The organism is Pseudomonas sp. 09C 129, assembly GCF_002843625.1.
GTDB classification, from domain to species: Bacteria; Pseudomonadota; Gammaproteobacteria; order Pseudomonadales; family Pseudomonadaceae; genus Aquipseudomonas; species Aquipseudomonas chlororaphis.
The window spans coordinates 1,647,531-1,705,201 of the sequence record NZ_CP025261.1 but is presented as its reverse complement, the minus strand read 5'-3'; the positions used below and the strand labels follow the sequence as shown (position 1 = coordinate 1,705,201).

Sequence of the window (57,671 nt, the reverse complement as noted above, 5' to 3'; positions counted from 1 at the left end):
CTGATCGGCCTGGGGGTCAGCGAGCTGTCGGTGAGCCCACCGCAAGTGGGCGAAATCAAGGAGCGGGTCCGCCAACTGGACGCTGCGCAATGCCGACGCCTCAGCCATGAGCTGCTGAACCTGAGCAGTGCCTCGGCGGTGCGTCATGCCTGCCACCAACACTGGCCCCTGAGCTGAATAACAAGAACACCGGGAGACACGCCATGTACCAATTATTCATCGAAGGCCTGCAGCGCCTGGGCCGCGCCCTGATGCTGCCGATCGCGATCCTGCCGATCGCCGGCCTGCTGCTGCGCCTGGGCGACACCGACCTGCTGAACATCGCGATCATCCACGATGCCGGCCAGACCATCTTCGCCAACCTGGCGCTGATCTTCGCCATCGGCATCGCCGTGGGCTTCGCCAAGGACAACAACGGCACCGCCGGCCTGGCCGGGGCCATCGGCTACCTGGTGATGGTGGCGACCCTCAAGGTGCTCGATGCCAGCATCAACATGGGCATGCTCGCCGGGATCATCAGCGGCCTGCTGGCCGGTGCCCTGTACAACCGCTTCAAGGACATCAAGCTGCCGGAATACCTGGCGTTCTTCGGCGGGCGGCGCTTCGTGCCGATCGTCACCGGTTTCAGCGCCGTCGGCCTGGGGGTGGTGTTCGGCCTGATCTGGCCGCCGATCCAGCACGGCATCAACAGCTTCGGCCAGTTGCTGATGGAAAGCGGCAGCCTCGGCGCCTTCGTTTTCGGCGTGTTCAACCGCCTGCTGATCATCACCGGCCTGCACCACATCCTGAACAACATGGCCTGGTTCATTTTCGGCAGTTTCACCGACCCGGCCACCGGCGCCGTGGTCACCGGCGACCTGACTCGCTACTTCGCCGGCGACCCCAAGGGTGGCCAGTTCATGACCGGCATGTTCCCGATGATGCTGTTCGGCCTGCCGGCGGCGTGCCTGGCCATGTACCGCAATGCGCTGCCGGAGCGGCGCAAGGTGATGGGCGGGATTTTCCTGTCGATGGCCCTGACCTCGTTCCTCACCGGGGTCACCGAGCCGATCGAATTCGCCTTCATGTTCCTCGCCCCCATGCTGTACCTGGTGCATGCCCTGCTGACCGGCCTGTCCATGGCCCTGACCAACCTGCTGAACATCCACCTGGGCTTCACCTTTTCCGGCGGCGCCATCGACATGGCCCTTGGCTGGGGCCGCTCCACCAACGGCTGGCTGGTGTTCCCGGTGGGCCTGCTGTACGCGGTGATCTACTACCTGGTGTTCGACTTCTGCATCAAACGCTTCAACCTGAAAACCCCGGGCCGCGAAGACACCCCGGGCAGCGAAAAAGCCGCCATGACCAACAATCAGCGCGCCGGTGCCTATATCCAGGCCCTGGGCGGAGCGGACAACCTGATAACCGTCGGCGCCTGCACCACCCGCCTGCGCCTGGAACTGGCCGACCGCAGCAAAGCATCGGACAGCGACCTCAAGGCCCTTGGCGCCATGGCCGTGGTGCGTCCCGGCAAGGGCGGCAGCCTGCAGGTGGTGGTCGGCCCGCTGGCCGACAGCATCGCCGATGAAATCCGCCTGGCCATGCCCAGCGGCGGCAAGCCACTGGAACAGCCTGGCCCTGCCGCCGCCTTCGAAGCACCGCCAGCGGTGAGCATTGCGCCCCAGGAAGCCGTGAAATGGCTGGACGCCTTCGGTGGCAGCGACAATGTGCTGCAACTGGACTGCGTGGCCATGACCCGCCTGCGGGTGCAACTGGGCGACAACAAGGCGCTGTCGGAATGCCAGCTGAAGAACCTCGGCTGCCAGGGTTCCAGCCAGCTCGACGATGGTGTCTGGCACCTGCTGATCGGGGAAAAGGCCGCGAGCCTGAGCCAAGCCCTGGATAGCCTGATCAACCGCAGCGAGGTCAGCGCCAAGGTCTGACCCTCTCCTGCCGGAGAGCAGGCACAAAAAAGCCCGCTGACCGTTACCGGTTCAGCGGGCTTTTTCATGGGCGGGACCTTAGAAGTCTTCCAGACGCCAGACTTCATAAGCCGGTGTCTCGTAGGGATGGCTCTGCTTGAGGGCCATCACCACGCTATGGATCAACTCGTCGGCCACCACCAGCTCGACTTTCCATTCCTGCACCTGCTCGACCAGGCCGGTCTGCCCGAGAAACGGCTGGCTACCGTCCAACGGGCGAAACTGGCCCTGGCCCAGCACCTGCCACGCGCACTGGTCGTAAGCGCCGATCCGTCCGCCACCGGCGGCGAATACGGCGTTCTTGACCACATCCACGTGGCTGGGCGGGACGAAAAAGCTGAGCTTGTACACGGGCCTTAGTTCACCCACACGCGAGCGTTACGGAACATGCGCATCCACGCCGCATCTTCGTTCCACTCTTCCGGACGCCAGGAGTTCTGCACGGCACGGAATACCCGCTCAGGGTGCGGCATCATGATGGTGACGCGGCCGTCGCGGCTGGTCAGGCCGGTAATCCCGCGCGGCGAGCCGTTCGGGTTGGCCGGGTAGCTTTCGGTGACCTTGCCGTGGTTGTCGACGAAACGCAGGGCCACGCAACCGGACAGGTCGGCTTCAAGCAGCGCTTCTGCGCTTTCGAATTCCGCATGGCCTTCGCCGTGGGCGATGGCGATCGGCATACGCGAACCGGCCATGCCCTGCAGGAAGATCGAGTTCGACTCCTGGACCTGGACCATCGCCACACGGGCCTCGAACTGCTCGGACCGGTTGCGCACGAAGTGCGGCCAGAACTCGCTGCCCGGGATCAGCTCGTGCAGGTTGGACATCATCTGGCAACCGTTGCACACGCCGAGGGTGAAGGTGTCGCTGCGCTCGAAGAAGCCCTGGAAGGCGTCGCGGGCACGGCTGTTGAACAGTGCCGACTTGGCCCAGCCCTCGCCGGCGCCGAGTACGTCGCCGTAGGAGAAGCCGCCGCAGGCGACCATGCCCTTGAAGTCGTTCAGGTCGACGCGACCGGCGAGGATGTCGCTCATGTGCACGTCGATCGCGTTGAAGCCGGCACGGTCGAACGCCGCGGCCATTTCCACCTGGCCGTTGACGCCCTGCTCGCGCAGCACGGCAACCTGGGGACGCACGCCTTTCTTGATGTAAGGCGCGGCGATGTCCTGGTTGACGTCGAAGCTCAGCTTGACGCTCAGGCCCGGGTTGTCTTCTTCCAGCAGGACGTCGAATTCCTGCTCGGCACAGTCGGCGTTGTCCCGCAGGCGCTGGATCTGGTAGCTGGTTTCAGCCCACTGGCGCTGCAACAGGCGACGCTCGCCGGCGAAGATATTCTCGCCGTTGAAGGTGATGTTGATATGGCCGTTGTTGACCGGCTGGCCGATCACCGCCACGCAGTCGCCCAGGCCGGCGGCGCTGAACTGCGCCAGCACATCCGGGGTCGCGTCCTGGCGCACCTGGATCACCGCACCCAGTTCTTCGTTGAACAGGATGGCGGCGATCTCGGCCGAGCTCTCGGCCAGGGCGTCGAGGTTCAGGTTCAGGCCGCAGTGACCGGCGAAGGCCATTTCCACCACGCTGGTCAGCAGGCCACCGTCGGAACGGTCGTGGTAAGCCAGCAGGTGACCGTCGGCGTTGAGGCCCTGGATCACCGCGAAGAAGGCTTTCAGGTCTTCGGCGTCATCGACGTCCGGGGCCTGCTTGCCGAGCTTGCCGTGCACCTGGGCGAGGATCGAGGCGCCCATGCGGTTCTGGCCACGACCGAGGTCGATCAGGACCAGGTCGGTGGTGCCCTTGTCCATGCGCAGTTGCGGGGTCAGGGTCTGGCGGATGTCCGCCACAGGCGCGAAACCGGTCACGATCAGCGACATCGGCGAGGTCACGGTTTTTTCTTCGCCGTTGTCGTTCCAGCGCGTGGCCATGGACATCGAGTCCTTGCCCACTGGAATGGTGATGCCCAGCTCAGGGCACAGTTCCATGCCGACCGCTTTCACGGTGTCGTACAGCCGTGCGTCTTCGCCCGGGTGGCCGGCGGCGGACATCCAGTTCGCCGACAGCTTGATGTCGGAGATCTTGTTGATGCGCGACGCGGCAATGTTGGTCAGGGTTTCGCCGATGGCCATGCGGCCCGACGCCGGGGCGTCCAGCAGCGCCAGCGGAGTACGCTCGCCCATGGCCATGGCTTCACCGGTGTAGACGTCGAAACTGGTGGCGGTGACGGCCACGTCGGCCACCGGAACCTGCCATGGGCCGACCATTTGGTCACGGGCCACCAGGCCGGTGATGGTGCGGTCGCCGATGGTGATCAAGAAGCTTTTGCTCGCGACGGCCGGGTGATGCAGGACGCGCTCGATGCTTTCGCCGATGTCGAGGTTCGACGGGGCGAAATCGTCGCCCAGCTCGGCTTCACGAACCACCGAACGGTGCATGCGCGGCGCCTTGCCCAGCAGCACTTCCAGTGGCATGTCCACCGGGCTGTTGCCGAAGTGGCTGTCCGTGACCGTCAGATGCGGTTCGGCGGTGGCTTCACCGACGACGGCAAACGGGCAACGCTCACGTTCGCAGATGGCCTGGAAGCGCTCGAAGTCGGCCGGGCCGACGGCCAGAACGTAGCGTTCCTGGGATTCGTTGCTCCAGATTTCATGCGGGGCCATGCCCGGCTCGTCGTTTGGAATGTTGCGCAGTTCGAAACGGCCACCGCGGTCGCCGTCGTTGACCAGTTCCGGGAAGGCGTTGGACAGACCGCCCGCGCCGACGTCGTGGATGAAGCTGATCGGGTTCTTGTCGCCCAGCTGCCAGCAACGGTCGATGACTTCCTGGCAACGACGCTCCATTTCCGGGTTTTCACGCTGAACGGAAGCGAAGTCCAGATCCGCCGAGCTGGTGCCGGTGGCCATGGAGGAAGCGGCGCCGCCACCCAGGCCGATGAGCATCGCCGGGCCACCGAGGACGATCAGCTTGGAGCCGACGACGATCTCGCCTTTCTTGACGTGCTCTTCGCGAATGTTGCCCATGCCGCCGGCCAGCATGATCGGCTTGTGGTAACCGCGCACTTCATCACCGTGCGGGGTGGCGATCGACTGTTCGAAGGTACGGAAGTAGCCGGTCAGGGCCGGACGACCGAATTCGTTGTTGAACGCGGCGCCGCCCAGCGGGCCTTCGATCATGATGTCCAGCGCGGTGACAATGCGCTCAGGCTTGCCGTACGGCACTTCCCACGGCTGTTCGAAGCCCGGGATCTGCAGGTTGGATACGGTGAAACCGGTCAGGCCGGCCTTTGGCTTGGCGCCACGCCCGGTTGCACCTTCATCGCGGATCTCGCCACCGGAACCGGTGGATGCGCCCGGGAACGGGGCGATGGCGGTCGGGTGGTTGTGAGTCTCGACCTTCATCAGGATGTGCACCGGCTCCTGCACCGCGCCGTACTGGCGGGTTTCAGGGTTCGGGAAGAAACGGCCGGCGACATTGCCGACGATCACCGAGGCGTTGTCCTTGTAAGCCGACAGCACACCTTCGTTGTGCATCTGATAGGTGTTCTTGATCATGCCGAACAGGCTTTTTTCCTGGCTCTGGCCGTCGATGTCCCAACTGGCGTTGAAGATCTTGTGACGGCAGTGCTCGGAGTTGGCCTGGGCGAACATCATCAGTTCGATGTCATGCGGGTTGCGCTTGAGGCCCTGGAAGGCGTTGACCAGGTAATCGATTTCGTCTTCGGCCAGGGCCAGGCCCAGTTCGGTGTTGGCCTGTTCCAGCGCGGCGCGGCCACCACCGAGGATATCGATGGCGGTCAGCGGCTTCGGCGTGGCATGGCTGAACAGGCCGGCAGCCTGCTCCAGGTTGCCCAGCACGATCTGGGTCATGCGGTCGTGCAGAGTGTCGGCGATCAACTGCGCTTGCGCGTCGCTGAATTCACCGGCCACATAGAAGGCAATGCCGCGCTCCAGGCGCTGGATCTTACTCAGGCCACAGTTGCGGGCGATATCGCTGGCCTTGCTCGACCATGGCGAGATGGTGCCGAAACGCGGCAGCACCAGGAACAGACGACCGGTAGGTTCTTGCACCGGTACGCTTGGGCCGTACTTCAGAAGGCGCGCAAGCACCTGCTGTTCGTCGCCGGTCAGGACGCCGGTAACTTCGGCGAAGTGAGCGAATTCAGCATACAGGCCACTGACAGCTGGAACCTTCTGGCTCAGTTGCTCAAGGAGTTTGCTGTGGCGAAAGGCAGAAAGGGCAGGAGCGCCGCGCAGGATCAACATCTTCGGGACAGCCTCGGGAAGGGGGTGTGCTTTGAGGCCGTGCATTCTAGCCTAAACCGCCCGCGACGGCACCCGAAACGGCACGCCCGAGCGCGGCCAGACGTCGGCCTGCGCGTAGCACCCTGTGACAAAGGCTCGTCAGGACCATTCAGCAGGGTTATTTCACCCCTCTCCACGGGCCCCGAAGGCCCATTCCCTAGGGCTCTGGCCGGGGGCTGGAACCTCTAGCAGACAAGCCCTTCGCTGTCGAGATATGGCGGTTGTTGTCCTTTGCGTATACTGCGCAGATGTTTTCCCCTATGGCTTTACGTCCGCGCTGTGCCCGATGGCTCATCGCAACCGGACTCTTCCTGATGCTCAGTGCCTGCGTTGAGAAACCCAGCACGCTCGAGCGAGTAAAGGAGGATGGCGTGCTGCGGGTGGTCACCCGTAACAGCCCGGCCACCTACTTTCAGGATCGCAACGGTGAAACCGGCTTCGAATACGAGCTGGTGAAACGTTTCGCCGACGACCTGGGGGTGACGCTGAAGATCGAAACCGCGGACAACCTCGACGACCTCTTCGACCAGCTGGGTAAACCTAACGGCCCGGTGCTGGCTGCTGCCGGTCTGGTCAGCAGCGAGAAACGCAAGCAGCAAGTCCGGTTTTCCCACACTTATCTGGAAGTCACCCCGCAGATCATCTACCGCAACGGCCAGTCCCGCCCCACCGATGCGGGCGACCTGGTCGGCAAGAAGATCATGGTGCTCAAGGGCAGCACCCACGCCGAGCAACTGGCCGCACTCAAGCTGAAATACCCCGGCATTCAATACGAAGAGTCCGACGAGGTTGAAGTGGTCGACCTGCTGCGCATGGTCGACGAGGGGCAGATCGACCTGACCCTGGTGGATTCCAACGAAGTGGCGATGAACCAGGTGTATTTCGCCAATATCCGCGTGGCCTTCGACCTTGGCGATGCCAGCAACCAGAGCTGGGCCGTGGCCGCCGGCGAAGACAACAGCCTGCTCAACGAAATCAACGCCTTCCTCGACAAGGTGCAGAAGAATGGCACCCTGCAGCGCCTGAAGGACCGTTATTACGGGCATGTGGACGTCCTGGGTTATGTCGGCGCCTACACCTTTGCCCAGCACCTGCAGCAGCGCCTGCCCAAATACGAGAAGCACTTCAAGGCCTCGGCCAAGGAAGAAAAGGTCGACTGGCGCCTGCTGGCGGCCATCGGCTACCAGGAATCCTTGTGGCAACCGAGCGTCACCTCCAAGACCGGCGTGCGCGGCCTGATGATGCTGACCCAGAACACCGCCCAGGCCATGGGCGTGTCCAACCGCCTGGACGCCAAGCAAAGCATCCAGGGCGGCGCCAAGTACCTGGCGTACATGAAGGATCAGCTGGACGACAAGATCGAAGAGCCGGACCGCACCTGGTTCGCCCTCGCCGCCTATAACGTCGGCAGCGGCCACCTGGACGACGCCCGCAAGCTGGCGCAAAAGGAAGGGCTGAACCCGAACAAGTGGCTAGACGTAAAGAAGATGCTGCCGCGTCTCTCGCAGAAGCAGTGGTACAGCAAGACCCGCTATGGCTACGCGCGGGGCGGCGAGCCGGTGCATTTCGTTGCCAACATCCGTCGCTACTACGACATCCTGACCTGGGTCACGCAGCCGCAGCTGGAAGGCGACCAGGTGGCCGAGGGCAACCTGCACGTGCCGGGCGTGGACAAGACCAGGCCGACCCAGGAAACCCCGCCGCTTTAAACCCTCTGCGTAGAAAGCCGCTGCCGACGATTGCGACAAGTCCACAGGACTTGAACAACCGTAAAATCGCCACGACCGTTCCAGTCGATCGCAGCCTGCGGCAGCGGCTACAGAGTTTCCGTCAGGCCTTGGCCGCCGCCAGGATCAGCGCCTTCATCTCCGCCACTGCACCTTTGAAACCGACGAACAGCGCATGGGCCACCAGCGCATGGCCAATGTTCAACTCGTTGATGCCCTTGATCGCCGCGACCGCCTCGACGTTGTGGTAATGCAGGCCGTGGCCGGCATTGACGATCAGGCCCTGGCCCAGGCCGAAAGCCACGCCGTCGGCCACGCGCCGCAGTTCCTCGGCCACCTCGCTCGGCGTTTCGGCATCGGCATAACGCCCGGTGTGCAGCTCGATGGCTGGCGCGCCCACGCGGCGGGAGGCAGCGATCTGCCGCTCATCGGCGTCGATGAACAGCGACACTTCGGCGCCGATCTTCGACAGCCGCTCTACGGCCGCCTTGATCCGCGCTTCCTGCCCGGCGACATCCAGGCCGCCCTCGGTGGTCAGCTCCTGGCGGGTTTCCGGAACCAGGCAGATGTGCGCCGGACGGATGCGCTCGGCGAACGCCATCATTTCCTCGGTGACGCCCATCTCGAAGTTCATGCGGGTTTGCAGCACGTCCTTGAGCAGCAGCACATCGCGTTCCTGGATATGCCGGCGGTCCTCGCGCAGGTGCACGGTGATGCCGTCGGCCCCCGCCTCTTCCGCGTCCAGCGCCGCCTTGACCGGGTCAGGGTAACGGGTGCCCCGGGCCTGACGCAGGGTGGCTACGTGGTCGATGTTCACGCCAAGAAGAATGCGATTGCTGGTGGTCACGGAAGCGCTCCTGAGGAGTTAGAGATTCGGTGCACAGCATATAGTGTCCGCTGGCGAAAATAACTGCCGGCTTTCGGTCGCACGAGCAAGCCAGGCAGGATTCGAGCGTATTGGCGTAATGGGACGACTAGGGCTTGCGAAACAATTCGCGACTGACCAAGGGACGACCGCCCAGGTGCACCGCCAGTGCCTGGCGCATCAGGCGCTTGGCCGCCGCCAGCGCGCCGGGGGCGCTCCAGTCGGCTTGCGCCATGGCCAGCAGCTCGGTGCCGTTGAACAGGCCCGGTTGCAACAGGTGAACCTGCTCCAGGCCGGCATCCACCTGCAGGCGATACATGCCCTGCGCCTCAATCGGCGCGCCGTGGATATCCATGTCCAGGGCGAAGCCATAGCCCAGGTCGTCCAGCAGGCGCCATTCGAACGCACGCAGCAAGGGTTCGAGGGCGCGGCCTTCGGCCAAAGCCAGCAAGGTTGCCGCATAGTGCTCGAAGATCGCCGGATGCGGGTCTTCGGCGGGCAGCAGGCGGATCAGCAGCTCATTGAGGTAGAGGCCGCTGAACAGCGCCTCGCCGTTGAGCCAGGTGGAGGTTCCCGCGCTTTCCATGCGCCCGACGTTTTTCAGCTCGCCGCGCCCACGAAATTCGACTTCCAGCGGCACGAACGGCCGCGCCAGGGTCCCGGCCTTGCCCCGCGCGCCGCGCAACACCGCGCGCAGCCGCCCCTGGGGCGTGAGGAAGTCCACCAATGCACTGCTCTCGCGATAGGCGCGACTGTGCAGGACATAAGCGGGCTGGCCGATGGGAGCGTTACTGGACATAGGTGTCGGGGGGATCTCAAGGCTTGAGAAAGTGACAGGTCCACGGGGAGGTTCGTTGAACCTTTATCGCCAGCGGCTCGCCCCCTGCACGTTGCAGAAACGAGGCGCCGGCGACGGGGCAGGATTACAGGTCGCCGTAGCCCAGCGAACGCAGGGCACGCTCGTCGTCGGACCAACCACCCTTGACCTTGACCCACAGGTTGAGCATGACCTTGGAGTCGAACAGCAGCTCCATGTCCTTGCGCGCTTCCATGCCGATGCGCTTGATGCGCTCACCCTTGTCGCCAATGATGATTTTCTTCTGGCCGTCGCGTTCGACGAGGATCAAGGCATGAATGTGCAGGGTCTTGCCCTGCTGCTTGAACTCTTCGATTTCCACGGTGATCTGGTACGGCAGCTCGGCACCCAGCTGGCGCATGATCTTCTCGCGCACCAGTTCGGCGGCGAGGAAACGGCTGCTGCGGTCGGTGATCTGGTCTTCCGGGAAGAAGTGATCGTTTTCCGGCAGGTGCTTGGCGATCAGGCCTTCCAGGGCTTCCAGGTTGTGGCCTTGCTGGGCCGATACCGGGACGATCTCGGCATTCGGCAACTGCTCCTGCAACCAGGTCAGGTGCGGCATCAGCTCGGCCTTGTCCTCGATACGGTCGGTCTTGTTGATCGCCAGGATCACCGGGCCCTGCACGTACTGCACACGCTCCAGCACCAGCTGGTCTTCGTCGGTCCACTTGGTGCGGTCAACGACGAAAATCACCACGTCGACGTCTTTCAAGGCCGCCGAGGCGGTCTTGTTCATGTAGCGGTTCAGCGCCTTCTCGTTGCTCTTGTGCATACCCGGGGTGTCGACGTAGATCGCCTGGATGGCGCCTTCGGTCTTGATGCCGAGCATGTTGTGCCGAGTGGTCTGCGGCTTGCGCGAGGTAATGGCCAGCTTCTGCCCCAGGATATGGTTCAGCAGCGTGGACTTGCCCACGTTCGGACGGCCGACGATGGCGACATAGCCACAGCGTGTTGCGGTTGTATCAGTCATGGCCATTCTCCACGCCCAGGGCAATCAGTGCTGCGGCGGCCGCTACCTGTTCGGCAATGCGACGGCTCACACCCTGACCTCGGCTTTTTTCGTTCAGTAGGGTGATTTCACATTCGACGAAGAACGTCCGGCAATGGGGCTCACCCTGGATATCCACCACTTCGTAGCGGGGCAGTTCACAGGCACGCGACTGCAGGAATTCCTGCAGGCGGGTCTTGGGGTCCTTGTTGGTGTCGACCAGCGTCAGGCTGTCGAACTCGGACGTCAGCCAGGACAGCACGCGCTCACGCGCGACCTCCATGCCGGCATCCAGGTAGATCGCACCAATCAGCGCTTCCAGGGCATCGGCGAGGATCGACTCACGACGGAAGCCGCCGCTTTTCAACTCACCGGAGCCCAGGCGCAGGTATTCGCCCAGATCGAAACCACGGGCCAGTACGGCCAGGGTTTCACCCTTCACCAGGCGCGCGCGCAGACGCGACAGCTGGCCTTCGCGAGCCTGGGGAAAACGCTCGAACAGCGCTTCGCCGGCGACGAAGTTGAGAATGGCATCACCGAGGAATTCCAGGCGTTCGTTGTTGCGCCCGGCAAAACTGCGGTGAGTGAGGGCCAGGACCATCAGTTCCTGGTCCTTGAAGGTGTAACCGAGCTGACGCTCGAGACGGCTCAAAGAAACGCTCACGGTTTACCCACGCTGAGTTCGTGGTTGAATTTCACCACCTTGGAGACAAGGCACGAGGTGCCTGTGGCAATTAACGCTGTGTTCAAATCCACATCCTGAATATCGTTGACTGCTGCTTCTGGTGACGCCTGGGAGGCTGCCGAGCCTGGCGGGCCGGTGTTCTACAAGATCCAGAAAAGCATTCGGCGCTGTGTTCAACAGCGCCGTGTTTGATTACTTGATCAGGCCAACCCGCGAGAAATTCGGCAGGTGGCTGAGTTTCGGTTCGGGCCAGCTCATCCAGACTGCGAAGGCCTTGCCGACGATATTCTTGTCGGGAACCATGCCCAGCAGGTCCTTGGGAATGCTTGGGTCATCCCAGTAGCGGCTGTCGTTCGAGTTGTCGCGGTTGTCGCCCATCATGAAGTAGTGCCCGGCAGGCACGGTCCATTGACGATCCGGGGTGGCCCGGTAGCGGCTCATTTCCTTGCGGATCAGGTGCTCGGCGGCGCCGAGTTTTTCCTTGTAGAGCTCCGCGCTGCCCAGGGTACCCGGCTCGGAGCCGACCAGTTGCTCGGCGACCGACTGGCCGTTGACCAGCAGGCGCTTGTCGCTGGTGTAGCGCACTTCGTCGCCCGGCAGGCCGACCACACGCTTGATGTAGTTGACGTTCGGATCGCTCGGGTAGCGGAACACCATCACATCGCCGCGCTGCGGATCACCGACCTCGATGATTTTCTTGTCGATCACCGGCAGGCGGATCCCGTAAGAAAACTTGTTCACCAGGATGAAGTCGCCCACATCCAGGGTCGGTTTCATCGATCCCGAAGGAATCTGAAACGGTTCCACCAGGAACGAACGCAGCACCAGCACGATGAACAGCACCGGAAAGAACGATTTGCCGTACTCGACCAGCATCGGCTCCTTGTTCAGTTTCTCGATGACCAGTCCATCCGGCTGGCTGACGCTGCCCTGATAGTTGGTAATGGCGGCACGCCGACGCGGCGCCAGAAAGACCAGATCGAGCAACGCCAACAGACCGCAGACGGCGACGGCGATGACCAGCAACAGCGGGAAATTTAGCGACATAGGACCTAACTATCCAACCTGAGCACAGCAAGGAAGGCTTCTTGTGGAATCTCCACGTTACCCACTTGCTTCATGCGTTTCTTACCGGCCTTCTGCTTTTCCAACAGCTTGCGCTTACGGCTAACGTCACCACCGTAGCATTTGGCCAGTACGTTCTTTCTGAGCGCCTTGACGGTTGTCCGCGCCACAATCTGCCCACCAATGGCGGCCTGGATTGCCACGTCGAACATCTGCCGAGGAATCAGTTCCTTCATCTTTTCGGTCAACGCACGCCCTTTGTAGTGCGCGTTATCACGGTGCACGATCAATGCCAGGGCGTCGACCTTCTCACCGTTGATCAGCACATCCAGCTTGACCAGATTAGCCGATTGGTAGCGATCGAAATGATAATCCAGCGAAGCATAGCCACGACTGGTGGATTTGAGGCGGTCGAAGAAGTCCAGGACCACTTCGTTCATCGGCAGGTCGTAGGTCACCTGGACCTGGCTGCCGAGGAACAGCATGTCGTGCTGTATGCCGCGCTTCTCGATGCACAGGGTAATGACGTTACCCAGGTGCTCCTGCGGCACCAGGATATTGGCCCGCACGATCGGCTCGCGCATGTCTTCGATGGATGACAGATCCGGCAACTTCGATGGGTTATCGACGTAGATCGTCTCACCATTCTTCAGTTGCAGTTCGAAAATCACCGTCGGCGCCGTGGTGATCAGGTCCAGGTCGTATTCGCGCTCCAGGCGCTCCTGGATGATTTCCATGTGCAGCATGCCGAGGAAGCCGCAACGGAAGCCGAAGCCCAGTGCGTCGGAGCTTTCCGGGGTGTATTGCAGCGACGAGTCGTTCAGCGTGAGCTTTTGCAGGGCTTCGCGGAAGTCTTCGAAGTCGTCGGAGCTGACCGGGAACAAGCCAGCGTAGACCTGCGGCTGAATGCGCTTGAAGCCGGGCAGCACTTCGACGTCGGGGGTCGAGCTCAGGGTCAGGGTGTCACCTACCGGCGCACCGTGAATGTCCTTGATACCGGCGATGATGAAGCCTACTTCACCGGCCTTCAGGTCGGTGGTGGCGGTGTGTTTCGGGTTGAATACACCGACGCTGTCCACCAGGTGGATCTTGCCGGTGGATTTCACCAGGATCTTGTCGCCCTTCTTCACGCGGCCATGGCGCACGCGAACCAGGGACACGACGCCCAGGTAGTTGTCGAACCAGGAGTCGATGATCAACGCTTGCAGCGGATCTTCGATGTTGCCGGTCGGCGCGGGAATGGTGGTGACCAGGCGCTCCAGCACCTCGTCGACACCCAGGCCGGTCTTGGCGCTGCAGGTCACGGCGTCGGTAGCATCGATACCGATGATCTTCTCGATCTCTTCCTTGACCCGGTCCGGATCGGCCTGTGGCAGGTCGATCTTGTTCAGCACCGGCATGACCTCCAGGCCCTGCTCGATGGCGGTGTAGCAGTTGGCGACCGACTGCGCTTCCACGCCCTGGCCGGCGTCGACCACCAGCAAGGCGCCTTCACAGGCGGCCAGCGACCGGCTGACTTCATAGGTGAAGTCCACGTGGCCAGGGGTGTCGATGAAGTTCAGCTGGTAGGTGATGCCGTCGCGGGCTTTGTAATAGAGGGTAACGCTGTGGGCCTTGATGGTGATCCCGCGTTCCCGCTCAAGGTCCATGGAGTCCAGGACCTGGGCTTCCATTTCACGCTCGGCCAGGCCGCCGCACATCTGGATGAAGCGATCGGCCAGAGTCGACTTGCCATGGTCAATGTGGGCGATGATGGAGAAATTGCGGATATGACTCAAATCACTCACGGATCAACACTCAAAAAGGCTGCAGGCATAGCCCGCCGAAAAATAGCCGGGAATTGTACCTGATAGACGACGCAAGCGTCACGTTCGCCTGTCAGGGGCGCGCAAACGCAAAACGCCCCGGTCTTTCGACAGGGGCGTTTTGCGTAAGAGTGGCGGCATTGGCGCCGGTCAGCCGGCCCGGCGCAACAGCCAGACCCCGGCCAGGGCACAGATCCCGGCGGGAACCAGCACCGCGAACAGCGGCGAGAAACCGAATACCAGGCTCGACGGCCCCAGCAGGTCCTGGGCGATGCGGAAGGTGAACCCCACCAGCACGCCGGTGAACACCCGCTGGCCGAGCGTCACGGAACGCAGCGGACCGAAAATGAACGAGATCGCCATCAATACCAGGGCCGCGGTGACCAGCGGTTGCAGCACCTTGACCCAGAACGCCAGCCAGTAACGACCGTTGTTCAGGCCCTGGTCGGCCAGGTAATGGATATACCCCCACAGACCGCTGATCGACAGCGACTCCGGCGCCATCACCACAGTACTCAGCAATTGCGGGCTCAAGGCCACGTCCCAACGTTCCTGCGGGACGTTGATGACTTCGGTGCTGCCCTCGCGGAAATAGGTGGTGGTGACGTCGCTCAGCTGCCAGTAGTTTTCTTCGAAACGGGCCTGGCGAGCAAAGCTCGAGGACAGCATATGCCGCTGATCGTCGAAGTGATAACGGGTCACGCCATACAGCAGGCCGTTGGGTTGCACGGCGTTGATGTGGATGAACTCCTCACCCTGGCGGTGCCACAGGCCGCGCTTGGAACTTTGCGCGTCGCCCGAACCCTGGGCCAGCGCACGACTGGCCTGCGCCTGGCTTTCCGTGGCAGGAGCGACGTACTCGCCGATCAGCACACCCGCCACCATCAGGAACAGCATCGGCTTCATCACCGCCCAGACGATCCGCCCGATGGACACGCCAGCGGCCCGCATGATGGTCAGCTCACTGTTGCTGGCCAGGCTGCCCAGGCCGATCAGGCAGCCGATCAGGGCCGCCATCGGCAGCATTTCGTAAAGCCGGCGAGGCGCCGTCATGACCACGAAACTCAACACATCCATCACGGTGTAGTTGTCACTGACACTGCCCATCTCGTCGATGAAGGCGAACAGCGACGCCAGGCCGAGAATGATCCCCAGTACCGCCAGGATGGCCAGCAGGACACTGTTACCGATGTAGCGATCGAGCTTAACCACGAGCCACCTCCTTCATGCTGCGGCGGCTCGCCAGTTTCAGGCGCAAGGGTTCCCAGTACAGCAACCCGAGGCCAATCAATAGAAACAGTCCGTGTACCCACCACAGGCCCAGCGCCTGCGGCAGCTTGCCTTTTTCCAGCGAGCCACGGGCCGCGATCAGGATGGTCAGGTAAGCCATATAAAGAAGAATCGCCGGCAGCAGTTTGAGGAAGCGGCCCTGGCGCGGGTTGACCCGGGACAGCGGCACCGCCATCAAGGTCACGACAAACACCAGAAGCGGCAGGGAAATACGCCATTGCAGCTCGGCATGGGCGCGCAGGTCCGGGTTGCCGATCAGGTCGCGGGTCGGCATGGCGTCACGGTCGGTAACTTCTTCACTGACATCCGGCTTGGCCAGCAATACGCCGTAGGTGTCGTACTTGATGACCCGGTAATCGGCCTGGCCCGGGTTACCGTCGTAGCGATAGCCATTCTCCAGGATCAGGTAGCGGTTGCCGTCCGGACGAATGTCCTGGTGCCCCTTCTCCGCCACCAGCACCGAGATGCCTTGGTCCTTCTTGTCCTGGCTCAGGCGCTTTTCCGAGATGAACACGCCGCCCAGGTTGGCCCGGTCATCGGACAAGTGTTCGGTATAGGTCACCCGGGTACCATCGTTGAGCGCCTGGAAGCGGCCCGGCACCAGGGTGTCGAACTCGGTCATGGCGTCCTGCTTGTTCAGCAGCAACTGGAACTGATTGGCCCCCTGCGGCGCCAGGCTCAGGCTCAGCCATGCCACCAGCAGGGCCACCAGCGCGGCCGGGATCATGGTCATGCCCAGCAGGCGCTGCTGGCTCATGCCGGTGGCCGACAGCACAGTCATTTCGCTTTCGAGGTACAGCCGGCCGTAGGCCAGGAGAATGCCGAGGAACAACCCCAGCGGCAGGATCAGTTGCAAAAAGCCCGGCAGGCGAAAGCCCATGATCAGGAACAGCGAGCCCGGGTCCAGTGCGCCCGAGGCCGCTTGCGCGAGGTATTTGACGAAACGTCCGCTCATGATGATGACCAGCAGTACAGCGCTCACGGCGCTCAGGGTCAGCAACACTTCGCGGGATAGATAACGGAAGACGATCAAACCAGACACTCCAGGGTTGTCAGGCTAAGGCGGCCAAACAAGCAAACACGGCCCGTGAAGCCGAGCCGCCGAAAAAGATGGCGCATTATCCTGTGATTGCATGCGCCTGTCACTGCGCACGCTCACGCCGGCCTCTAAAGCGGCGAAGTTCACTCATGGGAGGGTTGTCAGCCTCGACCGCCCGGGTTCAAACTGGCGGCCCTGTCGTTGGCCGCTGCCGACGCCTCTCCTTAATAAAAGCTACAGACATGACAAGCCTGGCGCACGGCATTGGCCCTGCGCTCTTTGACCATTAATTCAGGGACCCGGACATGGAACTGGTTGTAAAAAGCGTTAGCCCGGAAACGTTGAAGACCGCCACCCTGGTGGTCGCCGTCGGCGAAGGCCGCAAGCTCGGCAGCGTTGCCAAACAACTCGACGAGCTCAGTGGAGGCGCCATCGGCGCGGTACTCAAGCGCGGCGACCTGGACGGCAAGGTCGGCCAGAGCCTGCTGCTGCACGCCCTGCCGAACCTGAAGGCCGAACGTGTCCTGCTGGTCGGTACCGGCAAGGACGCCGAACTGGGCGACCGCCCGTTCCGCAAGATCGTCAGTGGCATCCTCAATACCCTCAAGGGCCTGGGCGGCAGCGATGCCGTGCTGGCGCTGGACGAAGTGGTGGTCAAGGGCCGCGACAGCTACGGCAAGACCCGCCTGCTGGCGGAAACCCTGGTGGACGGCGAATACAGCTTCGACCAGTTCAAGAGCCAGAAGGCCGAACCGCGCGCCCTGAAGAAAATCACCCTGCTGACCATCAAGGCCGCGCTGGCCGAAGTCGAGCGCGCTGTGGCCCACGCCAAGGCGATCGCCAACGGCATGGCCTTCACCCGCAACCTGGGCAACCTGCCGCCGAACATCTGCCACCCGACCTTCCTCGGCGAACAGGCCAAGGCCCTGGGCAAGGAATTCAAGGCCCTGAAAGTCGAAGTCCTCGACGAGAAGAAGATCAAGGAACTGGGCATGGGCTCGTTCTATGCCGTGGGCCAGGGCAGCGCCCAGCCGCCGCGCCTGATCGTCATGCAATACAACGGCGGCAAGAAGTCCGAGAAGCCGTACACCCTGGTCGGCAAGGGCATCACCTTCGACACCGGCGGCATCAGCCTCAAGCCTGGCGCCGGCATGGATGAAATGAAGTACGACATGGGTGGCGCCGCCAGCGTGTTCGGCACCCTGCGCGCCGTACTGGAACTCAAGCTGCCGATCAACCTGGTGTGCATCCTGGCCTGCGCCGAGAACATGCCGAGCGGCACCGCTTCGCGTCCGGGCGACATCGTCACCACCATGAGCGGCCAGACCGTGGAAATCCTCAACACCGACGCCGAAGGCCGCCTGGTGCTGTGCGATGCACTGACCTACGCCGAGCGCTTCAAGCCACAGGCGGTGATCGATATCGCCACCCTGACCGGCGCCTGCGTGGTCGCCCTCGGCTCCCACACCTCGGGCCTCCTGGGCAACAACGACGAACTGATCGGCCAGTTGCTGAGCGCCGGCGTTCAGGCTGACGACCGTGCCTGGCAACTGCCGCTGTTCGACGAGTACCAGGAACAGCTGGACAGCCCGTTCGCCGACATCGCCAACATCGGCGGGCCGAAAGCCGGCACCATTACCGCTGCCTGCTTCCTGTCGCGCTTCACCAAGCAGTACAACTGGGCGCACCTGGATATCGCCGGTACCGCCTGGACCAGCGGCGGCAAGGACAAGGGCGCCACTGGCCGTCCGGTTCCCCTGCTGACCCAGTACCTGCTGGACCGCGCCAAAGCCTGAAACCTATGACCTCGGGGTGCGCCCACACGCGGCGCACTCCCGGGTTCAGGAACCGCAATGACCAAAGTCGACTTCTATATCCTTCCCAGCGCGGATCCTTCGGCGCGCCTGGATTTCGCCTGCAAGCTCACCGACAAGGCCTGGCGCATGGGGCACCGCATCTACCTGCATTGCAGCGACGCGGCCCAGCGCGATGAACTCGATGCCCGATTGTGGCGCTTCAAGGGCGAAACCTTCGTGCCCCACGGCCCCGCCGAAAGCGAACCGGATGGCCTGATCGTTCTCGGCCTGGGCGATGACCCCGGCGAGCACCATGACCTGCTGGTCAACCTGGACCTGAAAGTCCCGGCATTTGCCCAGCGTTTCGCCCGCATCGCCGAAGTGGTGGTGGAAGACCCGACTATCCGCCAGGCCGCTCGCGAGAGTTTCCGTTTCTACCGCGAACAGGGCTATCCTCTGCAAGATCACCGTTTACAGCGACTCTGAGCCATCGATGGACACTCCCAAACCGCTGCAAAAGTCCGCGCACCTGCTGGATGACCTCGAGTCCATCCGCCAACTGCTCGGCGATGACGACCTGCAACCTCCGCTGCTGACCGAGACCGTCGACGGCGAAGTGCAGATTCCGCTGCTGTTCGACATGGTCGGCGGCAAGCCTGCCGTCGAAACCCACGAACAGGCGCCGGCAGAACCACAACCGGCTTCCGCTCCGGTGGTCGAACCGCAACCTGCCCCCGTAGTTGCCGCGCCAGCCCCTACACCGACACCGAAACCCGCGCCAGCACCCAAGAGCCAGGATGCCCTGCTGCACCTGGACAGCGAACTGCGCGCCGCCGCGCAACTGATCATGCAAGATGTGATCGACGACTTCGCCCCGCACATCGAAACCGAGATCAAGCGCCGCCTCGATGCGCGGATGGAACGGCTGCTCGCCGCAGCTTCAAGCGGCAAGCTATAAGCAGCAAGTAAAAGCCAGGAAGGACGCCCACCTCTTGCAGCTTGCGGCTTGTAGCTTGCAACTGCCCCCCTCCGCTATACTTCCCGGCTTTTCCTGAATAAATGCCAATAGGGTCCCGCCGCGCATGGATAAGACCTACCAGCCGCACGCCATTGAAACTTCCTGGTACCAGACCTGGGAGTCAGAGAATTACTTCGCCCCGCAAGGCGCGGGCGACTCGTACACCATCATGATTCCGCCACCGAACGTCACTGGCAGCCTGCACATGGGCCATGGCTTCAACAACGCGATCATGGATGCCTTGATCCGCTTCCGCCGCATGCAGGGCCGCAACACCCTGTGGCAGCCGGGTACCGACCACGCCGGTATCGCCACCCAGATGCTGGTGGAGCGTCAGATCGAAGCCCAGGGCCAGAATCGTCACGATCTGGGTCGGGAAAAATTCCTCGAGAAAGTCTGGGAGTGGAAGGATCAGTCCGGCGGCAACATCAGCCGTCAGATCCGCCGCCTGGGCTCGTCCGTCGACTGGAGCCGCGAGCGCTTCACCATGGACGACGGTCTTTCCGAAGCCGTCAAGGAAGCCTTCGTGCGCCTGCATGAAGACGGCCTGATCTACCGCGGAAAGCGTCTGGTCAACTGGGACACCAAGCTGCACACCGCGATCTCCGACCTCGAAGTGGAAAACCACGACGAGAAAGGCTCGCTGTGGAACCTGCGCTACCCGCTGGCCGACGGCGCCAAGACCGCTGAAGGCCTGGACTACCTGATCGTTGCCACCACCCGTCCGGAAACCATGCTCGGCGACTCCGCCGTCGCCGTTAACCCGAACGATGAACGCTACAAGGCGCTGATCGGCAAATTCGTCGAGCTGCCGCTGGTGGGTCGTCGCATCCCGATCATCGGCGACGACTACTGCGACCCTGAATTCGGCACCGGCTGCGTGAAGATCACCCCGGCCCACGACTTCAACGACTATGAAGTCGGCAAGCGCCACAACCTGCCGCTGCTGAACATCTTCGACAAGAACGCCGAAGTACTGCCAGCCGCCCAGGTGTTCAACCTGGACGGCACGCTGAACGAAAGCATCGACGGCAAGATCCCGGCCGAGTTCGCCGGTCTCAACCGCTTTCAGGCGCGCAAGGAAATCGTTGCTGCGTTCGACGCCGCCGGCCTGCTGGTCAGCGTCGACGACCACGCCCTGAAAGTGCCGAAAGGCGACCGCTCCGGCACCATCATCGAGCCGTGGCTGACCGACCAGTGGTACGTCTCCACCAAGCCGCTGGCCGAGCCGGCCATTGCCGCCGTGGAAGACGGCCGCATCGCCTTCGTGCCAAAACAGTACGAAAACATGTACTTCTCCTGGATGCGCGATATCCAGGACTGGTGCATCAGCCGCCAACTGTGGTGGGGCCACCGCATCCCGGCCTGGTACGACGAGTCGGGCAAGGTCTATGTAGGCCGCGACGAAGCCGAGGTGCGCGCCAAGCACAACCTCGGGCCTGAGGTTGCACTGCAACAGGACAACGACGTCCTCGACACCTGGTTCAGTTCGGGCCTGTGGACCTTCTCCACCCTGGGCTGGCCGGAGCAGACCGAGTTCCTCAAGACCTTCCACCCGACCGACGTGCTGGTGACCGGTTTCGACATCATTTTCTTCTGGGTCGCCCGGATGATCATGCTCACCATGCACCTGGTGAAGAACGAAGACGGCACACCGCAGGTTCCGTTCAAGACCGTGTACGTACACGGCCTGGTACGCGACGGCCAGGGCCAGAAGATGTCCAAGTCCAAGGGCAACGTCCTTGACCCACTGGACATCATCGACGGCATCGATCTGGAAGCCCTGGTGCAGAAACGCACCACCGGCATGATGCAGCCGCAACTGGCGAAGAAGATCGAGAAGCAGACCCGCCAGGAGTTCGCCGACGGCATCGCCAGCTACGGCACCGACGCCCTGCGCTTCACCTTCTGCTCGCTGGCGTCCACCGGCCGCGACATCAAGTTCGACATGGGCCGCGTCGAAGGCTATCGCAACTTCTGCAACAAGATCTGGAACGCCGCGCGCTACGTGCTGGACAAGGGCGAAGACTGCGGTCAGAACGGCGAAGCCTACGAGCTGTCGCTGGCCGACCGCTGGATCATCTCCCAGTTGCAGCGCACCGAAGCCGAAGTGACCCGCCAGCTGGACCAGTTCCGCTTCGACCTGGCGGCCCAGGCGCTGTACGAGTTCATCTGGAACCAGTACTGCGACTGGTACCTGGAATTGTCCAAGCCGGTACTGTGGGACGAAAACGCGCCGGTCGAGCGCCAGCGCGGCACCCGCCGCACCCTGGTGCGCGTACTGGAAGTGGCGCTGCGCCTGGCCCACCCGTTCATGCCGTTCATCACCGAAGAAATCTGGCAGCGCCTGGCGCCGCTGGCCGGGGCCGAAGGCAAGACCATCATGCTGCAGCCTTGGCCGGTGGCCAATGAAGCACGCATCGACCAGGCTGCCGAAGACGACATCGAATGGCTCAAGGGCCTGATGCTCGGCACCCGTAACATCCGTGCCGAAATGAACATCGGTCCGGGCAAGCCACTGGCGTTGTTCCTGAAGAACGTCAACCCCGAAGACCAGCGTCGCCTGAGCGAAAACGAGACCCTGCTGAAGAAGCTGGCCAAACTCGAATCGATCACCGTGCTGAAGGCCGGCGACGAAGCACCGCTGTCCGCCACCGCCCTGGTCGGCGAGATGGAAGTGCTGGTGCCGATGGCCGGGCTGATCGACAAGGGTGCCGAACTGGCGCGCCTGGACAAGGAAATCCAGCGTCTGCAGGGCGAAGTCCAGCGGGTCGGCGGCAAGCTGTCCAACGCCGCCTTCGTCGACAAGGCCCCGGCCGAAGTCATCGACAAGGAACGCGCCAAACTGGCCGAGGCCGAACAGGCCCTGGGCAAGCTGGCCGAGCAGCACGCACGGATCTCCAGCCTGTAACGGCGATCCGAGCGGTAAAAAAGGGAGCCCTACAAAGGGGCTCCCTTTTTTGTGCCCGACCGAAAAGCTTATGCCTCTGTAGGAGCGAGACTTGCCCGCGAAGCGTTATTCCTGGCACACCGCGTTATCCTCGGCGGCTCCTACAGAGGCTACGTCGCCCGGGCAGATATGGGACAATGCACGCCACTTTGAGCCATACCCGAACCGATTTCGCCCATGACTGCCCCCCGCCCTCCCAAAGCTTCGCGCACCAAGCCTCAACCTGCAGCTCCGGCCAAGGCCGTCGCGCCACGGGAAAAGGCCAGCCTGCACCCGCGCAATCGCCATCAAGGCCGCTATGACTTTCCCCAGTTGATCAAGAGCACCCCGGAGCTGGGGGCTTTCGTGATCATCAATCCCTATGGCAAGGAGAGCATCGACTTCGCCAACCCGGCGGCAGTGCGGGTGTTCAACCGGGCATTGCTCAAGGCGTTCTATGGCATCGCCCATTGGGATATTCCGGCCGACTTCCTCTGCCCTCCGGTCCCCGGTCGTGCCGACTATGTGCATTTCCTGGCCGACCTGCTGGCCGAGCGTAACGAAGGCGTAATTCCCCGCGGCGCGGCGGTGCGGGTGCTGGACATCGGGGTCGGCGCCAACTGCATCTACCCGCTGATCGGCCACTGCGATTACCGCTGGCAGTTCCTCGGTTCCGACATCGACACCACCGCTCTCGCCGCCGCCAAGGCGATCGTCCAGGCCAACGGCCTGAACAAGGCCATCGGCCTGCGCCAGCAGAGCAACCGCAAGCAGATCCTGCTGGGGCTGCTGGAAAGCGACGAACGCTTCGACCTGACCCTGTGCAACCCGCCCTTCCATGCCTCCCTGGAGGAAGCCACGCGCGGCAGCCAGCGCAAATGGCGAGCGCTGGGCAAGGCCGATCCCAAGCGCAAGCTGCCGGTGCTGAACTTTGGCGGCCAGGCGGCGGAGTTGTGGTGCGAAGGTGGCGAAGCGCGCTTCGTGACCCAGCTGATCGGCGAAAGCGCCCAGGTGGCGCAACAGGTGTTGTGGTTCAGCACCCTGGTGTCGAAAGCCTCGAACCTGCCGGCGATTCAGGCCGCGCTGAAAAAGGCCGGAGCCCTGGAGAGCCAGGTGGTGGAGATGTCACAGGGACAGAAACAGAGCCGCTTCGTCGCCTGGACCTTCAAGGACAAGGCACAGCAACAGGCCTGGCGCCAGGAGCGTTGGGTTCAAAAGGGATAGATACGAGGGGCAAAACGGCGATTTACCTTGCGTAAATCGTTGCGGCCTTAGAGCCTGAAAACCGTGCCTGGAAGTGTTCCGAGGCACGGTCTTACTGCAGTCTTACTTGTTGATCGAGTCGGTCAGGCCTTTAGCCACAACCAGCTTGATAACTTTCTTGGCAGCGATTTCGATGGCAGCGCCAGTCGATGGGTTACGGCCAGTACGGGCAGGACGCTCGGTCACTTTCAGTTTGCCGATACCTGGCAGAGTGATTTCGCCGCCATTTTCCAATTGATCAGCAACGATCTGGGCCAGTTGGTCCAGAGCGTTACGCGCGGTGGTTTTCGGCGCGTCGATAGCTTCAGCGATATCAGCGATCAGTTGGTCTTTAGTAATAGCCATTGTGGTGTTCCTTCCCTATCAAATTCATTTGGATTGCAGAGTGCAGTGTCAGCCATCGAGCCAGATCTTGTGGATCTGGCACCCCGGTCACAACCACGAAAGATCGGGGTTATAGATACCGAAATCAGGGTTTGGTTCGACCTGACAAATGCTGAATGCACGCTTAACGCCGAGACATCGCGTAAGACGGGGCAAAACTAGCACAGAGACGGGGAAATATCCGCCTCTACCTAGCCATTTGGTCAGCTTTATTGCTCTAAATCCGTAAAAAAATGCATAAGCTTGACCCAGGCCGCCTTCCGCCCCCTTCAAACAGCGCCAAAACCAGCGGGTGCGGTACACTGGGCACTTTTTCGGGGAGTCACGCCCTCTCCCGCCAACCAGCCGAGAAGCCCATGCCGATCCGCCATTGCATCGTCCACCTGATCGACAAAAAACCCGACGGCACACCCGCAGTTCTGCACGCCCGCGATTCCGAACTGGCTGAATCCGCGGCCATCGAGAACATGCTCGCCGATCTCAACGAAAGCTATAACGCCAAACAGGGCAAAGCCTGGGGTCTGTTCCACCCGGAGTCCGGCGCTTTTCCCTTCAGCGGCTGGCTGAAGGAATACCTCGATGGCGGCCAGGACTTCACCGCCTTCAGCCGCGTCGCGGTCGAGCACCTGCAAAAGCTGATGGAAGAATCCAACCTGTCGGTCGGCGGCCACGTGCTGTTCGCCCACTACCAGCAAGGCATGACCGACTACCTGGCCATCGCCCTGCTGCACCACAGCGAAGGCGTGGCGGTGACCGACGAGCTGGACGTGACCCCGTCGCGCCACCTGGACCTGGGCCAACTGCACCTGGCCGCGCGGATCAACGTCTCCGAGTGGCAGAACAACAAACAGTCGAAACAGTACATCTCGTTCATCAAGGGCAAGAACGGCAAGAAAGTCTCGGAGTACTTCCGCGACTTCATCGGCTGCCAGGAAGGCGTCGATGGCCCGGGCGAGACCCGTACCCTGCTCAAGGCGTTCAGCGACTTCGTCGAAAGCGAAGACCTGCCGGAAGAGTCCGCCCGGGAAAAGACCAAGGCCCTGGTGGACTACGCCAGCAGCCAGGCCAAGCTCGGCGAACCCGTGGGCCTGGAAGAACTCTCGGAGCTGATCGACGAGGACCGCCCCAAGGCGTTCTACGATCACATCCGCAACAAGGACTACGGCCTGTCGCCGGAAATCCCGGCGGATAAACGCACCCTCAACCAGTTCCGCCGCTTCACCGGCCGCGCCGAAGGCCTGTCCATCAGCTTCGAGGCGCACCTGCTGGGCTCGAAGATCGAGTATGACGAAGAAGCCGGGACCCTGATCATCAAGGGCCTGCCGACCCAACTGACCGATCAGCTCAAGCGCCGCAACTGATGCTGCAGGGCGTGCTGAAGAAATTCCTGCTGATCCTGCTGGTGGTCGTGGCGTACCAGAACTGGGGCAAGCTCGAACACCTGTTCAACCCCTCGCAGGCCGCCTCCGAGCAGGTCCGGGCCAATGCCCGGGTGGTGCTCTACGCCACCGACTGGTGCGGCTACTGCAAGGCCACCCGGCGCTTTCTCGATCAGAAGGGCATTGCCTTTCGCGAGTTCGATATCGAGAAGGATGCCGAGGCGCGCAAGGCTTATGAAGCCCTGGGTGGACGAGGGATTCCGATCCTCGATGTAAATGGCACGCTGATCCGCAACTACGACCCGGACCAGATCATGGCGGCGTTGCAGCGCTAAACGCATCGCGAGCAAGCTCGCTCCTACAAGGGCCGAACAACCTCTGTCGGAACGAGCTTGCTTGCGATAGACCTGCCGCCTTATAGCGCCTCGATACGGAACCCGAAACGCGGGAAGTGCACATGCACCAATCCGCCGCGTGGGTCTTCGCGGCGCAGGATCAGCTCCTCGCGCCCGGCAAACAGCAATTCCCCTTCCACCGGATCGACGCCATAGTCGGTCGCTGCGATCCGCACCTGCTGGCCAGCCTGGAAACCGTTCGGATCGATGAAGGCTTCATCCGGCAAGGCTGCCGGTGTAGCCCTGCGCGCCACTTCGAGTGCCTCTTCGGAAGTCATGGCACTCGAAGCACCATGACCGAACCCCAGTACCCGGGCCAGCCACGCCGACACCGCCGGATAGGCGTCCACCAGCGGCGCAGTCACCGGCGTGCCCTTGAGGAACCACAGGGGGTGGGCCATGGCAAAGTCGGCAATCGACGGCTCGCCGAACAGGAAGTCGCCCTCCTCACGCTGCAACTGCAGCTCCAGGCGCGCCATGAGCGTCGGCCATTGATGCTTGGCCAACTCCAGCGGCACGCGGCTGGAACTGCCGCCGCTGAACAGCCCGGCGCGGTCGGTCATGAAAGCCTTGACCGCTTCCGGCGGCAAATGGCCGAAACGCACGGCCGCCGACTCCGGCTGGAACACCAGGCTCACCGTATGCTGGAACACCACCGCATCGGCCCAGGCCGCGAAGGTCGCGCTGACCATTTCCCGGCCCTCGGGAAACAGTGCCGGCGAGGCCTTTTCCTGCTCCAGCCGCCGGGCGATCAGCGCCGTGTCGCAATAGATATCGGCACCGACCTGCAACACCGGGGTCTTGCGATAACCACCCGTCAGCGCGGTGAGATCGGGTTTGGGCATCACCGGCGAGATCTTCACCGAGCGCCAGGACAAGCCCTTGAAGCCTAGCAACAGCCGGGCTTTTTCCGCGAAAGGCGAGGTCGGGTAATGATGCAGAATCAACTCTGACATGCTGGGGTCCACCGGATAAGTAGGAAGAACCAGCTTAGCGTGCAAACGCCTGGCAGCCCACCGCTCTGCCTGATGGCAACGTATCAGTCAGTTTGATAAGCCACGACGGCCGAGGCCACCAGGCATTCCTTGGCGCTTTTCCGGAGTTTCTTGATCAGCCGTTCCTGGCGCAGGGCTTCGCTCTTGTCGCGACAGGCTTCGGTGTAGACCAGCGCGATGGCCGGGCTGGAGAGGAAGAAGCGCGCGCCCTTGCCGCTCTGATGCTTGGCGAAACGCTTGACCGGGTCGTCGCTGATGCCGCAGTACAGGGCGCCGTTGGCGGCACGTACCAGGTAGACAAACCAGGGTTTGCTCACCACGGGTACAGATTCTGCGTCGTTGACGGGGGATGGGCTGGGGCGGGTCACGGTGATCGCGGCGTGTGGATAACAAGCCGCGATCTTACCAGAGGCGAAGATTCAGCGGCCGGCCTGGAAGGCTTTCAGGCCTTTGCGGGCCTGGGCGCGCACGGCGTTTTTCAGCAGCGGGGTCCAGCCGAGGACCAGGCCCTTGGTCCCCAGGGCCTGGCGGGCCCAGCGCCACATATTGAAATGATCGTGGTGCTCGCAGATCTTGCCGTCACGGAACACGAAACGCGCCTGGATATCGTTGACCACAGTATTGCCGGTCTGGCTGAACAGGTAAGTCGCCACCCAGTGGGCTTCGCCGCTGCGCTCGTCGGCGCGGACATTGTCGAAGACCAGGGAGAAGTCCTTGGCCCGGGTGGTGAGCATGCGCCACATGTCAGCGGCATCGCGGCCGCGCAGTTCGCCGAACGCCGGATCACTGAACAGCACATCCTCGGTGTAGCAGGCGGCCATGGCCTCGGCATCCAGGCGCTGGAAGGCGCTATAGAACTCAGTGATCAAGGCGCGGTGGGCGTCACTCATGAAACAGGCTCCGACTCGGGGAAAGATGCCTGCACGATAGTCTGCAAACCCGGGAAACACTATCGGCATTCGCCGCGCAAATACCGACAGTGGGTTGGCTCAGATTTTTTCGCTTTCGACCTGCACATAGAGCGAGCGCCCGGCCCCCAGGCCGGCGACTATGGCCCCCAGGCCGATCACCGCGAAAATCCAGCCCAGGGCCGTCCAGCCACCGGTCCAGTCGTGCACCAGGCCGACCGCGAACGGCCCCATGGAGGCCAGGGTGTAGCCAAAGCCCTGGGCCATGCTCGACAGATTGGCGGCCACATGGGCGTCCTTCGAACGCAGGACTATCAGGGTCAGCGCCAGGCTGAAAGTACCGCCCTGCCCCACGCCCAGCAGGATCGCCCAGCCCCACAGGCCATCGAGCGGGGCATACAGGCAGCCGAACAGGCCGCCGAGGGTAAGCAGCATCACGACTACGATCGCCAGGCGCTGGTCCTTGCCCCGCGTTGCCAGCCAGGGCGCGGCCAGCGAACTGGCGAGCTGGACGATCACCGAGCCGGACAGCACCAGCCCCGCCTGGGTCGGGCTCAGGCCGCGACCGATAAGGATCGACGGCAACCAGCCGAATACGATGTAGGCCAGCGAGGATTGCAGGCCCATATACAGCGTCACTTGCCAGGCCAGCGGGTCGCGCAGCAACCCGCGCACCCGATAGGCCACATGGTGCGCGCCCTGCCGCTTGCCGACCTGGGGCAGCCAGAACAGCGCCGCTACCAGCGCCGGCAGCACCCAGAAGCCGAGGCCCAGCGCCCAGCTGTTATCGAAGTGCTGGCTCAAGGGCACGGTCGCCCCCGCGGCCATCGCCGCGCCCAGGCACAGGGCCATGGTGTAGACGCCGGTCATGGTGCCCGCGTGTTTGGCGAAATCGCGCTTGACGATGCCCGGCAACAACACCCCGATCACGCCGATGCTGGCGCCACCGAGGATGCTGCCGGCGAACAGCCCGACATCCCCCAGGGAACTGCGCAGGATGATCCCGCCCGCCAGCGTCAGCAGGATGCCAAGCACCACGCGCTCGGCGCCGAAGCGCCGCGCCAGCACCGGGGCCAGGGGGGCGAACAGGCCCAGGCAGAGCACCGGCAAGGTGGTCAGCAGGCCGGCCTGGGCCGCCGACAGCCCGAGGCTGCGCGACACCTCGCTGAGCAGCGGTGCCATGCTCGACAGTGCCGGACGCAGGTTCAGCGCCACCAGGATCAGCCCCAGCAGCAACAGCCACGGGCGACTTGGGGCCGGGTGGCTCTGCTGGACCTCGGCATCGTCGGCTTCGGCGTCGATCAACAACTCTTCGAGCTCGGCCTCGCGTCGAGGGACAGCAATAGGTGGTGGGTTATTGGCCTGGTGGCTGGACATGGTGCTCTCGGTCTCAAGGTTCATTGATCAGCTGCCTGGAAATGGCCTTGGCCCGCTCCGGGTCGCGCTGCTCGACGGCGTCCAGCAGGTCGATGTGCAGATCGAACACCGCCTGGCGCCGGGGATGGATGTTCAGGGTCTGGCGCAGTTGCGCGCCGACCACGCTGGAGAAATAGCGGTACAGCTCGCTGAGGGTGGGATTATGCGCGGCGTCAACCAGGCGCCCGTGAAACACCAGGTCGCAGGCGATATAGCTCTCCAGATCGCCGTGATAGTGATCGCCACTGAGAGCCAGGGCTTCGCGCAACGCCAGCAGGTCCTGGTCGGTACGCCGCAGGGCCGCCAGGCCGATGGCCTCCGTCTCGATGATTTGCCGGGTTTCGCGCGCCTGCTCCAGGGAGCACTGGGACAGGGCCTTGAGGGTGTCCAGCGGATCGACCACCGCACGCAGGTAACTACCGTCGCCCTGGCGAATCTCCACCAGGCCGGAAAACGCCAGGACTCGCATGGCTTCGCGCACGGTATTGCGGCTGATGCCCAGCTCCGCCGCCAGCTCCGGCTCGGTCGGCAGGCGCTGGCCGATGCTCCATACACCGTCATTGATGCGCTGGCGCAGCTGTTCCAGGGCCTGATCGACCAGGGAACGTTTAATCAAAGGAGAATTTTCTGTCATGTGCTGTCGCCTTTTCATCCAATCATCGGATGAATTTTTTTGGCATATTAGTCAGCTTCGCATGGGTGAACAACAAAGCCGATGCATGCATGTAGCAAGCGGAAAGGAAATCCGATTGCTAAAAAAACCCTTTAAGGGTAATTTCATCTCGACTCCAGGTGTCTTATGGAAAAGCACACACCTCATTACGACCTGTCGGTGATCAAGGCGGATGTCGCCCGGCTGGGGGCAGCCGCCTTTACCCGGACCGCCCTGGTCAGCGGCCGACACCTCGGCCTGACCTGCCGGGACATGCAGCAGGTGATTGCCGGGCTGCAGGGGAAAATGCTCTACAAGTCGATGACCAGCTATCTCGATCATCGAATCTGGCAGGACGTGTATTACACGCACATCGATTCCGTGGAGCTGTACATCAAAGTCACTTACCGCCCCGGCGGCGGTCCCCCAGTGATCTCCTTCAAGGAGAAACACCCATGAAACAAAGACAATGCGTCAGCTGCGGTGCCCCGGCCGGCATGCAGCCGTTCAACAATCGCAGCGAGCTGATCGATTACAAGCACCTGCTGCGGCAAATCGACGGCCTGGATGGCTGGGAATGCCAGGCCTGTGGGGAAGTCGAATTCGACCCGACCAGCGCCGAACGCTACGCCAGCGCCGGCGACCAATTGCTGGAAGATTGCCGGCAGTTCATGGCCAGCGAGATGAAACGCATCCGCCGCAAGCTGCACCTCTCGCAGAAGGATGCGGTAAAGCTGCTCTCCGGCGGCGGGCACAACGCCTTCTCCCGCTACGAACGCGGCGAGGTCGCCCCGCCCCAGCCGCTGTTCATGTTGATGCGCCTGCTCGATCGTCATCCGCAGCTGATGGCCGACGTGCAGGCACTCAGCGAACAACAAGCGCCCGCGGCCGACAACGATCCGCACCAGGCACGCGTCGCGACGTCGTGAAATCCCAGGCAAAAATAAACCCGGCGCCAGGCCGGGTTCATTTTCAAGACGGTACCTGGATCAGTGCAGGATCTGGCTCAGGAACAGCTTGGTCCGCTCGTTCTGCGGGTTGTCGAAGAAGTCGTTAGGCGCGGCCTGTTCGACGATTTCCCCCTTGTCCATGAAGATCACCCGGTTGGCCACGGTGCGCGCAAAACCCATTTCGTGGGTCACGCAGAGCATGGTCATGCCGTCTTCGGCCAGACCGATCATGGTGTCCAGAACCTCTTTCACCATTTCTGGGTCGAGGGCCGACGTCGGCTCGTCGAACAGCATGATCTTCGGCTTCATGCACAGCGCCCGGGCAATTGCCACGCGCTGCTGCTGACCGCCGGAGAGCTGGCCCGGGTACTTGTTCGCCTGCTCCGGAATGCGTACGCGCTCCAGGTAATGCATGGCGATTTCCTCGGCCTTGCGCTTGGGCATCTTGCGCACCCACATCGGCGCCAGGGTGCAGTTCTGCAGGATGGTCAGGTGCGGGAACAGGTTGAAGTGCTGGAACACCATGCCGACTTCACGGCGGATCGCCTCGATCTGCTTGAGGTCGTTGGTCAGTTCCACACCATCGACCACGATGCGGCCCTGCTGGTGTTCTTCCAGGCGGTTCAGGCAGCGGATGGTGGTGGACTTGCCCGAGCCCGAAGGCCCGCACAGGACGATGCGCTCGCCCTGCTTGACGTTGAGGTTGATGTCCTTGAGCACGTGGAACTGGCCGTACCACTTGTTCACGCCCTGCATCTGAATAATGCCTTCAGGGCTCACAGGCTTTTTGATCGCTTCACTCATGGAGATACTCCTAACGCTTGTGGCCTGTGTCCAACTTACGCTCCAGATGCATGGAGTAGCGGGACATACCAAAACAGAAAATCCAGAACACCAGGGCCGCGAAGACATAGCCTTCGGTGGCCATGCCCAGCCATTTCGGGTCGGCGGCGGCTTGTTTCACGCTGTTGAGCAGGTCGAACAGGCCGATGATGATCACCAGGCTAGTGTCCTTGAACAGGGCGATGAAGGTGTTGACGATGCCGGGGATCACCAGCTTCAGGGCTTGCGGCAGGATCACCAGGCCCATGCTGCGCCAGTAGCCCAGGCCCATGGCCGCGGCCGCTTCGTACTGCCCCTTGGGAATCGCCTGCAACCCGCCGCGCACCACTTCGGCGATGTAGGCCGACTGGAACAGGATCACCCCGATCAGCGCCCGCAGCAGCTTGTCGAAGTTCATGCCTTCGGGCAGGAACAGCGGCAGCATCACCGAGGACATGAACAGCACGGTGATCAGCGGCACGCCACGCCAGAACTCGATGAAGGTCACGCAGACCACACGAATCGCCGGCATGTTCGAGCGTCGCCCCAAGGCCAGCACGATGCCCAGCGGCAAGGCGCCGGCGACGCCGACGGTGGCGATCACCAGGGTCAGCATCAGGCCGCCCCACTGGCTGGTGGCAACGTTGGCCATGCCAAACAGGCCGCCATGCAGCAGGAAGTAGGCAATGATCGGGTACAGCACCAGGAAGCTCAGGCCATAAATGGCCTTGTGCGGAACCCGGGCGATGAACAAGGGCGCCACGCCAATCACCGCCAGCCACACGGTCAGGTCCACGCGCCAGCGCAGGTCCGCCGGGTAGTAGCCGTACATGAACTGGCCGAAGCGCTGCTGGATGAACACCCAGCAGGCGCCCTCCTTGGTGCAGTCGGCGCGGGTGGTGCCCACCCAGTTGGCGTCGAAAATCGCCCAGCTGAGGATCGGCGGCACCACCAGGTAGATCAGGTAGAAGGCAAACAGGGTCAGCAGGGTGTTGATCCAGCTGGAGAACATGTGTGCCCGCATCCACGCCACGATCCCGATGCTGCTGCTCGGCGGTGGCATGTCGGGTTTGAAAGTATGAGTGCTCATGCGCGTTTCCTCACCGCTCGATCAGCGCAATGCGCTTGTTGTACCAGTTCATCAGCAGGGAAATGCTGATGCTGATCGCCAGGTACACGCTCATGGTGATGGCAATGACTTCGATGGCCTGGCCGGTCTGGTTGAGCACGGTACCGGCGAACAGCGAAACCATTTCCGGATAACCGATACCGGCCGCCAGGGACGAGTTCTTCGCCAGGTTCAGGTATTGGCTGGTCAGCGGCGGAATGATCACCCGCAGGGCTTGCGGGATGATCACCTTGCGCAGGGTCGGACCGTTGCGCAGGCCGAGGGAACGGGCCGCCTCGGTCTGGCCGTGGCTCACCGACTTGATCCCCGAACGCACGATCTCAGCGATGAACGCCGCGGTGTAGACGGTCAGGGCCAGGGTCAGGGCCAGCAGTTCCGGGATCAGCACCCAGCCACCGACGAAGTTGAAGCCCTTGAGCTCGGGCATTTCCCAATGCAGCGGGGCGCCGAACACCAGCGCGCACAGCGCCGGGATCACCAGGAACAGCGCCAGGCCGGTCCAGAACTTGTGGAACGGTACGCCGGTGTCTTCGAAGCGCTTGTTGGCCCAGCGGCACATCAGCACGATGGCGACAATCGCCACCACCAGGCTGATCACGAACGCCCAGAAGCCGTCGGCCACCAGTGCCGCCGGCATGTTCAGGCCACGGCTGCTGACGAAGAAGGTGTCGCCGAAGTTGTGGCTGTTGCGCGGCCCCGGCATGGTCAGGAACACCGCGAAATACCAGAACAGGATTTGCAGCAGCGGCGGAATGTTGCGGAACACTTCCACATACACGGTCGCCAGTTTGCTGATGATCCAGTTCTGCGACAGGCGCGCCACACCGACGATGAAACCGAGGATGGTCGCCAGGATCACGCCGATGAACGTCACCAGCAGGGTGTTGAGCAGGCCGATCACGAACACCCGGGCATAGCTGTCCGCTTCGGTGTAGGAGATCAGGTGCTGAGCGATGCCGAAGCCGGCGCTGCGCTCGAGAAAGTCGAAGCCGGAGGTAATCCCCCGGTGCTGAAGGTTGGTTTGCGTGTTATCGAACAAGTACCAGCCAAGCGAGATCACGGCCACAACGGTGATGATCTGGAATAGCCACGCACGCACTCGTGGATCGCTGAGACTGAGCCTCTGCTTAGGTGCGCCGATTGAGTTTTGCATGAAGTGCCCCGGAAATAATGGAACAAGAACATCACCCGGCGGTTGGCCCGCCGGGCGATAGAACCATCAGCGCACTGGTGGTGCGTATTGAATGCCGCCGTTGTTCCATAGCGCGTTCAGGCCGCGATCGATCTCCAGCGGAGTGCTCTTGCCGAGGTTCTTCTCGAACACTTCGCCGTAGTTGCCGACTTGCTTGACGATCTGTACCACCCAGTCCTTGCGCAGCTTCAGGTCCTTGCCGTATTCGCCGTCGGCACCCAGCAGACGCGCAACGTCAGGGTTCTTGGTGGACTTGGCTTCGGCTTCGACGTTCTTCGACGTGATGCCGGCCTCTTCGGCGTTGAGCATGGCGTAGCCCGTCCAGCGGATGATGGCCAGCCACTCGTCGTCGCCGTTACGCACGACCGGGCCCAGCGGTTCCTTGGAAATGGTTTCCGGCAGAACCACATAGTCCTTCGGCGAAGCCAGCTTGCTGCGCTGGGCGAACAGCTGGGACTTGTCGGAGGTCAGCACGTCGCAACGCCCGGACTCCAGCGACTTGGCGCTTTCATCGGAGGTGTCGAAGGTGATCGGGGTGTATTTCAGGCCGTTGCCGCGGAAGTAGTCGGACACGTTCAGCTCGGTGGTGGTGCCGGCCTGGATGCAGATGGTCGCGCCGTCCAGTTCCTTGGCGCTCTTGACGCCCAGCTTGTTGTTCACCAGGAAACCGATGCCGTCGTAGTAGGTGATGAAGCCCGGGAATTTCAGGCCCATGCCCGCGTCGCGGGAACTGGTCATGGTGGTGTTGCGCGACAGGATGTCGATTTCGCCCGATTGCAGCGCGGTGAAACGCTCCTTGGCGTTCAACTGGCTGAATTTCACTTTGGTCGCGTCGCCGAATACCGCGGCGGCCACGGCGCGGCAGATATCGGCGTCGATGCCGAGGATCTTGCCGGTGGCGTCCGGTACCGAGAAGCCCGGCAGACCGTCGCTCACACCGCACTGCACAAAGCCTTTCTTCTGCACCGCATCCAGGGTCGCACCCGCCTGCGCGAAGCCGCTCATACCCAGTACCGCGGCGGCCGTGACCACAGCCAGGGTGGATTTCAACATCTTCATTCAAACCTCCAGTTTTGCTCTTGTTGTGTCGGAGCTTGAGTCCTGCCGCACCCTTATGAGGCACTGTTGACCCGTGTTGGCTTTTTATAGGGTCAAGCGGCGTAGGACTTTAGCTATGAGTCTAGTAGGAGAAAATCCATTTAAGAGAAAACCCATACTCACCAAGCGACCGAACGGGCTGTAGCCCTTGCATGTTCGCGAAGCCCGTAGCGGCCACTGGCGAACGTCCATCATCGGATCTTTGCTATCCCACACCCGCCAGTAGCCTGATAGTGTTACCGGCAGGGTGAACGCAATCACTTCACGCAACGGCTATAGCAAAGCCCGTACCAGAGTGCCGGCTAAAGCGGTTCAGCCCGGGGTCAAGAGCAAAACTTGCAGCCTTGCGACATCTTCTTCACTGATCAACCGACCGCGCACCTCGATCACGCACCGCTTGGGCGCGTGCGCACATATTTGGAGCAACCATGACCGAGCCCTTGATTCTTCAGCCCAGCAAGCCCGTCGATGCCTGTGTGATCTGGCTCCATGGCCTGGGCGCCGACCGCTACGACTTCCTGCCGGTGGCCGAAGCGCTGCAGGAAAGCCTGTTGACCACCCGCTTCGTCCTGCCCCAGGCACCGACCCGCGCCGTGACCATCAATGGCGGTTATGCCATGCCCAGCTGGTACGACATTCTGGCCATGAGCCCGGCGCGCGCGATCAACCGCGAACAGCTGGACGAGTCGGCCAAACGCCTGAGCGACCTGATCGAAGAACAGCGCGCCAGCGGAATAGACCCTTCGCGGATTTTCCTCGCCGGTTTTTCCCAGGGTGGCGCGGTCGTCCTGCACACCGCCTTCCTTAAATGGCAGGGCCCGCTGGGTGGCGTGCTTGCCCTCTCCACCTATGCCCCGACCTTCAGCGATGAACTGGAACTGTCGGCCAGCCAGCAGCGGATTCCGACCCTGTGCCTGCACGGCCAGTACGACGAAGTGGTGCAGAACGCCATGGGCCGCACCGCCTACGAGTACCTGAAACACCATGGTGTCACCGTGACATGGCAGGAATACCCAATGGGCCACGAAGTGTTACCCGAAGAAATTCGCGATATCGGCGCCTGGCTCGGCGAGCGTTTGCGCTGAATCGATAAGTTAGGTAGCCCGTTGAGCAATCCACTACGCCGCGCCCGATTCTTGCATTACACTGCCCGGCGTACATTCCTTAACCAATTGATGAGATGACCGTGCTCAAAGCACTCAAGAAAATCTTCGGTAAAAGCGAGGCTGAGCAGCTCGCGCCAGGCTCCAGCCCATCTTCCTCCAGCCCCAGCAGCCGTACCGACGGCCATCAGCCGGAACGGACCGCGCCCGCCTCCGTGGCCAGGCAAGAGCCGGTGGCCCCAGCCGCCCCGACGGCCCAGACCGCGCCGCGCAGCGACAAACCCAAGGCCGAACAGCCGCGCCGCCCACGCGCGCCGAAACCACCGGTGAGCACCTGGAACCTGGAAGACTTCGTCGTCGAACCGCAGGAAGGCAAGACCCGCTTCCACGACTTCAAACTCGCGCCGGAACTGATGCACGCGATCCACGACCTGGGTTTCCCCTACTGCACGCCGATCCAGGCGCAGGTACTGGGGTTCACCCTGGCCGGCAAAGACGCCATCGGCCGCGCCCAGACCGGTACCGGCAAGACCGCCGCGTTCCTGATCTCGATCATCACCCAGCTGCTGCAGACCCCACCGCCGAAAGAGCGCTACATGGGCGAGCCGCGGGCGCTGATCATCGCGCCGACCCGCGAACTGGTGGTACAGATCGCCAAGGATGCGGCCAGCCTGACCAAATATACCGGTCTCAACGTGATGACCTTTGTCGGCGGCATGGACTTCGACAAACAGCTCAAGCACCTCGAAGCCCGGCATTGCGACATTCTGGTGGCCACCCCGGGCCGCCTGCTGGACTTCAACCAGCGCGGCGACGTGCACCTGGACATGGTCGAAGTGATGGTGCTGGACGAAGCCGACCGCATGCTCGACATGGGCTTCATCCCCCAGGTACGCCAGATCATTCGCCAGACCCCGCCGAAAAGCGAACGCCAGACCCTGCTGTTCTCCGCCACCTTCACCGACGACGTGATGAACCTGGCCAAGCAATGGACCACCGACCCGGCGATCGTCGAGATCGAAGCCGAGAACGTGGCCAACGCCAACGTCGAACAGCATATCTACGCGGTGGCCGGCGCCGACAAGTACAAGCTGCTGTACAACCTGGTCAACGACAACGGCTGGGAACGGGTCATGGTCTTCGCCAACCGCAAGGATGAAGTGCGGCGCATCGAGGAACGCCTGGTACGCGACGGCGTGAACGCCGCCCAGTTGTCCGGCGACGTGCCGCAGCACAAGCGCATCAAGACCCTGGAAGGCTTCCGCGAAGGCAAGATCCGCGTGCTGGTGGCCACCGATGTCGCCGGGCGTGGCATCCACATCGACGGCATCAGCCACGTGATCAACTTCACCCTGCCGGAAGTGCCGGATGACTACGTGCACCGTATCGGCCGCACTGGCCGGGCGGGCGCCGACGGCGTGTCCATCAGCTTCGCCGGCGAGGACGACTCCTATCAGTTGCCGTCGATCGAAGCGCTGCTGGGTCGCAAGATCAGCTGCGAAATGCCGCCGACCGAGCTGCTGCGCCCCGTGGAGCGCAAACGCCCGAAAGCCTGAGCAGCATCGTTGTAGGAGCGAAGCTTGCTCGCGATGAACGATAACGCGCAGTGTCAGCAATGACGCCTCGCGGGCAAGCCTCGCTCCTACAGATACAAGCCTGCCCGCAAAAAAACGCAGCCCGACCACAGGCTGCGTTTTTTTTTCGCCTGGATATTGCCCGACAAAACTAAAAGTCCATAATGGACAAATTAGTTTATTTCTTGGGAGCACCCGCATGTCCAGCACGCCTTGCGTGATTACCCAGCCTCAAGCCCGCCGGTTGCTGGCGCAGGTCGACGTGCCGCAGATCCTGCGCAAGCTGTTCCACGACCTGGCCGCCGGGCTTGCCGTGCAGCCGGCGCAGCAACTGGTGGAGTTTCCCCAGGGCGCCGGGGACTTTATCAACTACCTGGGCGTGCTGGCCGAAGAGCGGGTCTACGGGGTCAAGACCTCGCCCTATATCGTCCGCGCCGAAGGTCCGCTGGTCACCGCCTGGACCCTGCTGATGTCCATGGACAGCGGTCAGCCGCTGCTGCTCTGTGACGCTGGCGAACTGACCACCGCGCGCACCGCGGCCACCACCGCCGTGGCCGTCGACGCCCTGGCGCCGGCCGACGCCAGGCACCTGGCGATCATCGGCAGCGGCCCCGTGGCCCAGGCCCACCTGCATTACGTGAAAGCCCTGCGCGAGTGGCAATCCATCCGCCTGTACTCCCCTGGCCTGGCCGGAAAATCCGCCGAGGACATCGCGCGCCTGAAGGCCCTCGACCCGCGCCTGCAGGTCGCCAGCCAGCTCGATGACGCCCTGCAGGACGCCGACGTCATCATGCTCTGCACCTCCTCCGCCGGCCCGGTGATCGACCCGCGCACCTTGCGCAAGCCGGCGCTGATCACCTCCATCAGCACCAACGCGCCACGGGCCCATGAAGTGCCACCCGCCGCGCTGAAGGACATGCAGGTGTATTGCGACTATCGTCAGACCACCCCCGGCTCGGCCGGCGAGATGCTGATCGCCGGCGAACGGCATGGCTGGGACAAGGCGGCGATTCTCGGCGACCTGCCCGAACTGCTCAGCGACCTGGCGCAACGACCGGAGCCGGGGCGCCACGTGTTCTTCCGCTCCATCGGCCTGGGCCTGGAAGACATCGCCCTGGCCAATGCGCTGTACCGCTTGCAGTGCACTCACTAAATACCAATGGAACACCAGCTGGCTCGCGATCGACGGCCCCGAGCGAACCACTGTGACAGGCTCAGGATCGATCGCGGGCAAGCCTCGCTCCTACAGACGCGCGTTATCCCCTTTTTTGGAGGCTCGAATGACCCAGGCAGACTTCATCATCATCGGCGGCGGCATTGCCGGTGCCTCCACCGGCTACTGGCTGTCGCGCCATGGCCGGGTGCTGGTGCTGGAACGCGAATCGCATCCGGCCTACCACTCCACCGGGCGCTCCGCGGCGCTCTATACCGCCGCCTATGGCACACCCCAGGTACGCGCCCTGACCCTGGCCAGCCGGGACTTTTTCGATGCCCCGCCGCAAGGGTTCTGCGAGCACCCGCTGCTGACCCCGCGCGGCGAAATGACCGTGGACTTCACCGGCGACCCCAGCGAGCTGAACAACCAGTACCTGAGCGCCAAGGCCACGGTGCCGGAAATGCAGCTGCTGAGCGCCGACGAAGCCTGCGCGCGCCTGCCGATCCTGCGTCGCGAGAAGGTCCACGGCGCCCTCTACGACCCAAGCGCCAGCGACATCGACACCGACGCCCTGCACCAGGGTTACCTGCGCGGTATCCGGCGCAACCAGGGTGAGGTGCGTACCGACTGTGAAGTGCTGGGGCTGAGCCGCGACGAACAAGGCCAATGGCAGGTACAGACTGCCGGCCAGACCTTCAGCGCGCCCATCCTGATCAACGCCGCCGGCGCCTGGGCCGACCAGGTCGGCGCCATGGCCGGCGCCCGGCCCCTGGGCCTGCAGCCGAAACGCCGCGCAGCCTTTATCTTCGCCGGCCCCGAAGGCGTCGATATCCACCATTGGCCGATGCTGGTGAGCCTCGACGAATCCTTCTACATGAAGCCCGACGCCGGCATGTTCCTCGGCTCGCCGGCCAACGCCGACCCGGTGGAGCCCCACGACGTACAGCCGGAAGAGCTGGACATCGCCATGGGCATCTACCAGATCGAAGAGGCCACCACCCTGACCATTCGCCGCCCGACCCGCACCTGGGCCGGCCTGCGCAGCTTCGTCAGCGACGGCGACCTGCTGGCCGGCTTCGACACCCAGGTACCGGGCCTGTTCTGGGTCGCCGCGCAAGGCGGCTACGGCATCCAGACCTCGCCAGCCATGGGCCAGGCCAGCGCTGCCCTGGTGCGTGGCGAAGCCTTGCCGGAGCAACTGGCGCGCTTTGGCCTGGACGCCGCCATGCTCTCCCCCGCCCGCCTCGGCTGACCCCGCTCAGTGACGTGCCCCAACGATTGCGGCACACTCGCAGCGCCCTGCCTCGCAGGGCGCTGACACCGCCTGGAGAACCACCCATGACCTCACCCGCGCAGGACCCTGCCCTGGATAACTTCCGGGCGATCGCCGATGCCATCGCCACGCTGTTCTTCCCCCATGCCGAGGTGGTCATCCACGATCTGCGCACGCAGAAGATCGACTACATCGCCAACAACATCTCCAAGCGCGAAGTGGGCGACGACTCCGCCCTCGAAGACATGCTCGGCGAGGATGCCAATGAGCGGAATATCGGCCCCTACGAAAAGCTCAACTGGGACGGCCAGAAGATCCGCAGCCTCAGCAGCGTGCTGCGCGACGGCAGCGGCCAGCCGCTGGCGGTGCTGTGCATCAACCTGAATATTTCGCTGTTCGAGAATGCCAAGGCAGCGCTGGACCTGTTCCTCTCGCCGAGCAAACTGATCCCGCAACCGGACTCGCTGTTTCGCGACGACTGGCAGGAGCGCATCAACACCTTCCTGCACAACTGGCTGCGCGAACGGCAGCTGGGCCTGAACCTGCTGACCCGCGAACACAAGCGCGAACTGGTGCTGGCGCTGCACGCCGAAGGCGCGTTCAAGGGCAAAAGCGCCGCCAACTATGTGGCCAATGTGCTGAACATGGGGCGGGCGACGGTGTACAAGCACCTGAAGGAATTGAAGGGCTGACAGCCTCTAAAAGCATCGCGGGCAAGCCTCGCTCCTACAAAACCGCAGGAGCGAGGCTTGCCCGCGATGGCGTCCTCACGAACGCCACACGACATCAGTCGCCGTAGATGTCGGACTTGAAGTACTTCTCGGAAATCTTCTGATATTCGCCACTGGCGCGAATGCCATCGATGGCGCTATTCAACTGGCCGACCAGCTCGGCATTGCCCTTGCGCACCGCGATCCCCGCGCCCTCGCCCACGTATTTCGGGTCCTTCAGTTCCGGCCCGACAAACGCATAGCCCTTGCCGCGCGGCATCGACAGGAAGTCATTCAGCGGAATGGTGTCCGCGAAAATAGCATCGAGGCGCCCGGCCGCCAGATCCATGTAGATCTCTTCGTTGTTGCTGTAGCGCTTGACGTTGATGCCCTTGGGCTCGAACACCTCGGTGGCGTAGCGGTCAGTGGTGGTCGCCCGTTGCACACCGACGTTCTTGCCCTTGAGACTGGCGTATTGGTCATCGACCGTGGCGCCTTCCTTCATCACCAGCCGCGAGGAAGTGAAGTAGTACTTGTGGGTGAAGTCGACCGACTTCTTGCGGTCTTCGTTGATGGTCATCGACGACAGCGCCATGTCGATCTTCTTCACTTTCAAGGAGGGAATCAGGCCGTCGAATTCACCCTCGACCCATAGGCACTTGACCTGCATCTGCGCGCACAGGGCATTGCCGATGTCGTAGTCGAAACCGACGATCTCGCCCTTGTCGGTTTTCGAGGCGAACGGCGGATAAGCCGCCTCGATGCCGATGCGCAGGGTTTTCTCGGCGGCGAACAGGCTGCTGCACGCCAACAGGCTCAGGGCCAGGCCACTGATGAGGGGGAGTTTCTTCATATTCGTTCTCTCGCGGGTTGTTGTTGGTTTGGCAAGACAGAAGAAAGGAGTGAAACAGTGGAGCCTTGTTTGTACTTGTAAATCCATACTGGACTTTTACGTATATTTCGTCAACGCAGCGGACGCAGGTCAGCCGGCCTTTGGTCGAGAGACAGAAATGGAAAAAAGCAGAGAAATAGGGGCGTAGTCGAGGGCGCCATCGCGGGCAATCGAGCGTCGACCGGCTGCTCCTACAGAAGCCATGCAATCCTCTGTAGGAGCGAGGCTTGCCCGCGATGAGGACTTGCGGTCAATACGGATGAATCAGGCAATCATTCTTTCCAACGGTCCGCCGCCGCATGATCGCTGTCGCGACCTTCCACCCAGCGCGGGCCATCGGCGGTGGTTTCCTTTTTCCAGAACGGTGCGCGGGTTTTCAGGTAGTCCATGACAAAGGCACAGGCGTCGAACGCCGCCTGGCGGTGGGCGCTGGCGGCGCCGACGAAGACGATCGGCTCGCCCGGCTCCAGCGCGCCGATGCGATGCAGCACTTCCAGCTTGAGCAGCGGCCAGCGCTGTTCGGCCTCGGCGGCGATCTTGCCGAGGGCCTTTTTGGTCATGCCCGGGTAATGCTCGAGAAACATCCCGGCCACATCCAGGCCATCGTTGAAATCACGCACGTAGCCGACAAAGCTCACCACTGCGCCGACGCCGACATTCGCCGCATGCATGGCGTTGACTTCCGCCCCCGGATCGAAGGCGCCCGATTGCACACGAATCGCCATGTCAGCCCCCGGTCACGGTAGGAAAAAACGCCACTTCGTCGCCGTCGCTCACTGGCTCGTCGAGCTGGCACAGGTCTTCGTTGCGGGCGCACATCAGGTTCTGCTCGCTGAGCACCTCGGCGCCCTCGCGTTGGGCCAGCAGGGCGCGCACATCGTCGACCGTGGCGAAATCGCCGGCGACCCGCAGCGAATCCACGCCCAGCGCCTCGCGATAGCGGGCGAAAAACTTCACGGTCAGGTTCATTGCTCACCCGCCTGGTAATGACCGCTCTTGCCGCCCAGCTTCTCCAGCAAGCGCACGCCTTCGATGGTCATGCCGCGGTCCACGGCCTTGCACATGTCATAGATGGTCAGCGCGGCGACGCTGGCGGCGGTCAGGGCTTCCATTTCCACCCCGGTCTGCCCGGCCAGCTTGCAGCGAGCAACGATACGCACACTGTCCTCGCCTTCGGCGCTGAGCTCGACCTTGACGCTGGTAAGCATCAGCGGATGGCACAGGGGGATCAGATCGCTGGTCTTTTTCGCCGCCTGGATGCCGGCGATGCGCGCCACGGCGAACACATCACCCTTGGGGTGACCGCCGCTGACGATCATTTGCAGGGTTTGCGGGAGCATGCGCACCCGGGCTTCGGCCGTGGCTTCGCGGGACGTCACGGCTTTGTCGGTGACGTCGACCATATTGGCGCGACCTTGGGAATCGAGATGAGTCAGCACAGCCTTACTCCTGATCAGGAAAGGCGATTGTAAACCCGAGGGTCAAATTTCCGCACGTTTGATTACGCGATCCTTGTAGCCGCTGGCGCAGGCTGCGATCGGCCGCGTAGCGGACGTGATCCGGACTTCCCCAGGGTTACCGGTGAAACGCAACAAGTCCTCTGGCGTCTGCTGCGCAGCCAATCGCGGCCTGCGGCAGCGGCTACAGAAGATTTCATCCAGGCACAAAAAAACGGGCGGCCTCGCGGCCGCCCGTCTGGTGAGGGTTACAGATGGGATTCGGCGTATTCGGCCAGAATCGAGCGTGGCACCCCTTGCAGGGTGATGTGCACCCCGTTGGGGAAGTCCTTGAAGCGTTCAGTGAGGTAGGTCAGCCCGGAGCTGGTCGCGGACAGGTAGGGGGTATCGATCTGCGCCAGGTTGCCCAGGCACACCACTTTGGAACCGGCGCCGGCACGGGTGATGATGGTTTTCATCTGGTGCGGGGTGAGGTTCTGGCATTCGTCGATCAGGATCAGGCTCTGCTGGAAGCTGCGGCCACGAATGTAGTTGAGGGATTTGAACTGCAGCGGCACCTTGCTGAGGATGTAGTCGACGCTGCCATGGGTGCTTTCGTCATCCATGTGCAGGGCTTCGAGGTTGTCGGTGATGGCGCCGAGCCAGGGCTCCATCTTTTCCGCTTCGGTGCCCGGCAGGAAGCCGATCTCCTGGTCCAGCCCCTGCACGCTGCGGGTGGCGATGATGCGCCGATAACGCTTGCTGACCATGGTCTGCTCGATGGCCGCGGCCAGGGCCAGGATGGTCTTGCCTGAACCGGCAGCCCCGGACAGGTTGACCAGATGGATGTCCGGATCGAGCAGGGCGAACAGCGCCAGGCCTTGATAGATGTCGCGCGGTTTCAGGCCCCAGGCTTCCTGGTGCAACAGGGGTTCCTGATGCAGGTCGAGAATCAGCAGCACGTCGGCGCGAATCTCCTTGATCCAGCCGACGAAACCCTGTTCGTCGATGATGAACTCGTTGATGTGCACCGCCGGCAGGTTGTCGGTGAGTTGCACCTGGTGCCAGGTGCGGCCGTGATCCTGGCGGGTTTCCACCTTGCTCACACGGTCCCAGAAGGAACCGGTCATGTTGTGGAAGCCGTTGGGCAGCAAGGCCACGTCGTCGACCAGCTGGTCGGTGCTGTAGTCCTCGGCGGCGATCCCACAGGCGCGCGCCTTGAGGCGCATGTTGATGTCTTTGGTCACCAGCACCACGCGCAGCTCCTTGTCGCGCGCGTGCAGGTCGATCAACTGGTTGATGATGATGTTGTCGTTGAGGTTTTCCGGCAGCAGGCTGTTGGGCTCGGAGCGTTTGCTCATGAGGATCGACAGCAGGCCTTTGGGGCCACTCTTGCCACGCTGGATAGGCACACCCAGCTCGACGTCTTCAGGCGAAGCCTCACCCAGGGTCTTGTCGATCAGGCGAATGGCCTGGCGGCATTCCGCTGCAACGCTGTGATGGCCGCTCTTGAGCTTGTCGAGTTCCTCCAGGACGATCATCGGGATCGCCACATGGTGTTCTTCGAAGTTCAGCAGGGCGTTTGGATCGTGAATCAATACATTGGTATCGAGTACATAAAGGATTGGCTGGTTGGAGGAAGGGCTACGTCCGTGGTCATCCATACTCGGTCACCTTATGTGGGGGCCAGTCGACGCAATACCATGGCGGTGCTGCGCCTCGAATTGACCGTCGAATTCACCCGCAGGGGTTCGAGTGAAGTGCACACAAAAGGAGTCTTGGGAGACGCCACCTGTGTTGCAGGTTTCGGCGGTCTGACTTCGTAATACTCCAAAACCTGTGACAGGAAAAAGCACTTTGACGCTTTTTTTAAGTTTATTTTGCAGAGTGACGAATAGCCCTTGGCGCGCTGCCCCGGCACCGTTAAAGTCGGAAGTCCGCCTGCCTCGAAATCCTGGCCAAAATCGGCAAAAACCTCCTCTCCCCCCGTAAATACGGACCTTTCGTCGTTTCTAGCGAAACGCGTCCTGACAATCCTCCCAACCGATTCCGCTCTGCGCCGTCTGCGTCAGCAACCAGGGCAATGCCGTCTTCACCGCGTCCTGCCGGGCGTTGAAATTGATCACCCCGTGCCGCCACAACAGCATCAGGGTCAGCACCCGCTGGCCGCTCTGCTCGCCCTTGAGCTTGCCGGCGCCGTCCTGCGGGTCGATGTCCCACAGCGCCACCTGCAAACCCTGTGCATTAAAGAAGGCCTGCGCATCCGCCCGGCGCTGGCCGTAGGGCGGGCGAAACAGCGGCACGTAGTTTTCCGGCAGCTTGCCCTTGGCCAGCTCGACGCTGCGCTCGATCGAATCCTGCCAGTCCTGCCAATGGCTGTGGGAACGATACTCCCAGCCCAGCACACCCACGCACTGCTGCGAATACAGGGCCTGCAGGCTGGCCACCGAACGCTGCTCCAGGCGGCTCTGCAACTCGCTGCCAAGCACGAAGAAGGTGCCGTTCATGTTCGACTTGCGCAGGTATTCGGTCAGCCACGGGGTGTTGTCCGGGGCGAGATTGGCAGCGCTGTCGAAGGTCAGCAAGAACAGCCGGTCATTGAGCTCGTCGCCATTGCGCTCGTAGTTGCCAAAACGCTCGATCTCGCTGGCGCTCTGGGGAAACAGCGCGGCCTTGCGCAGCAGTTCGTCCAGATACTGTTCATGGAAGGTCCGGCTCGGTTCGGCCCAGCGGGCGTAATAGGAGTCGTCGCCCAACTGGAACTTGCCGGCCTGCTCGCGCAGGGTGTCCATGTCTTCCACCAGGAAACAGAAGGAAGCGTCCTGGTCGCAGCTCTGCTGGGCGAAGTTGTAGTTGGTCAGCAATTGCCGCCAGAGCCGCTGGCGGACGGCATCGATCGACGCCATGTTGATAATCCGCAGGCCCAGGCGCTGCTTCAACGAAGCTTCATCCCAGGCCTCGCTGTCCAGCAGGGCGCGGGCGAAGGTGAGGATCTCCGCCCGCGACGCCACGTCGAACAGGGTCGGGTTGCCGAGTTGTTCCGGCCAGGTGCTGCGATCCAGGGTCGCCACCTCGTTCGGCGCCGCCAGGGCGCCGAAACTCAACAGCCAGATCGAAAGAAAAAACGCGCTGCGCAAAGGGATGTCTCCATAACAAAACCCGCGCGGCACTATAGCCGATGCCGGCCTCTCGGCCCTATTGCCTAGGCCGCTCCCCTTCCCTTTATAGAGAGCGGACACGCGCCTCCCTGCAGCAGACCATCGCCGACCAACGGACGACCGGCGGCATGCCCTATTGCCTTCATAGGTGGAGTCAAAGCGCCCAAGCCCCTAGAATCCCCCGACGCTTACAGGAGACGACTTCATGCTGATGGTGATTTCACCCGCCAAGACCCTCGATTTCGAGACCCCGCCCGTCACTCAACGCTTCACCCAGCCGCAGTACCTCGATCACTCCCAGGAACTGATCCTGCAATTGCGCGAACTGAGCCCGGCGCAAATCAGCGAACTGATGCACGTCTCCGACAAGATCGGCGGCCTCAACGCCGCGCGCTTCGGCAGTTGGACCCCGGCCTTCACTCCGGCCAACGCCAAGCAGGCGCTGCTGGCGTTCAAGGGCGACGTGTACACCGGCCTGAATGCCGAAACCCTGGGCGAAGCCGATTTCGATTACGCCCAGCAGCATCTGCGCATGCTCTCCGGCCTGTACGGCCTGCTGCGCCCGCTGGACCTGATGCAGCCCTATCGCCTGGAAATGGGCACCAAGCTGGCCAACGCCCGCGGCAAGGACCTGTACGCCTTCTGGGGCACGCGCATCAGCGAATGGCTCAACGAGGCCCTGGCCGAACAGGGCGACGACCTGCTGCTCAACCTGGCTTCCAACGAATACTTCTCGGCGGTCAAGCGCACGGCCCTGAACGCCCGGATCATCAATACCGAGTTCAAGGACCTGAAGAACGGCCAGTACAAGATCATCAGTTTCTACGCCAAGAAGGCCCGGGGCATGATGAGCCGCTTCGTCATAGAAGAACGCATCAACGACCCGGCGACCCTCAAGCAATTCGATGTCCAGGGTTACCGCTACAGCGCCGAACAGTCGAAACCCGACAATCTGGTTTTCCTGCGCGATCACGCACCGGAATAACGCACTCGGTCGATGCACTGGTTTCGCGCAAACGAGTGCGTCGACGAGCGGTCACTTTCCTCTTTGACTCCCGCCAAAACGCCAAACAATTGGCGCCAAAATATCTTCTTCTGAATTTATAACTTTTGTTTCACTCGACAGAGGTCATTTTTTTCAGTAGTGGCACACAAATTTTTTAGCGGTAGTGGCATAAAAATATCCCCGCGCTTTAACTCCCCATAACTAAAGGCTGAAATGGTAAGTGCTATCAATATGAAAGCAGTGCCATCTTTTGCAATATTTCAAGAAATTTCAGAAAACAGGATCAGCGGTCTGGAACTATGTCCTGAACCACCGCTCATACCACCGGTAACGATTCTCAGCGAGTTTGTAGGAGATGACTTACATGGGATCCAACGACAGTAGCGAAGTTGTCATATTGTCCTGACCTACTGCTCAGGAACTCGAACTCAGGGTCAATACACAGGAGATAATGCACCATTACTATCCCCTACAAGGCCATGGCATAGCCCGCCTTAAAGCGCTTCCGGGAGCGTGTAACTACCTGATTATCATGGGTCTGTTCCTATAAATCAGGATTATCGCCAACCTCGGAGCAGCCTTCCAACAGGAAGGACGGCAACATTTAAGGGCAGCCCCTACAACAAGGCCAAGTTGCGCACAACTTGAGTGCACTTATTTAGACACTCGGAACTTAGTCTGCCTGCACTGGATATTTCAACGCCTGTTCGTTGAACTTCCGAGTGCGTAATTACAGCTGGCAAACATTAACTCCGGCCATCTAATGGCGTGAATAACACAGAGGTAAATGCGATGCGCATCAGCATATTTGGTTTGGGTTACGTCGGTGCAGTATGTGCCGGTTGCCTGTCTGCACGGGGCCATGAGGTCGTTGGCGTCGATGTTGCCAAGGACAAGATCGATATGATCAACGCCGGTAAATCGCCGATCGTTGAACCGGGTCTGGGTGAACTTCTGGCGCAAGGTATTCAAACCGGTCGTCTGCGCGGAACCACCAATTTCGCCGAGGCGATTCGCGACACCGACTTGTCGATGATCTGTGTCGGCACGCCCAGCAAGAAGAACGGCGACCTGGAACTCAACTACATCGAAGCGGTATGCCGCGAGATCGGTTTTGTCCTGCGTGACAAGACCTCCCGCCACACCATCGTGGTGCGCAGTACCGTACTGCCGGGCACTGTCGCCAACGTGGTGATCCCGATCCTCGAAGACTGCTCCGGCAAGAAGGCCGGCGTCGACTTCGGCGTCGCGGTCAACCCTGAGTTCCTGCGTGAAAGCACCGCGATCAAGGACTACGACTTCCCACCGATGACCGTGATCGGCGAGTTCGACAAGGCTTCGGGCGACGTCCTGCAATCGCTGTACGAAGAACTCGACGCTCCGATCATCCGCAAGGACATCGCTGTCGCCGAGATGATCAAGTACACCTGCAACGTGTGGCACGCCACCAAGGTCACCTTCGCCAACGAGATCGGCAACATCGCCAAGGCCGTCGGCGTCGACGGTCGTGAAGTGATGGACGTGGTCTGCCAGGACAAGACCCTCAACCTGTCCCAGTACTACATGCGCCCGGGCTTCGCCTTCGGCGGTTCCTGCCTGCCCAAGGACGTGCGCGCCCTGACCTTCCGCGCCGGTTCCCTGGACGTCGAAGCACCGCTGCTCAACTCGCTGATGCGCAGTAACGAGTCCCAGGTGCAGAACGCCTTCGACATCGTCTCCAGCCACGACAAGCGCAAAGTCGCCCTGCTCGGCCTGAGCTTCAAGGCCGGCACCGACGATCTGCGCGAAAGCCCGCTGGTGGAGCTGGCGGAAATGCTGATCGGCAAGGGCTTCGACCTGAGCATCTACGACAGCAACGTCGAGTACGCCCGCGTCCACGGTGCCAACAAGGACTACATCGAGTCCAAGATCCCCCACGTCTCGTCCCTGCTCAACGCGGACTTCGACTCGGTGATCGACAACTCCGACGTGATCATCCTCGGCAACCGCGACGAGAAGTTCCGCGCCCTGGCCGAAGAAGTGCCGCATGGCAAACAGGTCATCGACCTGGTCGGGTTCATGTCCAAGGCCACCAGCGCGAGCGGCCGGACCGAAGGTATCTGCTGGTAAGCCGGCAGATTCGGGAAGCACGGCGACCGCTTCGCGGTTGATCGCGAGCAAGCTCGCTCCTGCAAGGATCGCATCGCACCTGTAGGAGCCAGCTTGCTGGCGATGGCGTCCGCCAGGGCGCCAACGCCACCCCGGCTTTTTTCGCCTGCCTTAACCCCATCGGGCCACCCCACAGGCTCGCCCGAGATCGAGACGGATGCAGATTATGCACAGGCTAAAGCACGGCCTACTCCAGGCCGCAGGTTGGCTGTTTTTCTTGAGTTTACTGATGGGTCTCGCCCTGGCGTTGCCCGCGTCCACATTCGACTCCGAATCGAAGGACTTCATCTTCCTGATTGGCGCCGTGGGTATCTGGCGCTACTCGATGGGTGCCACGCATTTCGTGCGCGGCATGCTGTTTCTCTACGTGGTCTACCCGCACCTGCGCCGCAAGGTCCGCAAGCTGGGCAAGGCCGCCGATCCGTCCCACGTGTACCTGATGGTCACCAGTTTCCGGATCGACGCCCTGACCACCGCCCAGGTCTATGGCTCGGTGATCCGTGAAGCCATCGACTGCGGCTTCCCTACCACCGTGGTCTGCTCGATCGTGGAGATGTCCGACGAGCTGCTGGTGAAAAGCCTCTGGGCCCGCATGAACCCGCCAGCCCACGTCAAACTCGACTTCGTGCGCATCCCCGGCACCGGCAAGCGCGACGGCCTGGCCTTCGGTTTCCGCGCCATCTCCCGCCACCTGCCGGACGACCGCGCCGTGGTAGCGGTGATCGACGGCGACACCGTGCTCGGCGAAGGCGTGGTGCGCAAGACCGTGCCCTGGTTCCAGCTGTTCGGCAACGTCGGCGGCCTGACCACCAACGAGTTCTGCGAAGTGCGCGGCGGCTACATCATGAGCGAATGGCACAAGCTGCGCTTCGCCCAGCGCCACATCAACATGTGCTCCATGGCCCTGTCCAAGCGCGTGCTGACCATGACCGGACGCATGTCGGTGTTCCGCGCCAGCGTGGTCACCAACCCGGACTTCATCGCCGACGTGGAAAGCGACTCGCTGCAACACTGGCGCCTGGGCCGCTTCAAGTTCCTCACCGGCGACGACAAGTCCAGCTGGTTCAGCCTGATGCGCCTGGGCTACGACACCTTCTACGTGCCCGATGCGGCGATCAATACCGTGGAACACCCGCCGGAGAAGAGTTTCATCAAGGCCAGCCGCAAGCTGATGTTCCGCTGGTACGGCAACAACCTGCGGCAGAACTCCCGGGCCCTGGGGCTGGGTCTCAAGCGCCTGGGGCTGTTCACCAGCGTGGTGCTGTTCGACCAGCGCGTGTCGATGTGGACCTCCCTGCTGGGCCTGACCGTGGCCCTGATCGCCAGCTTCAAGTACGGCACCGCCTTCATCCTGGTGTACCTGCTGTGGATCGGTATCACCCGCCTGCTGCTGACCCTGCTGCTGTCCTGTTCGGGGCACAGGATCGGCCCGGCCTACCCTTTGATCCTCTATTACAACCAGATCGTCGGGGCCCTGGTGAAGATCTATGTGTTCTTCCGCCTCGACCAACAGTCCTGGACCCGCCAACCGACTGCTCTGTCCCGTGACCTCGCCAGCTTTCAACGTTGGTTCAACACCTGGTCGTCTCGGACCATGACCTTCTCCGCCGGCAGCATTTTCGTCGCCGCGCTGCTGCTGATGGTCTGACCCGCCTTGCCTGAATTAACTAGGAAATCGCCCTTATGAACACCGCCGTGAACGTCAATGTAGTGCATGAATCCGAAGCCCAACGCCAACACGCCCGGGTCAAGATCCCGGCCAAGCTGCGCTTCTTCGGCCCCGACCGGACCCCAGTCGAGGCGCGGGTCATCGACCTCTCCGCCGGCGGCCTGAGCTTCAACTGCGGGCAGTTGCCGATCAAGGTCGGCGACGTGCACAAGGGCCGCCTGCAGTTCGTCATCGACAACCTCGGGCTGGCCATGGACGTGGAGTTGCAGGTGCGCTCCGTGGATCGCCAGAGCGGCCGGGTCGGCTGCCAGTTCCAGAACCTCGAGCCCCAGGACATCTCGACCCTGCGCCAGCTGATCACCTCGCACCTGGCCGGCGACATCGTGACCATGGGCGACGTGCTCGCCACCCTGCAGCGCGACAACTTCACCAAGGCGCGCAAGAGCAAGGACGCCGGCCACGGCATGAGCGCCCTGGGCCGCCTGCGCGCGGTGACCTTCAGCGCCGGGATCTTCGTCGTTGGCCTGGCGGCCTTCGGTTTCATCCTCAAGTCGGTGTACGGCATGTACTTCGTCAGCCACGCCCAGGCCGGCCTGGTCAGCGCGCCGGGGATGAACGTCACCATGCCGCGCGACGGCACCGTGCAGAGCCTGATCCAGGCCGACGGCGTGGCCGCCAAGGGCGCCCCGCTGGCAACCTTCAGCACCAGCATGCTCGACGTGCTCAAGGGCCACCTGAACGAAGACCAGCTGCAACCGGCCAAGGTCGAGGAGCTGTTCGGCAAGCAGATGACCGGCACCCTGACCTCGCCCTGCGACTGCACCGTGGCCCAGCAAATGGTTGCCGACGGCCAGTACGCCAGCAAGGGCGACGTGATCTTCCAGTTGGTCCCGCGTAACAGCCAGGCCAACGTCGAAGCGCGTTTCTCCTACCGCCAGTTCGCCGACGTGCGTCCGGGGACCAAGGTCAGCTTCCAGATCGCCGGCGAAGACGACGTACGCACCGGCACCATCGTCAGCAGCACCAGCCTCAACAGCAACGACCTGTCCTCGGACATTCGCGTGCAGATCAAACCCGACGCCCCGCTGAGCAGCTCCTTCGCCGGCCGCCCGGTGGAAGTCAGCAGCGACCGCGGCCCGTCCGTGAACTGGCTGATCGACAAAGCCATGGCTGCCGGTCTCTAACCATGACTATTCATACCCCACTCCCGATGACGAAAACGGCCCCTGTAGCCGCTGCCGCAGGCTGCGATCGAGTGCAACGCACTCGTGAAGGGGATGAATGCGGTCTGGCGAACACAGCGCGCCGTCCGGAACCCGTCCGCTACGCGGCCGATCGCAGCCTGCGGCAGCGGCTACAGGGTTCGGCATTGCTGTTGCCTCTGGTGACCGCCATGGCCCTGGCCGGTTGCGCCGGCCTGCCCGACCAGCGCCTGGCCAACGAAGCCCTGAAGCGCGGCGACACTGTGCTCGCGGAGCAGAACTACCGGCAGCTGGCGGACCTGGGTTACAGCGACGCCCAGGTCGGCCTGGCCGATATCCAGATGGAAACCCGCGACCCGGCGAAGATCAAGCAAGCCGAGGCGACCTACCGCGCCGCGGCCGACACCTCGCCGCGGGCCCAGGCGCGCCTGGGTCGCCTGCTGGTGGCCAAGCCCGGCTCCACCGAAGCCGAGCACCACGAAGCCGAAGGCCTGTTGAAAAAGGCCTTCGCCAATGGTGAAGGCAACACCCTGATCCCGCTGGCGATGCTCTACCTGCAATATCCGCAGAGCTTCCCCAAGGTCAACGCCCAGCAGCAGATCAGCCAATGGCGCAGCGCCGGCTACCCGGAAGCCGGCCTGGCCCAGGTGCTGCTGTACCGCACCCAGGGTACCTACGACCAGCACCTGGCCGAGGTGGAAACCATCTGCAAGGCGGCGCTGAACGTCACCGATATCTGCTACGTCGAACTGGCCACCGTCTACCAGAAACGCGGCCAGCCGGAGCAACAGGCCGAGCTGCTCAAACAGCTGCAGGCCGGCCACGCCCGCGGCGTCATCAGCGCGCAACGGGTCGACAGCGTGGCCCGGGTGCTGGGCGACGCCAGCCTGGGCAAGACCGACGAGAAAACCGCGCAGGCGCTGCTGGAGCCGATCGCTCCCGGCTACCCGGCCTCCTGGGTCACCCTGGCGCAACTGCTCTACGACTTCCCTGAACTCGGCGACGTCGACAAGATGATGCAGTACCTGGACAACGGTCGCGCCGCCGACCAGCCCCGCGCCGAACTGCTGCTGGGCAAGCTCTACTACGAAGGCAAGATGGTCCCGGCCGACGCCAAGGTCGCCGAAGAACACTTCAAGAAGGCCCAGGGCAAGGAAGTCGCCGCCGATTACTACCTCGGCCAGATCTACCGCCGTGGCTACCTGGGCCAGGTCTATCCGCAAAAGGCCCTGGACCACCTGCTGACCGCCGCGCGCAACGGCCAGAACAGCGCCGATTTCGCCATCGCCCAGCTGTTCTCCCAGGGCAAGGGCACCAAGCCCGACCCGCTCAACGCCTATGTCTTCAGCCAGCTGGCCAAGACCCAGGACACCCCGCAAGCCAACGAGCTTGCGCAACAACTCGAAGCCCAACTACCGCCAGGCCAACGCGCCGAGGCCCAACGCCTGCTGCAACAGGAGCAGGCCGTACGTGGCGCCTTGAGCCAGAACACGTTGGAACTGCACGCGTTGCAGGAAGAAGACGGTGAGGAATCCCTATGAAGTTCACTCCATCCAGCCACGCCAATCCTGTAACCGCTGCCGCAGGCTGCGATCGACCGCGCAGCGGACGTCGTCCAGGCGCCCGAGATCTTTCAGCCGCACCGCGTGCGCAGGTTTTGCGGCTGCTGCGCAGCCGATCGCAGCCTGCGGCAGCGGCTACGGGAAAACTGTTCAGCCTGTCGAAGCTGGGTGTGGCCCTGGGTTTTGCCCTGGTCTGGTCCAACCCGACGCTGGCGGCCATCACCGAGAGCAAGAACTTCGGCCTGGAAGTGAAAATCACCGGCCAGTCCGAAGACGACCGTGACCTCGGCACCCTGGGCGGCGGCGACGTCAATGGCGTCGGCCTCGACCTGCGTCCCTGGGTCTACGGCGAAAGCGGCAACTGGAGCGCCTACGCCATGGGCCAGGCGGTGACCTCGACCGATATCATCGAGACCGACACCCTGCAGCAGTCCGACGGCGCCAGCACCGAAAGCAGCAACAACAGCGACCGCAAGAGCAAGAAGAACTACCTGGCGATGCGCGAGTTCTGGATCGGCTACAGCGGCCTCACCCCCTACCCGGGCGAGCAGTTGAAGTTCGGTCGCCAGCGCCTGCGCAACGACGACGGCCAATGGCGCGACACCAACATCGAAGCCCTGAACTGGACCTTCGACACCACCCTGCTGCGCGCCAACGTCGGCATCGCCGAGCGCTTCAGCGAGTACCGCACCGACCTCAAGGAGCTGGCGCCGGAAGACAAGGATCGCCTGCACGTCTACGGCGATGTGGCCTACCAGTGGACCCCGGGGCATTGGGCTGGCGTGCGCGCGCACCACAGCCACGACGACGGCAAGCTCGACTACCCGGTTCCGGGCGAAGCCACCGACTCCCTGGACAAGCGCCAGAACGGCGACCTGACCTGGCTCGGCCTGGAAGCCAACAGCGACGCCTATAACTGGCGCAACACCAACACCGTCAACTACTGGGCGAGCATCACCGGCATGAGCGGCGACCGCGACAAGGTCAACGCGCTGAACGCCGACGGCACCCGCCCGGCCCAGGCCAAGAGCGGCGAGAGCCTCGATGGCTGGGCCACCGACCTCGGCGTGCGCCTGCGCCTGGACCCGAAATGGCAGGTCGGCGCGGCCTACGCCCGCGCCAGCGGCGACTACGAACAGAACGGCCTGGAAAGCAACCGCTCGAACTACACCGGGACCCGCTCGCGGGTGCACCGTTTCGGCGAAGCCTTCCGCGGCGAAATGAACAACATGCAGACCGCCACCCTGTTCGGTTCCTGGATGCTCGCCGACGAATATGACGCCAGCCTGATCTACCACAAGTTCTGGCGCGTGGACGGCAACAAGCCGGTGGGCAGCAACGGTATCAACGCCGTGGAAAACAACTACGACGACGCCACCGGCGCCCTGCTCTCCAGCTCGTCCCTGCCGCTGCGCGATGGCGAGAAAGACCTTGGCCAGGAAGTGGACCTCGTGGTCACCAAGTACTTCAAGCAAGGCCTGCTGCCGGCCGCGCTCAGCCAGTCGATCGACGAGCCTTCGGCGCTGGTGCGCTTTCGTGGCGGCGTGTTCAAGCCGGGCGATGCCTATGGCAAGAACGTCGACTCGTACATGCACCGCGCCTTTGTCGACGTGATCTGGCGCTTCTGATGCGAGCCGCCAAGGGAGTGCCTGAGATGAACAGCCCGATGAACAGCCCAGCGATAAGAGGCTCGATCAGCCTGTTGGCCGGCGCCATGCTGCTGGCCAGCAGCGCCGCCTTCGCCAACGTCGAACCGGCTCCGGCCGCCACGTCCGGCAAGCAGCCGACCGTGGCCAAGGAGCTGCAACAGGCCAAGACCTACACCGTCAGCAGCGCGCCCACCGCGCCGCTGAACCTGGCCAAGCCGGCCCTGCCCGACCTCTCCGGCTACACCGCCGAAGCGGCGGCGGCGAAGATCGTGCGCAGCAAGCCCGGCAAGATCAGCGTGCGCCGCATGATGCAGGAAGACGCGCTGAAGGACTTTATCGGCGGTGATAACAAGATGGCCGAATGGGTGGTGCGCCAGCACGGCATCCCCCAGGCGATCTTCATCGACGACGGTTACGTCAACCTCAAGGAGCTGGCGAAGAAGCTGCCCAAGCAGTACATCAGCGAAACCTCGCCGGGCGTGTACCTGGCGCGGCTGCCGATCGTGGTCGGGCGCAAGGGCATCCTGGAAATCGACCAGCAGACCCAGGAACTGCGCCTGTCCCAGGAAGGCGGTTCGTTCCTGGTCAACGACGGCCAGCTGTTCGTGCGCGACACCAAGGTCACCGGCTGGCGCGAGAAGGACAACGGCCCGGCGACGTTCAACTCGCCCAAGGAATTCCGTCCGTTCCTGCTGGCCTGGGGCGGCACCGAGACCTACATCGTCAACAGCAAGATGGCCAGCTTCGGCTACGCCAACAGTAAGTCCTACGGCGTGAGTATTTCCCAGTACACGCCGAACATGGCCAAGGTGCTCAAGCGCCCCGAACCCACCGGCTGGATCATCGGCTCGGAGTTCTCGGACATGTGGTACGGCTTCTACTGCTACGAGACCCGCGACTTCGTGGTCAAGGGCAACACCTACAAGGACAACATCGTCTACGGCATCGACCCCCACGACCGTTCGCACCGGCTGATCATCGCCGACAACACCGTCTACGGGACCAAGAAGAAGCACGGGATCATCATTTCCCGGGAAGTGAACGACAGCTTCATCTTCAACAACCGCAGCTACGAGAACAAACTTTCAGGCCTGGTGATCGACCGTAACAGCGTGAACAACCTGATCGCCGACAACGAGATCTACCGCAACCACACCGACGGCATCACCCTCTACGAGAGTGCCGACAACCTGCTGTGGGGTAACAAGGTGATCAGCAACCGGCGCCACGGCATCCGCATTCGCAACAGCGTGAACATCCGCCTGTACGAGAACGTCGCCATGGCCAACGGCCTGACCGGCGTCTACGGCCACATCAAGGACCTCTCCGACACCGACCGCGACATCAAGCTCGACCCGTTCGACGCCCAGGTGTCGCTGATCGTGGTCGGCGGCGAGCTGGCCGCCAATGGCAGCGGCCCGATGTCCATCGACTCGCCGTTGAGCGTCGAGCTGTACCGCGTGTCCATGCTCGCCCCGACCAAGAGCAGCGGCATCAGCTTCTCGGGGATCCTCGGCGAGCGCCAGGACGAAATTCTTGACCTGCTGGTGCGCCAGCAGAAAGCCGTGCTGATCGACCCTGTCGAACGCCAGACCGAAATGCGCGATTGAGGATGACTGTCATGCGCCCACACCTGATCAAACTCTTGAGCCTCTCGGCATTGACCGCGGGCATTCTCGCCGCCAGTAACAGCGCTCGCGCCGATGAAACCCAGGCACCGAAGTTCACCGCCGAGCCCTGCTGCAACCTGTGCCCGGCGGCCCATGACGCGAAGAACTACACCACCCGCTACCAGCAGAACTTCACCACCCTGGTGCAAGCCCAGGGCGACTGGCTGTTCCGTACCCAGGAAGACCTGCGCACCGAATTCAACACCACGCCGGAAGGTTATCGCCGCCTGCAACAGCTGCACGACGCCTTCAAGAGCAAGGGCGTGGAGCTGGTGCTGGTCTACCAGCCGACCCGTGGCCTGGTGAACCGCAACAAGCTCAACCCGCAGGAGAAGGCCAGCTTCGACTACGACAAGGCCCTGAAAAACTACCAGGGCATGCTCGGCCGTTTCGCCCAGATGGGCTACGTGGTGCCGGACCTGTCGCCGCTGACCAACGAGCAACTGCCGGAGACCCTGCCGGCCCACGACTTCTACTTCCGCGGCGACCAGCACTGGACTCCGTACGGCGCCCAGCGCACGGCGAAGATCGTGGCGCAGAAGGTCAAGCAGTTGCCGGCCTTCG

51 protein-coding genes (2 of these 51 cut by a window edge) are annotated in these 57,671 nt (G+C 62.6%); 25 read left to right on the top strand and 26 right to left on the bottom strand.

From position 1 onward, the window contains the following. Nucleotides 1–177: the final stretch of a phosphoenolpyruvate--protein phosphotransferase gene (ptsP, locus tag CXQ81_RS07795; protein WP_101336918.1), read on the top strand. 2,346 nt of this gene lie to the left of the window's left edge; the window shows 177 of its 2,523 coding nt (coding positions 2,347–2,523); its start codon lies off the left edge, out of view; its stop codon occupies nt 175–177. A 26-nt stretch (nt 178–203) separates the two neighbouring features. After that, nucleotides 204–1,922 carry an N-acetylglucosamine-specific PTS transporter subunit IIBC gene (gene nagE / locus CXQ81_RS07790; protein WP_101336917.1) on the top strand — a complete coding sequence of 573 codons (1,719 nt, stop codon included), beginning with the start codon at nt 204–206 and terminating at the stop codon, nt 1,920–1,922. A gap of 78 nt (nt 1,923–2,000) precedes the next feature. On the opposite strand, the gene CXQ81_RS07785 is transcribed toward nagE, so the two are convergent. Next, entirely contained in the window at nt 2,001–2,312 is a 312-nt protein-coding gene (locus CXQ81_RS07785; protein ID WP_101336916.1) for a YqfO family protein, read from the bottom strand. Nucleotides 2,313–2,317: 5 nt separating this feature from the next. Next, nucleotides 2,318–6,214: a phosphoribosylformylglycinamidine synthase gene (purL, locus tag CXQ81_RS07780; RefSeq protein WP_101336915.1), complete on the bottom strand. Its 3,897-nt coding sequence runs from the start codon at nt 6,212–6,214 to the stop codon at nt 2,318–2,320. Between the two features lie 287 nt (nt 6,215–6,501). Between purL and mltF the strand changes: the two genes are divergently transcribed. After that, nucleotides 6,502–7,962: a membrane-bound lytic murein transglycosylase MltF gene (gene mltF, locus CXQ81_RS07775; RefSeq protein WP_101336914.1), complete on the top strand. Its 1,461-nt coding sequence runs from the start codon at nt 6,502–6,504 to the stop codon at nt 7,960–7,962. Between the two features lie 121 nt (nt 7,963–8,083). On the opposite strand, the gene pdxJ is transcribed toward mltF, so the two are convergent. The 8 genes from pdxJ to lptF all read right to left on the bottom strand — a co-directional run bounded on the left by pdxJ (nt 8,084) and on the right by lptF (nt 16,567). Then, nucleotides 8,084–8,827: a pyridoxine 5'-phosphate synthase gene (gene pdxJ / locus CXQ81_RS07770; protein ID WP_007932164.1), complete on the bottom strand. Its 744-nt coding sequence runs from the start codon at nt 8,825–8,827 to the stop codon at nt 8,084–8,086. Between the two features lie 127 nt (nt 8,828–8,954). After that, the gene (recO, locus tag CXQ81_RS07765) at nt 8,955–9,644 is read right to left on the bottom strand and encodes a DNA repair protein RecO (RefSeq protein WP_007932161.1); all 690 of its coding nucleotides are present in this window, start codon (nt 9,642–9,644) and stop codon (nt 8,955–8,957) included. 124 nt (nt 9,645–9,768) lie between these two features. Then, nucleotides 9,769–10,671, bottom strand: coding sequence for a GTPase Era (gene era, locus CXQ81_RS07760; RefSeq protein WP_007932155.1), 903 nt, complete (start codon nt 10,669–10,671; stop codon nt 9,769–9,771). Then, the gene (gene rnc / locus CXQ81_RS07755) at nt 10,664–11,353 is read right to left on the bottom strand and encodes a ribonuclease III (protein ID WP_009042306.1); all 690 of its coding nucleotides are present in this window, start codon (nt 11,351–11,353) and stop codon (nt 10,664–10,666) included. Before rnc ends, era begins: the two co-directional genes overlap by 8 nt. 213 nt (nt 11,354–11,566) lie before the next feature. Then, nucleotides 11,567–12,421, bottom strand: coding sequence for a signal peptidase I (gene lepB, locus CXQ81_RS07750; RefSeq protein ID WP_007932153.1), 855 nt, complete (start codon nt 12,419–12,421; stop codon nt 11,567–11,569). A 5-nt stretch (nt 12,422–12,426) separates the two neighbouring features. Next, a complete protein-coding gene (lepA, locus tag CXQ81_RS07745; RefSeq protein WP_007932152.1) occupies nt 12,427–14,226 on the bottom strand; it encodes a translation elongation factor 4 in 1,800 nt (599 codons plus the stop codon). 168 nt (nt 14,227–14,394) lie between these two features. After that, on the bottom strand, nt 14,395–15,456 hold the full coding sequence (gene lptG / locus CXQ81_RS07740) for an LPS export ABC transporter permease LptG (RefSeq protein WP_007932151.1): 1,062 nt from the start codon (nt 15,454–15,456) through the stop codon (nt 14,395–14,397). Continuing rightward, nucleotides 15,449–16,567, bottom strand: a complete 1,119-nt coding sequence (gene lptF, locus CXQ81_RS07735; protein WP_101336913.1) for an LPS export ABC transporter permease LptF — start codon at nt 16,565–16,567, stop codon at nt 15,449–15,451. The genes lptG and lptF overlap by 8 nt, the downstream gene beginning before the upstream one ends. A gap of 311 nt (nt 16,568–16,878) precedes the next feature. Here lptF and CXQ81_RS07730 point away from each other — a divergent pair, with 311 nt between their 5' ends. The 5 genes from CXQ81_RS07730 (at nt 16,879) to rlmF (ending at nt 23,540) form a co-directional block, all read left to right on the top strand. Beyond that, the gene (locus CXQ81_RS07730) at nt 16,879–18,369 is read left to right on the top strand and encodes a leucyl aminopeptidase (RefSeq protein WP_101336912.1); all 1,491 of its coding nucleotides are present in this window, start codon (nt 16,879–16,881) and stop codon (nt 18,367–18,369) included. Nucleotides 18,370–18,426: 57 nt separating this feature from the next. After that, complete coding sequence (locus CXQ81_RS07725) at nt 18,427–18,855, top strand: DNA polymerase III subunit chi (RefSeq protein WP_007932146.1); 429 nt, start codon at nt 18,427–18,429, stop codon at nt 18,853–18,855. Nucleotides 18,856–18,862: 7 nt separating this feature from the next. Further along, nucleotides 18,863–19,327 (top strand): DNA polymerase III subunit chi, encoded by a 465-nt coding sequence (locus CXQ81_RS07720; RefSeq protein ID WP_101336911.1) that lies wholly within the window; start codon nt 18,863–18,865, stop codon nt 19,325–19,327. Between the two features lie 124 nt (nt 19,328–19,451). Further along, complete coding sequence (locus tag CXQ81_RS07715) at nt 19,452–22,298, top strand: valine--tRNA ligase (RefSeq protein ID WP_101336910.1); 2,847 nt, start codon at nt 19,452–19,454, stop codon at nt 22,296–22,298. Nucleotides 22,299–22,514: 216 nt separating this feature from the next. After that, nucleotides 22,515–23,540, top strand: coding sequence for a 23S rRNA (adenine(1618)-N(6))-methyltransferase RlmF (rlmF, locus tag CXQ81_RS07710; protein ID WP_101336909.1), 1,026 nt, complete (start codon nt 22,515–22,517; stop codon nt 23,538–23,540). 102 nt (nt 23,541–23,642) lie between these two features. Here rlmF and CXQ81_RS07705 read toward each other — a convergent pair whose 3' ends face one another. Next, nucleotides 23,643–23,924, bottom strand: a complete 282-nt coding sequence (locus tag CXQ81_RS07705; protein ID WP_007932138.1) for an HU family DNA-binding protein — start codon at nt 23,922–23,924, stop codon at nt 23,643–23,645. Nucleotides 23,925–24,319: 395 nt separating this feature from the next. Here CXQ81_RS07705 and yejK point away from each other — a divergent pair, with 395 nt between their 5' ends. Together yejK and CXQ81_RS07695 are read left to right on the top strand one after the other, a co-directional pair. Continuing rightward, nucleotides 24,320–25,324 (top strand): nucleoid-associated protein YejK, encoded by a 1,005-nt coding sequence (gene yejK, locus CXQ81_RS07700; RefSeq protein ID WP_007932136.1) that lies wholly within the window; start codon nt 24,320–24,322, stop codon nt 25,322–25,324. Next, nucleotides 25,324–25,677 carry a glutaredoxin family protein gene (locus tag CXQ81_RS07695; RefSeq protein ID WP_097136958.1) on the top strand — a complete coding sequence of 118 codons (354 nt, stop codon included), beginning with the start codon at nt 25,324–25,326 and terminating at the stop codon, nt 25,675–25,677. The genes yejK and CXQ81_RS07695 overlap by 1 nt, the downstream gene beginning before the upstream one ends. An 80-nt stretch (nt 25,678–25,757) precedes the next feature. Here the strand turns inward: CXQ81_RS07695 and CXQ81_RS07690 are convergent, their stop codons facing one another. The 5 genes from CXQ81_RS07690 to CXQ81_RS07670 form a co-directional block, all read right to left on the bottom strand. Next, nucleotides 25,758–26,693 (bottom strand): glutathione S-transferase family protein, encoded by a 936-nt coding sequence (locus CXQ81_RS07690; protein WP_101336908.1) that lies wholly within the window; start codon nt 26,691–26,693, stop codon nt 25,758–25,760. An 83-nt stretch (nt 26,694–26,776) separates the two neighbouring features. Beyond that, nucleotides 26,777–27,100 (bottom strand): GIY-YIG nuclease family protein, encoded by a 324-nt coding sequence (locus tag CXQ81_RS07685; protein ID WP_101336907.1) that lies wholly within the window; start codon nt 27,098–27,100, stop codon nt 26,777–26,779. Between the two features lie 51 nt (nt 27,101–27,151). Further along, entirely contained in the window at nt 27,152–27,622 is a 471-nt protein-coding gene (locus tag CXQ81_RS07680) for a nuclear transport factor 2 family protein (protein WP_101336906.1), read from the bottom strand. 99 nt (nt 27,623–27,721) lie between these two features. After that, on the bottom strand, nt 27,722–29,041 hold the full coding sequence (locus CXQ81_RS07675) for a CynX/NimT family MFS transporter (protein WP_101336905.1): 1,320 nt from the start codon (nt 29,039–29,041) through the stop codon (nt 27,722–27,724). Further along, a complete protein-coding gene (locus CXQ81_RS07670) occupies nt 29,031–29,690 on the bottom strand; it encodes a FadR/GntR family transcriptional regulator (RefSeq protein ID WP_007932122.1) in 660 nt (219 codons plus the stop codon). Before CXQ81_RS07670 ends, CXQ81_RS07675 begins: the two co-directional genes overlap by 11 nt. Before the next feature lie 165 nt (nt 29,691–29,855). Here CXQ81_RS07670 and CXQ81_RS07665 point away from each other — a divergent pair, with 165 nt between their 5' ends. Together CXQ81_RS07665 and CXQ81_RS07660 are read left to right on the top strand one after the other, a co-directional pair. Further along, nucleotides 29,856–30,167 (top strand): type II toxin-antitoxin system MqsR family toxin, encoded by a 312-nt coding sequence (locus CXQ81_RS07665; protein ID WP_009042289.1) that lies wholly within the window; start codon nt 29,856–29,858, stop codon nt 30,165–30,167. Next, on the top strand, nt 30,164–30,637 hold the full coding sequence (locus CXQ81_RS07660; protein ID WP_101336904.1) for a type II toxin-antitoxin system MqsA family antitoxin: 474 nt from the start codon (nt 30,164–30,166) through the stop codon (nt 30,635–30,637). The genes CXQ81_RS07665 and CXQ81_RS07660 overlap by 4 nt, the downstream gene beginning before the upstream one ends. Before the next feature lie 60 nt (nt 30,638–30,697). Here the strand turns inward: CXQ81_RS07660 and CXQ81_RS07655 are convergent, their stop codons facing one another. The 4 genes from CXQ81_RS07655 to CXQ81_RS07640 form a co-directional block, all read right to left on the bottom strand. Then, nucleotides 30,698–31,462 (bottom strand): amino acid ABC transporter ATP-binding protein, encoded by a 765-nt coding sequence (locus CXQ81_RS07655; RefSeq protein WP_007932116.1) that lies wholly within the window; start codon nt 31,460–31,462, stop codon nt 30,698–30,700. A gap of 10 nt (nt 31,463–31,472) precedes the next feature. Next, entirely contained in the window at nt 31,473–32,570 is a 1,098-nt protein-coding gene (locus CXQ81_RS07650) for an amino acid ABC transporter permease (RefSeq protein WP_101336903.1), read from the bottom strand. A 10-nt stretch (nt 32,571–32,580) separates the two neighbouring features. After that, a complete protein-coding gene (locus CXQ81_RS07645) occupies nt 32,581–33,762 on the bottom strand; it encodes an amino acid ABC transporter permease (RefSeq protein WP_101336902.1) in 1,182 nt (393 codons plus the stop codon). 66 nt (nt 33,763–33,828) lie between these two features. Further along, the gene (locus tag CXQ81_RS07640; RefSeq protein ID WP_007932108.1) at nt 33,829–34,860 is read right to left on the bottom strand and encodes an amino acid ABC transporter substrate-binding protein; all 1,032 of its coding nucleotides are present in this window, start codon (nt 34,858–34,860) and stop codon (nt 33,829–33,831) included. A gap of 467 nt (nt 34,861–35,327) precedes the next feature. Here CXQ81_RS07640 and CXQ81_RS07635 point away from each other — a divergent pair, with 467 nt between their 5' ends. From CXQ81_RS07635 to CXQ81_RS07615, 5 genes are all read left to right on the top strand, one after another. Further along, a complete protein-coding gene (locus tag CXQ81_RS07635; protein WP_087091316.1) occupies nt 35,328–35,984 on the top strand; it encodes an alpha/beta hydrolase in 657 nt (218 codons plus the stop codon). Between the two features lie 95 nt (nt 35,985–36,079). Further along, on the top strand, nt 36,080–37,558 hold the full coding sequence (gene rhlB, locus CXQ81_RS07630) for an ATP-dependent RNA helicase RhlB (RefSeq protein ID WP_101336901.1): 1,479 nt from the start codon (nt 36,080–36,082) through the stop codon (nt 37,556–37,558). 217 nt (nt 37,559–37,775) lie between these two features. Next, nucleotides 37,776–38,729, top strand: a complete 954-nt coding sequence (locus CXQ81_RS07625; RefSeq protein WP_101336900.1) for an ornithine cyclodeaminase family protein — start codon at nt 37,776–37,778, stop codon at nt 38,727–38,729. A gap of 127 nt (nt 38,730–38,856) precedes the next feature. Continuing rightward, nucleotides 38,857–39,984, top strand: a complete 1,128-nt coding sequence (locus tag CXQ81_RS07620; protein WP_101336899.1) for an FAD-binding oxidoreductase — start codon at nt 38,857–38,859, stop codon at nt 39,982–39,984. Nucleotides 39,985–40,070: 86 nt separating this feature from the next. After that, on the top strand, nt 40,071–40,697 hold the full coding sequence (locus CXQ81_RS07615; protein WP_101336898.1) for a transcriptional regulator: 627 nt from the start codon (nt 40,071–40,073) through the stop codon (nt 40,695–40,697). 94 nt (nt 40,698–40,791) lie between these two features. On the opposite strand, the gene CXQ81_RS07610 is transcribed toward CXQ81_RS07615, so the two are convergent. From CXQ81_RS07610 to CXQ81_RS07585, 6 genes are all read right to left on the bottom strand, one after another. Then, the gene (locus CXQ81_RS07610) at nt 40,792–41,568 is read right to left on the bottom strand and encodes an ABC transporter substrate-binding protein (protein ID WP_101336897.1); all 777 of its coding nucleotides are present in this window, start codon (nt 41,566–41,568) and stop codon (nt 40,792–40,794) included. Nucleotides 41,569–41,879: 311 nt separating this feature from the next. Next, a complete protein-coding gene (moaE, locus tag CXQ81_RS07605) occupies nt 41,880–42,332 on the bottom strand; it encodes a molybdopterin synthase catalytic subunit MoaE (RefSeq protein WP_101336896.1) in 453 nt (150 codons plus the stop codon). Between the two features lies 1 nt (nt 42,333). Further along, on the bottom strand, nt 42,334–42,576 hold the full coding sequence (gene moaD / locus CXQ81_RS07600; protein WP_007932097.1) for a molybdopterin converting factor subunit 1: 243 nt from the start codon (nt 42,574–42,576) through the stop codon (nt 42,334–42,336). Continuing rightward, nucleotides 42,573–43,046, bottom strand: a complete 474-nt coding sequence (moaC, locus tag CXQ81_RS07595; RefSeq protein ID WP_007932096.1) for a cyclic pyranopterin monophosphate synthase MoaC — start codon at nt 43,044–43,046, stop codon at nt 42,573–42,575. Before moaC ends, moaD begins: the two co-directional genes overlap by 4 nt. A 266-nt stretch (nt 43,047–43,312) precedes the next feature. Then, nucleotides 43,313–44,707: a PhoH family protein gene (locus tag CXQ81_RS07590; protein ID WP_007929389.1), complete on the bottom strand. Its 1,395-nt coding sequence runs from the start codon at nt 44,705–44,707 to the stop codon at nt 43,313–43,315. A gap of 348 nt (nt 44,708–45,055) precedes the next feature. Beyond that, nucleotides 45,056–46,180: a polysaccharide deacetylase family protein gene (locus CXQ81_RS07585; RefSeq protein WP_101336895.1), complete on the bottom strand. Its 1,125-nt coding sequence runs from the start codon at nt 46,178–46,180 to the stop codon at nt 45,056–45,058. Between the two features lie 226 nt (nt 46,181–46,406). Between CXQ81_RS07585 and yaaA the strand changes: the two genes are divergently transcribed. From yaaA to CXQ81_RS07545, 8 genes are all read left to right on the top strand, one after another. Then, nucleotides 46,407–47,186: a peroxide stress protein YaaA gene (gene yaaA, locus CXQ81_RS07580; protein WP_101336894.1), complete on the top strand. Its 780-nt coding sequence runs from the start codon at nt 46,407–46,409 to the stop codon at nt 47,184–47,186. A gap of 813 nt (nt 47,187–47,999) precedes the next feature. Further along, nucleotides 48,000–49,316, top strand: a complete 1,317-nt coding sequence (locus CXQ81_RS07575) for a nucleotide sugar dehydrogenase (RefSeq protein ID WP_087091309.1) — start codon at nt 48,000–48,002, stop codon at nt 49,314–49,316. 205 nt (nt 49,317–49,521) lie between these two features. Then, a complete protein-coding gene (gene alg8, locus CXQ81_RS07570; protein ID WP_009042274.1) occupies nt 49,522–51,003 on the top strand; it encodes a mannuronan synthase in 1,482 nt (493 codons plus the stop codon). 35 nt (nt 51,004–51,038) lie between these two features. Then, nucleotides 51,039–52,208, top strand: coding sequence for an alginate biosynthesis protein Alg44 (locus CXQ81_RS07565; RefSeq protein WP_101336893.1), 1,170 nt, complete (start codon nt 51,039–51,041; stop codon nt 52,206–52,208). Between the two features lie 26 nt (nt 52,209–52,234). After that, nucleotides 52,235–53,767 carry an alginate biosynthesis TPR repeat lipoprotein AlgK gene (gene algK / locus CXQ81_RS07560; RefSeq protein WP_062823611.1) on the top strand — a complete coding sequence of 511 codons (1,533 nt, stop codon included), beginning with the start codon at nt 52,235–52,237 and terminating at the stop codon, nt 53,765–53,767. After that, the gene (locus CXQ81_RS07555; protein WP_256593460.1) at nt 53,764–55,416 is read left to right on the top strand and encodes an alginate export family protein; all 1,653 of its coding nucleotides are present in this window, start codon (nt 53,764–53,766) and stop codon (nt 55,414–55,416) included. Before algK ends, CXQ81_RS07555 begins: the two co-directional genes overlap by 4 nt. Before the next feature lie 26 nt (nt 55,417–55,442). After that, nucleotides 55,443–57,047, top strand: a complete 1,605-nt coding sequence (algG, locus tag CXQ81_RS07550) for a mannuronan 5-epimerase AlgG (protein ID WP_087091307.1) — start codon at nt 55,443–55,445, stop codon at nt 57,045–57,047. Between the two features lie 11 nt (nt 57,048–57,058). Next, nucleotides 57,059–57,671 carry the 5' end (the start) of an alginate O-acetyltransferase gene (locus tag CXQ81_RS07545; protein WP_007932828.1) on the top strand. The gene runs 836 nt beyond the window's last position, so the window shows 613 of its 1,449 coding nt (coding positions 1–613); the start codon lies at nt 57,059–57,061; its stop codon lies beyond the right edge, outside the window.

Bases quoted from the DNA above. Each gene is read 5' to 3' on its own strand.
- CXQ81_RS07575 (WP_087091309.1), top strand. From the start codon at position 48,000: ATGCGCATCAGCATATTTGGTTTGGGTTACGTCGGTGCAGTATGTGCC.
- CXQ81_RS07665 (WP_009042289.1), top strand. From the start codon at position 29,856: ATGGAAAAGCACACACCTCATTACGACCTGTCGGTGATCAAGGCGGAT.
- lepB (WP_007932153.1), bottom strand. From the start codon at position 12,421: ATGTCGCTAAATTTCCCGCTGTTGCTGGTCATCGCCGTCGCCGTCTGC.
- CXQ81_RS07555 (WP_256593460.1), top strand. From the start codon at position 53,764: ATGAAGTTCACTCCATCCAGCCACGCCAATCCTGTAACCGCTGCCGCA.
- CXQ81_RS07640 (WP_007932108.1), bottom strand. From the start codon at position 34,860: ATGAAGATGTTGAAATCCACCCTGGCTGTGGTCACGGCCGCCGCGGTA.
- CXQ81_RS07625 (WP_101336900.1), top strand. From the start codon at position 37,776: ATGTCCAGCACGCCTTGCGTGATTACCCAGCCTCAAGCCCGCCGGTTG.
- CXQ81_RS07725 (WP_007932146.1), top strand. From the start codon at position 18,427: ATGACCAAAGTCGACTTCTATATCCTTCCCAGCGCGGATCCTTCGGCG.
- CXQ81_RS07645 (WP_101336902.1), bottom strand. From the start codon at position 33,762: ATGCAAAACTCAATCGGCGCACCTAAGCAGAGGCTCAGTCTCAGCGAT.
- CXQ81_RS07590 (WP_007929389.1), bottom strand. From the start codon at position 44,707: ATGGATGACCACGGACGTAGCCCTTCCTCCAACCAGCCAATCCTTTAT.
- CXQ81_RS07650 (WP_101336903.1), bottom strand. From the start codon at position 32,570: ATGAGCACTCATACTTTCAAACCCGACATGCCACCGCCGAGCAGCAGC.
- recO (WP_007932161.1), bottom strand. From the start codon at position 9,644: ATGTCCAGTAACGCTCCCATCGGCCAGCCCGCTTATGTCCTGCACAGT.
- CXQ81_RS07655 (WP_007932116.1), bottom strand. From the start codon at position 31,462: ATGAGTGAAGCGATCAAAAAGCCTGTGAGCCCTGAAGGCATTATTCAG.
- purL (WP_101336915.1), bottom strand. From the start codon at position 6,214: ATGTTGATCCTGCGCGGCGCTCCTGCCCTTTCTGCCTTTCGCCACAGC.
- CXQ81_RS07695 (WP_097136958.1), top strand. From the start codon at position 25,324: ATGCTGCAGGGCGTGCTGAAGAAATTCCTGCTGATCCTGCTGGTGGTC.
- alg8 (WP_009042274.1), top strand. From the start codon at position 49,522: ATGCACAGGCTAAAGCACGGCCTACTCCAGGCCGCAGGTTGGCTGTTT.
- CXQ81_RS07615 (WP_101336898.1), top strand. From the start codon at position 40,071: ATGACCTCACCCGCGCAGGACCCTGCCCTGGATAACTTCCGGGCGATC.
- CXQ81_RS07680 (WP_101336906.1), bottom strand. From the start codon at position 27,622: ATGAGTGACGCCCACCGCGCCTTGATCACTGAGTTCTATAGCGCCTTC.
- CXQ81_RS07675 (WP_101336905.1), bottom strand. From the start codon at position 29,041: ATGAACCTTGAGACCGAGAGCACCATGTCCAGCCACCAGGCCAATAAC.
- era (WP_007932155.1), bottom strand. From the start codon at position 10,671: ATGACTGATACAACCGCAACACGCTGTGGCTATGTCGCCATCGTCGGC.
- CXQ81_RS07670 (WP_007932122.1), bottom strand. From the start codon at position 29,690: ATGACAGAAAATTCTCCTTTGATTAAACGTTCCCTGGTCGATCAGGCC.
- CXQ81_RS07705 (WP_007932138.1), bottom strand. From the start codon at position 23,924: ATGGCTATTACTAAAGACCAACTGATCGCTGATATCGCTGAAGCTATC.
- CXQ81_RS07715 (WP_101336910.1), top strand. From the start codon at position 19,452: ATGGATAAGACCTACCAGCCGCACGCCATTGAAACTTCCTGGTACCAG.
- CXQ81_RS07720 (WP_101336911.1), top strand. From the start codon at position 18,863: ATGGACACTCCCAAACCGCTGCAAAAGTCCGCGCACCTGCTGGATGAC.
- rlmF (WP_101336909.1), top strand. From the start codon at position 22,515: ATGACTGCCCCCCGCCCTCCCAAAGCTTCGCGCACCAAGCCTCAACCT.
- moaE (WP_101336896.1), bottom strand. From the start codon at position 42,332: ATGGCGATTCGTGTGCAATCGGGCGCCTTCGATCCGGGGGCGGAAGTC.
- algG (WP_087091307.1), top strand. From the start codon at position 55,443: ATGAACAGCCCGATGAACAGCCCAGCGATAAGAGGCTCGATCAGCCTG.
- rhlB (WP_101336901.1), top strand. From the start codon at position 36,080: ATGACCGTGCTCAAAGCACTCAAGAAAATCTTCGGTAAAAGCGAGGCT.
- yejK (WP_007932136.1), top strand. From the start codon at position 24,320: ATGCCGATCCGCCATTGCATCGTCCACCTGATCGACAAAAAACCCGAC.
- CXQ81_RS07660 (WP_101336904.1), top strand. From the start codon at position 30,164: ATGAAACAAAGACAATGCGTCAGCTGCGGTGCCCCGGCCGGCATGCAG.
- CXQ81_RS07565 (WP_101336893.1), top strand. From the start codon at position 51,039: ATGAACACCGCCGTGAACGTCAATGTAGTGCATGAATCCGAAGCCCAA.
- nagE (WP_101336917.1), top strand. From the start codon at position 204: ATGTACCAATTATTCATCGAAGGCCTGCAGCGCCTGGGCCGCGCCCTG.
- CXQ81_RS07730 (WP_101336912.1), top strand. From the start codon at position 16,879: ATGGAACTGGTTGTAAAAAGCGTTAGCCCGGAAACGTTGAAGACCGCC.
- yaaA (WP_101336894.1), top strand. From the start codon at position 46,407: ATGCTGATGGTGATTTCACCCGCCAAGACCCTCGATTTCGAGACCCCG.
- CXQ81_RS07635 (WP_087091316.1), top strand. From the start codon at position 35,328: ATGACCGAGCCCTTGATTCTTCAGCCCAGCAAGCCCGTCGATGCCTGT.
- algK (WP_062823611.1), top strand. From the start codon at position 52,235: ATGACGAAAACGGCCCCTGTAGCCGCTGCCGCAGGCTGCGATCGAGTG.
- CXQ81_RS07610 (WP_101336897.1), bottom strand. From the start codon at position 41,568: ATGAAGAAACTCCCCCTCATCAGTGGCCTGGCCCTGAGCCTGTTGGCG.
- mltF (WP_101336914.1), top strand. From the start codon at position 6,502: ATGTTTTCCCCTATGGCTTTACGTCCGCGCTGTGCCCGATGGCTCATC.
- CXQ81_RS07620 (WP_101336899.1), top strand. From the start codon at position 38,857: ATGACCCAGGCAGACTTCATCATCATCGGCGGCGGCATTGCCGGTGCC.
- moaD (WP_007932097.1), bottom strand. From the start codon at position 42,576: ATGAACCTGACCGTGAAGTTTTTCGCCCGCTATCGCGAGGCGCTGGGC.
- CXQ81_RS07690 (WP_101336908.1), bottom strand. From the start codon at position 26,693: ATGTCAGAGTTGATTCTGCATCATTACCCGACCTCGCCTTTCGCGGAA.